Below are 57671 nucleotides of genomic sequence, written 5' to 3'. Positions count from 1 at the left end.
AAACTGCGCTGCGGTCATCGAGCCGCCGACATCGGGGGCACGACATGCAGGCCTGTTTCAAAAACCCGGCAAAATCTTTCGTAATCTGCAGCGCGCTCTGCCTGTTCGCGTCTACCGCACAGGCGGTGGACTACGACTACCTGAGCCTGCATGTCGAAGGCGGCCTGTCGACTCAGGCGACGGGCATCAACGAAGCGGGCGCCATCGTCGGCAGTTACCAGCAGCCGCAGGGCAAGAGCGTGCTGCTCCGCCCCTTCGTCTACAAGGACGGCGTCTACCAGACCTACACGCCGGCCGAGCCGGCCGTGTTCACGTTCGACGACATCAACGATGCAGGGCATGTCGTCACCAACGTTACGCATCGCAATATGACCGAGGTCGCTTCGCTGGTTAAGGGCTCGAAGAAAATCACGCTCGCGGTGCCGGGCGCCGTGACGACCTACGCCTACGCACTCGACGATTCGGATCGCGTAGCGGGCGCCTACAACCACGATCCCAACGAACTCGGCATCCTGACGACCTCGGGCTATCTGTGGGATGCGTCTACCGGTTACACCGGCTTCGATGCGCCCGGCGCGGCGGGGCTGACCGTGGCCTGGGGTCTGAACAGCGCGCAGGATACGGTGGGTGTTTATGCGGATGCGGACTACGTCTACCACGGCTTCGTGCGGCACGGCGACGGCAGCATCGTCACGCTGGATTATCCGGGCTCGCCCTATACGCAGCTGATGGGTATCAACGACGGCGGTGACATCGTCGGCTTCTACCAGGACCCGGTGGACTACAGCATGAAGGGCTTCCTGTACCGCGCGGGCGAGTTTCAACTGATCACGCCACCGGATGCGGTGTACGGCTCCTACCCTTATCGCGTCACCGCTGACGGACGGATCGTCGGCTGGTACATCAACGGCGACGGCCTGGTCCGCAGCTTCCTGGCGACGCCGAAGGCATCGCCGGCAAAGTCAGCCAAGCGCGGTTAAGCCGCTCAGAGTTCGATGCCGGGGGTCAGCGTGTTCGGCAGCTCGGCTTTCGGCGCGGCCATCATCGCTACCGGATACGCGCAATAGTCCGCAGCGTAGTACGCGCTCGGGCGGTGGTTGCCGGATTGGCCGATGCCGCCGAACGGCGCGGCGCTGGAGGCCCCGGTGGTCTGGCGGTTCCAGTTGACGATGCCGGCGCGGATCTGCGTCGAGAATTGCTGCCACTGCGTCTCGCTGTCCGATAGCAGTGCGGCCGACAGGCCGTAGCGCGTGCGGTTGGCGAGTTTGATCGCCTGCTCGAAACTGTCGTAGCGGACCAGCTGCAGCAGCGGGCCGAAGTATTCGTCGTCGGGCAGATGCTCGATCGCGCTCACGTCGAGCAGCGCCGGCGACACGTAGGCGGCGCCCAGAGGCAGGCGCTTCATCGTCACCAGCGGCTTGGCGCCGAGCGCGATGAGCTGGGTCTGCGCGGCGAGCAACTGCTCGGCGGCGCGCACCGAAATCAGCGGGCCCATGAACGGCTGCGGATCGGCGTCGGGCGCCGCGATGCGGATCTTGGCAATCGCCGCCATCAGCGCCGCGATCAGCGCGTCGCCGCGTGGGCCGGCCGGCACATACAGCCGCCGCGCACAGGTGCAGCGCTGGCCGCTCGACAGATACGCGCTCTGGATAATGTCGTACACCGCCGGCTTGAGGTCGGCGATCTCGCCGATCACCAGCGGATTATTGCCGCCCATTTCCAGCGCCAGGATCTTGCCTGGATGCGCGGCGAACTGCTGTTGCAGCAGCAGGCCGGTGCGCGAGCTGCCGGTGAAGAACAGGCCGTCGAGATCCGCATGCTGCGCCAGCGCTTCGCCGGTCGCGCGCTCGCCTTGCAGCAGTTGCAGCACGCCGGCCGGAATGCCGGCTTCTTCCCAGATACGAACGGTTTCTTCGGCGGTGCGCGGTGTCAGTTCACTGGGCTTGAACAGCACGCAGTTGCCGGCCAGCAGTGCCGGCACGATATGCCCGTTCGGCAGATGGCCTGGAAAGTTGTAAGGGCCGAACACCGCGACGACGCCGTGCGGACGATGGCGCAGCATCAGCCTGATGCCGGCGTTGTCGCTGTCGCTCTCGCCGGTGCGCTCGCGATTGGCTTTCACCGAGATGTCGACCTTGTTGATCATCGTCGCCACTTCGATGCGCGTTTCCCACAGCGGCTTGCCGGTCTCCTGGCTGATGGTCACAGCCAGCGCCTCCTTGTTCGCCTCGAGCCTGGCAGCAAAGCGGCGCACCACGGCTTCGCGCTCGACGAAAGGCAGCGAGCCCCAGCTGCCGAACGCGGCGCGGGCGGCCTCCATCGCGCGCTGCACGTCGGCGCCGCTGGCGGCATTGCCTTCCCAGACCGCGTCGGCGCTCGCCGGGTCCAGGCTGACGAACTCGGCGCCGGTGCCCATCTGGCGCGCGCCGTTGATATACAGCCAGCCGCTGCTCATAGCGCCACCACGCGGACCGGGTCGCCGGAAATCAGGTGCAGCGCTTCGGCGATGTCGGCGCTGATCGCGACATGGTCCTCGCCGGGCGTCAGCGCCGACAGCGTGCAGCGGAAGTCCTGCAGCTGCGTGTTCGCCAGCAAGTGCGTGCCGCCACCCGGCGTCTCACCATCGGCGGTGACTCGGCAGGGCAGTACTTGCGATTTTCGATTCGAGCGGATGTCCATCAGCGGTGCCTCGACGGTGGGGCCACCATCGAAGATATCGATGTAGCCCTGATAACGGAACCCTTCCTGCTCGAGCAGGTGCAGCGCCGGCGCGGTATGCGGATGCACCCGGCCCATCACCTCCTGTGCTTCCTTGGGCAACAGTACCGAATAGATCGGATGCGGCGGCATCAGTTCGGCGATCACCGCCTTGTTGCCCATGCCGACGATATGCTCGGCCTCGCCGTAGTCGATGCTGAAGAAGTGCCGGCCCAGGCCCTCCCAGAACGGCGAGCGGCCGGCCTCGTCGGAGACACCGCGCATTTCCGCGATGACTTTCTCCGCGAAGCGGCTCGGGAAATTGCCCATGAACAGAAAGCGGCATTTCGACAGCAGGCGCCCGGCGCCGCCGGAGCGGAATTCCGGCCGCAGGTACAGCGAGCACAGCACCGAAGTCGCGGTGTAGTCGTTGCTCAGGTGCAGCGTCGGGATGCGGTTGTAGACCTTCAGCTCGCGGTTGGCGTGGACGGTGACGCCGACGTGATAGTTGTAGAACGGCTCGTCCAGACCGCAGGCGGCCTCGATCGCGCAGCAGCCGCCGATTTCGCCGCTGCTGCTGTCCTCGAGCACGAACAGGTAGCGCTCGTGGCCGGGCGTCACCACGGTATGCGCGAAGCTATGCAGCGACAGCTCGATCTTCTGTCGCAGAAAATCCGGATACGGCGGCAGCGAGGTGAAGCCGGCGCCGGCGGTCTCGGCCATGTGCACGAGCGCGTCGAGGTCATCGAGGCGAATGGGTCGGATGACTTTCATGAGTCTCTATTGATCGAGCTGCGGATCGACGGTTTCGTAGCTGAGGCTTGAGAAGGCGAGTATCGGTGACGGTTGCGCCGGCAGACTTCCAAGTGCAAGTTGATACCAGCCGACGTCGCGCCAGGCGCCGAGCTTGAAGCCGACATTCCGGTAAACGCCGATCGGCTTGAAACCCAGCGCTTCATGCAGTGCGATGCTCGCCTGATTCGGCAGCGCGATGCCGGCGTAGGCATTGACGAAACCCTGCACGCGCAGGATACCGAACAGCGCCCGATACAGCCGGCGGCCGGTGCCGAGCCGGTGCGCGCCGGCAGCGACGTAGACGCTGACGTCGACGCTCCATTGATAAGCCTCGCGGGCGCGATGGGCACCGGCGTAGGCATAGCCAAGCAGCTGATCCCGGTCATCAATGGCGACGAGCCAGGGATAGTGGGCTAGCGTGGTGGCGATGCGCTTTTGCATTTCCTCAATGCTGGGCGCGCGCGTCTCGAAACTGATGCCGGTGGATGCCACGAGCGGCGCATAGATCGCGTGAATCGCGGCGGCGTCGCCGGGGGAGGCGATGCGGATCATCGGGTAATCCACGGAGAGCTGAGCTTGATGCCGCCACTGTAGGAGCGGTCCTTGACCGCGATTGAGTCTGCATCGGCGCCATCGCGGTCAAGGACCGCTCCTACAGTTGGGGTAGCGGGAGCGCTCGTGAACTTCACGGCCAGCTCAGCTCGCCGCTCGCCAGACGCAGCAGCAGCAGCGCCGACAGCTTGCCGCGCTCGGCCAGGCTGCTTACGCGCATCCACTCGCGCTCGGAATGAATCTCGCTGCCGACCACGCCGAGGTTGTCGACATTGGCCAGGCCGTGCGCGGCGAGGTTGTTGCCGTCGCAGCAGCCGCCGGTGGGCTTGAACTGCAGATCCAGATCCAACGCGCGGCCGCAGTCGCCGATCATCGCGGCGAGGCGCTGGTGCTTCTCGTCGAACAGCTTCGGCGGCCGGGTGAAGCCGCCGCGCAGTTCCACCGCGTAGCCGTCCCGCGCATTGACGCGCGCCAGCAGCAAGTCGAGCTGATCATGCAGCCAGCCTTCGTCTGCAGGCTGCGAGGTGCGCACGTTGAACTTGAACACGCACAGATCCGGCACGATGTTCAGCGCGCCGCCGCCGCGGACGTAGCCGGGATTCAGCGTCAGCCCCTCGCGCCGGCCGTTGAGCGCGTTCAGCGCGCTGATCAGTTCCGAGGCCGCGGCAATCGCATTGCGGCCGTCTTCGGGATTGCGCCCGGCATGCGCGGCGCGGCCCTTGATTACCAGGTCGAAGTTGCCGCTGCCTTTGCGTGCGGACGCCAGGTTGCCGTCGGCGTAGGCGGGCTCGTAGATCAGCCCGAGGTGGTTGCGCCCGGCGGCTTCGGCCAGCAGCTGCGCCGAGCCGCGGCTGCCGATCTCCTCATCGGGATTGAACAGCACTTCCCATCCGATGCGCTCGCGATGCGCAGAGCGCTCCAGCGCCGACAGCGCCAGCCACATCACCAGCAGCCCGCCCTTCAGGTCGGCGACGCCGGGGCCGTTGAGCCGGTCGGCGTCGAGTTCGCGCACTTGCTGGAACGGGCTGTCGATCGCGTAGACGGTGTCCATGTGGCCGCAGAAGAAGATCTGCAGCGGCGCGTCCGGCCGCTGGCGCAGGCGCAGCGCCGAGCCGAGCGAGCGTTCTTTGACCGTGCCGTCGTCGGCCGTCGAGCGGAACGGCTCCAGCGCAATGCGCTCGGAGGCCGCGCCCAGCGGAGCAAACAGCGTGTCGAGTCGTGCGGCGACCGCGTCGACGCCGGCAGCATTGAAGCTGCCGGAATTGATCTGCGCCAGCTGCAGCAGTTCGCCGCGCATCGCCGGCAACTGGCTCTCGATCCACAGCAGCTCGGGACGGTGGTCCGCCATCGGCAGCGTCTTCTTCACAAAGGTGATCAGGGCCCCATCGTAGACCCCGTAGGTTGGGGTGAGCAAAGCGAACCCCAACATCGCGCCAACCAAAGTTGGGGCAGCCCCTCATGCCGATACGGCACGGCCGATGCTAGGCTGTTGAACGGACTAGACGGGGGCTGCATGGGCGTATCGAGCGGATGGTTGCGGAAGCTTGGGCTGGCGGGCGTACTTGCCTTGTGTACGATACCGGCGCAGGCCGCCGACGCCCCCGAAAGCCTGCTCAAGCAGATCCGCGAACGCGGTGAACTGCGCGTCGGCCTCGAGGCCGGCTACATGCCGTTCGAGATGCGCGACAAGCGCGGCGGCATCATCGGCTTCGACGTCGACATGGCCAAGCTGATGGCGCGCAAGCTCGGCGTGAAAGTCACCCTGGTCAACACGCAGTGGGACGGCATCATCCCGGCACTGCTGACCAGCAAATTCGACGTGCTGATGTCGGGCATGACGATCACCGAGGAGCGCGCCCAGCAGGTGGACTTCTCCGAGCCCTACATCGTGATCGGCCAGAGCATCATCATGCAGCCCAAGCTCGCGGCGAGCGTCAAGAGCTATGCGGATCTGAACGATCCGAAGTACATCATCGCGACCAAGCTCGGCACCACCGGCGACATGGCGGCGGCCGAATATCTGCCCAAGGCGCAGCTGATGAAGTTCGAGACCGAGGCCGAAGCGCTGCTGCAGGTGCGCAGCGGGCGGGCGGCCGCGTTCGTCTACGACCTGCCGTACAACGCGGTTTACGCAGCACGCAACCCGGGCCAGCTGGTGCTGCTGCCCAAACCCTTCACGCGCGAAGAACTCGGCTGGGCAATCCGCAAGGGCGATCCGGAGTGGCGCGCCTGGCTCAACGAGTTCCTGGCCGGCGTGCGCCAGGACAAGGCCTACGATGCGCTCTACGGCAAGTGGTTCGAGCGCACCGCCTGGCTGAAGCTGATCAATTGAGGACGATGCGATGAGACAACAGAAATCGCGCGGCTTCTGGTACGGCGTCTATGCGCTGGTGCTGCTGGCTCTGGTCGCCGGCATCTGGGGCATGTCGGCACGCGTGCACTACGACTGGAACTGGAAAGACGTCCCGCGCTATCTGGTCAGCACCAGTGGCCAGGAGCTGCTGGCGCCGTTCGACGCCTACGTGTCGATCACGCCGGACGGCAAGACGCTGTCGCTGAAGGAGTACGGCGGCGAGCGCAGCGCCTCCTACACCGACTTCGCCCAGGCCTATGCGGAAAGCGGCGACCTGGTGTTCCGCGATGATTTGCTCGCCTACCAGGCCGGTTTGAAGCCCGGCATTCTGCTGGTCGGTTTGTGGATGACGCTGAAGCTGTCGGCGGTGTCGCTGGTGTTCGCGCTGCTTCTCGGCCTGGTCGCCGGCCTAGGCCGCGTCGCCGACAATCCGGCCGCCAAGCAGCTGTCGAGCAACTATGTCGAGCTGATCCGCGGCACGCCGCTGCTGGTGCAGATCTTCATCGTCTATTTCTTCATCGGCACGGTGCTGCAGCTGTCGGCCTTCACGGCCGGCGTGGTCGCGCTGGCGGTGTTCACCGGCGCCTATATCGCCGAGATCATCCGCAGCGGTATCGAGTCGGTGCCCAAAGGCCAGATGGAGGCCGCGCGCAGCCTCGGCATGAACTACACGCAGACCATGCGCTACGTGATCCTGCCGCAGGCGCTGAAGAAGACGCTGCCGTCGCTGGCGGGCCAGTTCATCAACCTGATCAAGGACTCGTCATTGGTATCGGTGATGGCGCTGACCGACCTGACCAAGGCCGGCCGCGAAATCATCAGCTCCAATTTCCGGCCGTTTGAAGTCTGGTTCACGATCGCGCTGATGTACCTGTTGCTGACCGGGACGCTGTCGTACCTGGTGCGTCGCCTGGAAAAGAGACTGGCCCATGACTGATGCCCCGCTGATCCACGCCACCGGCGTCGAGAAGTGTTATCCCAACGGCACCCAGGCGCTGAAGGGCGTCGATCTGAAGGTGGCGAGGGGTGAAGTCGTCTGCATCATCGGGCCTAGCGGCTCGGGCAAGTCGACCTTGCTGCGCGCGCTCAACGCGATGGAGACGATTACCGGCGGCGAGGTCGTCGTCGACGGTATTTCGGTGCACGCCCGCGGCACCGATCTGAACAAGCTGCGCACGCACGTCGGCATGGTGTTCCAGCAGTTCAACCTGTTCCCGCACATGACCGCGCTGGAGAACGTAATGCTGGCGCCGACGCGCGTGCTGAAGCGCCCGCCGGAGGAAGCGCGCTCGCGCGCCGAAAAGCTGCTGGCCAAAGTCGGCCTCGCCGACAAGGCCAACGTGCATCCGGGCCAGCTGTCCGGCGGCCAGCAGCAGCGCGTTGCGATCGCCCGCGCTCTGGCGATGCAGCCGAGCATCATGCTGTTCGACGAACCCACCAGCGCGCTCGATCCCGAGATGGTCGGTGAAGTGCTGGAGGTGATGAAGAACCTCGCTCGCGAGGGCATGACCATGTGCGTGGTCACGCACGAAATGGGCTTTGCCCGCGCGGTAGCCAACCGCGTGATCTTCATGGATGCCGGCCTGATCCAGTACCAGAACGCGCCGCAGGCGTTCTTCGACGCGCCGGAAAGCGAGCGCCTGAAGCTGTTCCTGGGCCAGGTGCTGAAGTAGGGCGGCAATCCCTTGCCGCCGTGCGGCCTCCATTGCGCATCGGGCCTTACTACGGCCTCGGTACACAACCTGTAGGAGCGGTCCTTGACCGCGATTGAGGCTGCACCGACTCAATCGCGGTCAAGGACCGCTCCTACAGCGCGGGCGTCAACTGTCCGTCGGCCCTGGAGCCTCGAACGTCGCCGTCAACCGCTTCTTGGTCCGCACCACCACCGTCCCGGCCAGCTTGTCGTGCCAGCCCTGCTTGCGCGGGTCCCAGCCGACCCAGGCGAAACCCAGAAAGCACCCGAGGATCGAAACGTAGTAGCCGAAATAGCGCCCGACCATCTGCCCGGCGCTCGGCTTGCCGCCGGTGCGCGCATCGACGATACGCGCCGAGATCGCCATCTTCCCCGGCGTGGCCTGGCGCGCGATCCAGAACAGCAGCACCGCGCCAATCGGGAACACGTAGGAAATCAGCAGATCCGCCGGCCCTCTGACGAACGCGGTGCCGAACGCGGTGCTCGACCAGTAATCGTCGCCGTAGAACAGGTGGATCAGCGGCAGCGTGACGATGATCATCAGCACCGTGTCGATGATAGACGCGCCGACCCGGGCCCAGAAGCCGACGTATTCCAGTTCGGGTGCGGCTTCAGCTTCGCTCATGGCCAGCGCCTCAGTGCTGCGTCTTGGACAGGAACAGCTCCGGCAGCCAGTCGCGGACCACGTTGGCGGCGCCGGCCTTGTAGGTCATGCGGATATACGCGGCGCTGCGCGCGGCCGCGCCGTCGAGCACGAACTGGATGTTGCTGAACGAGCAGCCGGTGAACTGCGGCAGCTCGCCGCCGGCATAGACCAGAGTGCAGCCCTCGAACACGCAGCCCTCGAACAGCGTGCCATCGAGTTTGACTTTGCTGCCCTTGAAAGTCTGCGAAACGATTTTGCTCATGGGTGTTCTGTGGTGGGTGTCGCCGGCAGCCCCCAGCCTAGCACCCGGATGCCGCCTTGCCCGAATGCGCGACCGGTAGCGGCCCCGCTCGGCGCCGCTCGTCCGCAGTTCGACACATATGCCGCCGGCATCCGCGAGGCTATGACTGGCGCGGTGAGTAAATGAAGGGTGCAGCCTGAGATGGAGTGGTGCCCCTGGCAGGAATCGAACCTGCGACCCTCCGCTTAGGAGGGCATAGACTAAGGGCCGCTGGAGTCCTTGAAAAATAAAGTGTTTTACGAAGTGAACCGGACTCCGATCTGCACTTAATCTGCACGGAGGCGATTATGGCTTCATTTCGTAAGCGGATGGTAAACGGAAAAGCACGCTGGGACGTAACCGTCACGAAGCAAGGTGTCCCCCGGCAGACCAGGACATTTGCGACGCGGGGTATCGCTGACCGGTGGGCTACCGAGCAGGAGCGCTTTATCGATCAGGGCGCGGATGTTGCCGGCATTGAGCGCGCAAAAAATGACCCCCTTGAGACGATCATCGAGCGCTACCTTCGGGAGGAGGTCATCAAGCTCGGTTCGCCACAGCACGCCCGTTCTTGCTCGATGCCGCTAACCCGTGATCTGGGACGGATCGCGATCGGGCGGCTGACGCCGGAACGGGTCGTGCAATATCGAGAGGACCGACTCAAACAGCGAGCTCTGCGCGGCGGCGGGCGTAAAGGGCAGAATTCCATTGTGCTGAATCGTCTTGTCAGCACTTCAACCATCAAAAAAGAGATGGCGTTCCTGGCTCGCATCGTCGATTTCGCCACAAAGAACTGGGGCTACCGGCTGCCGTTCGGGAATCCTGCTCGTGGCGTCGATCGTCCGCCTGAAGGTCCGGGCCGAGATCGGCGGCTGGTTGGGGACGAAGCCAGGCGACTGCTGGGAGCGACCGCCGCAAACCACATCGTCAGCAACGTGATCACTCTGGCTATCGAAACCGCGGCCCGGCGCGGCGAGCTATGCGCGATGGACTGGCGGGATATCGATTACGAGGCGAGGACGGCAACGATCCGTGCTGAAGAACTGGGAGCCATGAAAACGGGCATTGCCCGTGTTGTTCCTCTCAGTCTTTTGGCGGTTGAAACCTTGCAGAAAATGCGCCGGCCGGCGACGGGCGGGCGCATTATTGGTCTCACTCCGGATGCCCTCAGCAGCGCCTTCGAAAGGGCCTGTGCGCGCGCCGGCATTTCCGGGCTGCGATTTCACGACCTACGGCACGAAGGCACGTCCCGGCTTTTCGAGCTGGGCCTGTCGATGATGGAGGTCGCCGCGATCACCGGGCACAAGACACTCGATATGCTCAAACGATACACTCAGCTCCGCGCGGAACAGATCGCCAAGCGCATGGATGTCCTGACTCAGGCCGCAACCCAACAGGGTGATCTCGGCGTCCAGATCACGGCGCTGTTGCAAGAAGTGCAGATGCTCCGGCGTACTGCCTAGTTCGTTTCGCCTCGGTAGCTCAGTGGATAGAGCATCTTCCTCCTAAGAAGAGGGTCGCAGGTTCGATTCCTGCTCGGGGCACCATTTCTTCGCTGTCGCAGTGCCTACGGTTTCCATGACGCCTGTGTTTTCGGGAGTTTGTTGTCTGGATCGTAAACCCGCACGCGACGCTTTTCGCTTCCATCCAACAGCCCTGTGTAGACGACCAGATTAAGGCCGCCAGGATTGCGCGTTGATGGGAACAGCAGGCCCGGACTTCCGGCCTCCAGCACCAAGTCGCCGATATCCCAGCTGGGCGGCGTGATCCCGCTGAGAAACCGCAGTCCGCGCCAGTTGCAGTTCCAATCCTCCCAGATCGGTGCCCATTCATCCGGCGCAAAACCCGCGCTGAAATCGACCACCTGATCCAGAGCGACATGGTAGGCGGCGATGGTGCCCGGCGGCATGATCGCCTCGTCCTGCTGGTATTCCCGAAGCGCCGTCGTCTCATCGGATGACAAGTACAGCGCTTCGATGTTGGCCCGATTGAAGCGTCCGCCCTCAATCGCAGCGCCGGCACCGCTAGTAGGCATCGAGGCCCACTTTGGGGTGTTCACCCGACAGAAAATTCGCTCCGGCAGCAGCTGGACTAACTTCAACCGGTGGCACCCGCTTCCAGGGTGCGCAGATAACGCAGAACCGCGTCTGATTTTCCTTCGGCAACCAGTCGGTCTGCTGTCTTGCGATCAAAGTCCCGGATCGGATGGTTCTTGAACCAAAACAACGCATCGTCGACATCCCCTCGTAAATCGGTCGCAGCTTGCAGAACCCGAACTGCGTCGCGCATGTAGCCCTGCAAGTCGGCCGAGTACGGATTGTTGCGCACCGTGTTCCTGTGAACATGGGCCAATTCGGCGACGATCTGAAGGGGGTAATCCAGAGCCGCCGCAAACTTGGCCGGGGAAATATTCGCTGGCCGGGCATCGTCCTTGAGCTTGCTCAACAAAGCGTCAAAAGACGTGGAATCCACCTGTAGTGTCGCTTCGCTCATGCTCAGCTCTGTTCGCTGTTCGCACATTATAAGCACAAAATGCGCACACAGCGGGCCTTCTCCGCAAATGCTGGTCGGTCCCTCGGTGGGTACGCTGGTCAATCCAACGTAAGCAGCAACGCTCCGACCTACTGATTACGAATTATGAATCGAAATCTCATTAAGTCTTTCTTAAACAACACACTATCCTTGATTCACGCTTCGGCTGAACAGCATTTCGGTACGTTTCGGATCAATAGCTTACAGCGCTATTTCGTCAGGAAAGAGGTCACAAGCTCGTAAGAGATTGGCGGATGTCAGAGGTTTGGGCGAGCCGCGATGAGTCCATTTAAACATCGTCGGCAATGTGATATTACTGGCGATATGAGATTTGTTCTGGACACGGACGTCATAGTCGCCGCGATGCGCAGTCCTCTTGGAGCGTCGGCAGCGTTGCTCGTGGCGGCGCGCGAGGGTCGTGTAACGATGCTGGCCAGTGTCGCCTTGGCACTGGAATACGAAGCAACGTGCAAACGGCTGGAGCATGGCGTTGCCGCCGGCCTCAGCCAAAGCGAGGTCACGACCTTTCTTGATGCTGTAATCGGTATGGCGGAACCGGTGAAAAGCCACTTCCTATGGCGACCGCAGTTGCGGGATCCGGGCGACGAGCTTGTTCTTGAAGCTGCAGCCAACGGGCGGGCCGCGGCGATTGTGACGTTTAACCTACGAGATTACGGCAACATCCCGCAGCGATTTGGGATCGAAGTTTTGAACCCAGGCACGGCCTTAAGGAGGATCAGAGTATGAAAAGCCCGCAGAGTACCTACCCGCTTCGTCTGCCGCGTTCGGTCAAGGCAGAGGTTGAGCGCCGCGCCAAGGAAGACGGCACGAGCGTCAATCAGTTTGTGGCAACGGCGGTTGCTGAAAAGCTTTCCGCGATGAATACCGAGGCGTTTTTCGCGGAGCGTCGCGGGCGGGCGAATTTCGCAGCTTTCGATTTGATGATGCGCCGCCCGGGCGGCGAGTTGCCGCGGCCGGATGACGTTGTCGCGTGAGATGTCGATCTTAGCCTGGCCCAAGAGCCCGCTGTAGTTCAGTTGAGGCACGACGGCCCTACCGTCTGCAGCACGCCAAGCCCCGAGTCGATGACTTCCACCGCTGGCTGGTGGCACCGCGATAAACCGTCCTCGGCGGGAGCGGCCTGGCCAAAGCAGTCGACTACAGCCTCAAGCTCTGGAGCGCGCTGACGCGCTACCTGGATGATGGGCACTATCCGATTGATAACAACCGGTTTGAAAACGCGATCCGGCCGATCGCCGAACCTCTTTCATTGTGCACCTCATTTTCAAGTGGCTGGAAACAAAGCGGTTTGATTTTCGCTCACGACCCGACACGGGCGACCTTTGCGGGAGAGCGCAGCCGTGACTTGCTCACTTTGGAGATCGCTGGCGCGGATTTGGTACGGCGCGTCAAACACGACCTGCTCCGCCGGTAAGACGCCCTCTTTTATGAGGCGGCGGATTTTGTGATTGGTGACGCCAAGCTTTACTGCGGCCTCGGACATGGTGAGCCATTCGCCATCTTTTTCAGCCGAACGATAGGCATGGATTCCGTGCACGGTCCGGAGCGACCCGACACGGGTCGCATTCCAAGTTTTTCCTTGTCCGGTGGGGATGCCCATTCGATTCAACGAGGCCGCGATATCCGTATCGCACCATCGCCCTGCCATGCGACGCATCACTGCGAGCGCCTCATCGGGCGTGCGGCAACCGTGCTCCCCAGTCTTTGGTTTTTTGACTTGGAGCTGGGAGTGCTGGCCTCCACGCCAGTGGATTGTCAGAGTGATGTCGCGATTGGTCTCATCGTAGTCAGCGCCGATGTCGACGATCAGCGCGCGCAGCAATTGCTGGCGTGCTCGCATCGTGACACCCGGCGCGCTCCAAGCAGCCATCAAGTCGTCGGCGATCCCTGTGAAATCGGGAGTATCAATGGTAGGGCTGGGTTTCTTTGCAGTGGTCAGCCTTGCCTCGCAGGCCTGGACGCGCTGCAGTGCTGCTTCCCAGCTTTTTTCAAGCTGTGCGGCGATCAGTCGATTCTCTGGATCGCATGCCGCGTAACGGCGCTCAGCGAGCGAGGATTCGTATCATGCCTGCTGCAAATCCAGCTCCGCGATCCGTCGTTCTTCGCCTTGAATTTCCATGTATCTATGCGCGGCTTGCTGGGCCGCTTCGATTGCCATCGGCTCGACCGCGCGCAGCAACTCGCGGGCGATAGCCGCGTCGAGGCGCACAGCACCGAACGTCATGCACCGCCGGCTGCCAAATGTCAGATTGGGTCGGTCGCAACGATAAACGGGCTGGCCGGGTCCGCGCCCCGAGTAGCTGACCATCAAGCGCCTCCCGCACTGACCACACCGCAAAAGCCGTGGCAACAGCGCGCGTCCGCCGCGCCCCGATTTGAGCCCGCCGGCCTGACCGTAGGCATTGGCCGCGAGCAGTTTTTGATTGCGCTCGAACTCTTCCCACTCGATATATCCGGCGTGGTGATCCTTGATCATAACCTCCCATTGATCGAATGTTTTTCCATGTCCGTAGGTCTTGCGAACACGACCGTCAGTAATGGTCGAACGCTTTTCGCTCTTGCCATAAATGTAAGCCCCCGCATAGAACGGATTTTTCAGTACCGAGATGACGTTGCGGTAGCGGATCGGCGTCCAATCAAAGCTCACCATCTTCTTTCCGTCGGACGGCCGCGGAAAGAAAAACTTTTCGGCAGCCATCGACAGCAACACCTGGCGCGCACTGCCCACTTTGCGAAAGCGGGCAAAAATCAGACGGATCGCCTCCTGAAGGCGCAGATCCGGATCGAACCCAAGCCCAACTTCGCGGTGCCAGAGATATCCGATCGGTACGCTGATGCGCAGCTCGCCGCGACGCGCTTTTGCACGGGCCGCATCGAGCATTCGAGAACTCAGGATGCCCAACTCGAACTCGCTGATACTGCCCTTCATGCCGAGCAGCAATCGATCGTTCGGCCGGCACGGATTATAGATACCGTCCATGTCGATCACGCGAGCCTCGACCAGGCCACACAGCTCGAGCAGATGATGCCAATCGCGGCCATTGCGAGCGAGCCGCGACGCGTCGAAGCAAAGCACGGCTCCGACCTCACCTGCACACAGCCACGCAACCAAACGATCAAATCCTGGCCGGGCCACGGTGCCGCTGGCCGAGCGTCCAAGATCATCGTCAATCACCTCAACTTTAGTGAAGCCGCGGCGGCGCGCTTCTTCGACCAGATCGTATTGCCGCCGCCGGCTTTCCAGATTCATCTGCACCTGCGATTGGGTCGACTGTCGAACATAGACGACGGCTTTCCGGCTAAGAACGGTCGCCGGCAGCGAATCAGCGCTCGTCATCGTGGCGCTCCTGGGTCGCAACGCCGGCGGCCTCTAGCAGTAGAGTGGCGAAATGCGTGAGAGCCTTCTTGCGCTCCGTCGCACTCAGCCCCTGAAGCCACCGCGACTCGAACGCGATGCGGAACTGCTGCATCGATTGAAGTCCCGCCTTCGGCAGGATCCTTTTGGGTTTGATCATCTTGCTCCTCCTGGACGATGTCGATATCGCCCTCGGAGCTTCGTCGAAATCCGCGCTCCGCAAGTAACCTGTGCAAGTCCGTCAACGCATCGATTGAGGCGCGCGGTGCGCCGAGTGTCATGCCGGCGCATATGCTGGCATCGGCCATCCAATCCGGCACTGTCGTTACGACCCCAGGAGCACTTTCGACGTGATACACACCGCCGCCACGACGCTGCTCGCTGTACTGAAGGCGCAATCGATGCCCATAAAGCGGGTGCCAACGGTAGTGAACTTCAATCTCTCGCCCGATATGGGCAGAATGACCATGCGCTTGCGCTCGGACGCCGGAACTGGCTCTTCGTCGGATCAGAATCGGCGGGGCGGCGCGCCGCCGCGATCATGAGTCTGCTCGCGACGGCCAAAGCCAACGGTCATGAGCCACACGCTTGGCTGCTCGATGTGCTCACCCGGCTGCCGACTACGTTCAATCGCGACATCGGGCAACTGCTCCCGCATCGCTGGCTGCCGCCTGCTGATCAACGCAGGACGGTGTCAAGGTGGCGTGGCCGCACGCTTACCCCAGAAGTGGAAAGGCGCACGCTTAACAAAATCGAAGATTAATTTTCTAACAAGGACAGCAACTCATTGCTTCGGAGCAGAGCCAGGAGTGTGATCGTCTCGAAACTTTCCGTCGAAGGATTCAAAAGAAAGCTGCTTTAACTCAGAAATTCGAAGCGAGATAGCCGCCAGTAACTCCACGCAAAGGGGAGGAGTTGCATTACCAATCACCGTTTGATAACGTGCTACCGCAGTCGGCTCCTGTGGGTCTGGATAATTATCGACAAGCGACCGATTGAATATCGAGCCGGGAAAGTCTGGAATGCGCAAGCGCGAATCCAGATTCCTAAATCTGGCCATCAACGTGAGGAGAGCGCGGTGACGCGAAAGCAGCTTGCGGCCTTGTATCTGTTTCTTGTGAGCGGAGCGGCACTTGCGCAAGAGCAAATATCTGTAGCCCAACCCAGTCAACCTGTGCCATCGATTGAACCGGAGCCTGCATCAGGCGCCGACTCTGAAGCGCCACAAGAACTACCTGCCGCCGCCCCGGATGGAGCGACTACGCCCGCTCCAACCTCCGATGTGGCGCCTTCCGCAAGTGGAGATCTGGCGGTCATTCCAGTGGCAGAAGCCCCGACTACTGCTGCCGAGGTACCGTCTCGAGAACGAAACAGTGGTGGTATCGGCATCGAAGAAATCATTGTCACAGCGCAAAAACGAGAAGAGAACGCCAACAGCGTTCCAGTGGCGATAAGTGCTTTTACTGGAGAGCAGTTGCAAGCGCTCGGCGTCACTGACACTCGCAACTTGTCAAGCATTGTCCCCGGCTTTACGGCTGCGGACAATGGATATAACACTCCAGTTTACACGCTGCGGGGTATCGGCTATGCCGACACGACCTATACGGCCACATCGACAGTCGGTGTCTACGTAGATGAAGTGAGCCTTCCCTACGCGATTATGACAAAAGGGGCAAACCTGGACATTAAGCGTGTCGAGGTGTTGAAGGGCCCGCAGGGAACTCTTTACGGTAGAAATACCACCGGCGGCGCAATTAACTACATCGCCAACAAGCCGACTGATGACTTCCAGTATGGTGTCACGGCGGGGTACGGCAGCTACAGCACGGAAGAGGCCGAAGGTTTCGTCAGCGGTCCCATTTCCGACTCACTGAAGGGACGGGTAGCCCTGAAGGGCATTTTGTCCCAGGACGGTTGGCAATATAGCCAGACACGCCCAGACGACACACTGGGTAAGAAAAGGAAAATGTCCGGGCGAGGTCTTCTGGAATGGTCCCCCGACGCGGACCTCGTCTTCCGCCTTTCTGTTGACGGATGGCTGGACAAAAGCGATGCGCAGGCTGCTCAAGCCATCGCTTTCTCGCCTCAGAATCCTTTTATTCCCAACACACCCTTCGGCGCACAGTTTCCGATCCTCGGCCCGATTATCGGTGTAAACCCGATCCTGGCGCCTCAAGTTCGAAACTACCCGTTGATTCCTCAGAATTCCGACAACACTCGTGTTGCCGACTGGCCGGAAGGCGGCCCTTGGCAACTCAATGACAGTTTCTATGGCACGTCGCTGCGCACGAACTGGTCATTGACTGATACCAAACAGTTGACCGGCATCCTGTCATACGGTTACGTCCAGTCCGATGGCTCGGGCATACCCAATACCGGCCTGAACGTTTATAACGTTGAGCAACAAATTTACGCGCACATTGCGACCTACAACGCAGAGCTTCGCTTTAGCGACACGATCGGCGATTCGATTCATTACTTGACAGGCATCAGTGCTGCGCATGACGACGGCGTCGAGAATCACCACGTCCGCACGGATACCAACAGCGCAGTGTTCCCGAATCCCTTAACCGGACAAGCACTGATCGCCAACAAGGCCATCACGTTCGGGGCTACCAAAGCGACCTCGCTCGGAGTCTTTGCGAACGCTGACTGGAGCTTCACCGATACGCTCAAGGCAACCCTCGGCGCCCGCTATGGTGATGACAGGAGAACGTACCACGGATGCACGATTGAGCCCGAGGATTCTCAAGGCATCAGTTTTGGTCCAATTATCGACCTCGTCGCATTGATACAATACGGAGCGATCAACGATGTGCGTCGAGGGGAGTGCTTCATACTCGATGATAATGGAAAAGCGGGCGAATATTCTGGCGAGCTGCACGAGGCCAATATATCTGGCCGGGCGTCACTGGACTGGACACCGATCGAGCGCACACTTCTCTACACCTCCTATTCTCGCGGCTTCAAAGCGGGCGGGTTTCCCGTTGTCAATTCCATATCGCAGAGTCAACTAGCGCCTACGACGCAGGAAAAACTGCAGGCTTGGGAGATCGGAGCGAAATCCTCACTGATTGATCACATTCTGCACGCCAATGCCGCTACGTTCTATTACGACTACACGAACAAGCAGCTATTGACCTTCTTCAAGGACCCTCTCTTCGGCGTATTGCCAATTTTGGACAATGTCCCAAAGTCCAAGGTCTATGGCGCCGAAACTGACATACAGTACACGCCGGTGCAAGGACTCTTCCTGTCAGTGGCGGGTTCATATATCAAAACTCGCATCGATGAGTATACGGGGACGAACTCCAAAGGCGAGCAAGAAGATTTCGCAGGCCGCCCATTCAACTTCACGCCGGTATGGCAGTACACCGTGCTCGGAGACTACACGTTTCCTATTGTCAGTACGCTGAATCTTGGATTTGGTGCCGATTACACGTACACCGGGAAAACCAACGCAACCCTTGAAGGTAACCCCGACTACGATATGCGCTCCTATGGCTTGGTGAATGCCAGGATCCATTTGGCTCCTGAGGATGGCAAATGGAACGCGACCGTATGGGGGCGAAATATCTTCGACGAGTTCTCGACTATCGGCGTCTTCAGGACTGGCGACACCGTGGCAAGAACCACGGGCATGCCTCGGACCTTCGGGCTCACTTTCACCTACAACGGCTTCTAACGAACTTGGTCGAGCGAAGGTGATTGGCGCGGAGTCGGCAATTGACGATGAGATCGAAATCTCTAATCACTCGAATGCCTGGCATCTGAGTGGGCGTTGGAGTTCAACCTGTGAGAAAACCTCAACTCGAACTGTTGAATGGGCCCCTGCAGCGGCGGACGCATTGCCGAATTTGCGAGCCACAGTGCGCTTTGCTGGCAACTGTTGAAGGCGGCGAGATCACCAAGATCGAAGGAAACCGTCAACACGTCTTTTCCGAGGGGCACTTGTGCGTGAAGGCTGCTGCCGCCGCTGACGTGATCAAGGATCCAGACCGGGTTGTTACGCCACTGAAACGGGTTGGCGCTCCCGGACAGTTTGAAGCAGTGAGCTGGGACGAAGCTTTGGATGAGATTGTCGAGCGGCTAGGCCGCGTGCGCCAACAATACGGCAACCACGCCTTCGCGAGTTTCATGGGCAACCCACCTGCATTCGGAATGGGTGTCGCTTTTTTTCTGAGTGGGTTTCAGGATGCGTTCCAGATCAAGTGGCGATACGGCGTCAACGCCGACGACGCGGCGGCGCGGCAGGTGGCCAACTTCTTCCTGTACGGGTCGCCGGCCATTCTTCTAAAGCCGGATTTATGGCGCACGAAATTCGTTCTGATGCTCGGCGCAAATCCATTCGTATCACACGGCTCTACGTTTTCCGAGCCAAAAGTCCGCGAAGCCTTGCACAGCGTCGTAGAGCGAGGCGGTCGTGTCGTAGTCGTCGATCCGAGGCGCTCCGAGACCGCTCGGGCATTCGAGCACTTGCCCGTTCGCGCCGGCAGTGACACCTGGTTTCTGATTGGCTTGATTCGCACGCTTCAGGAAGAAGATCTCGTTGCGCGGGAGTTTGTCCGGAAACACGTTTCAGGGGCCGAACGGATGGAAGCGCTGTTGCAATCCTTCTCCGTCGAAGAATGCGCGATACGCAGCGGTGTCGATGCCGCAGTCTTGCGACAGCTTGCCCGGGACTTTGCGGCTGCCGAATCTGGTGTTGTTTACGGGCGCACCGGAACCTGCACTCAACGTTTCGGTACACTCAATAATTTGTTGCAGGACTTCGTCAACGCACTGACAGGCAACATCGAACGACCCGGCGGCTACGTCTTTGGCTGGGCCGCAGTGGATCTTGAGAAGTTTGCCGAAGCCGGAGGCTTCGCGACCTATTCCAAACAGCGCACACGCGTCTTCGGCCACCCTGACGTATTTGGGATGTTGCCGTCGACATCGCTGGTTCCGGATATCACGACGGAAGGTCCGGGGCAGGTCCGCGCTCTTGTCACTGTTGGAACCAACGCGGTGCATAGCAGCGCCGGTGGCGGTAAGGCGATGGAGGATGCTCTGGAGCAGCTTGATCTTCATTTCTCGCTGGACCTCTATGTCAATGAGACGAACAAGCACGCACATTTCATCCTTCCTGTGACCAGCTTCTACGAACGAGAGGATCTGCCGATAGCGGCGCTCGGCTTGATGCTGCGGCCGGCCCTCTGGTGGAGTCCGGCCGTAGTGCCGCCGCGAGGCGAGGTTCGCGAGGAGTGGAAGATTCTGCAGGAAATTGCCCGACGTTCTGGCCTGGGCGGCGCTTACAGTGTTCGAGCCCTGCGCTGGCTGGCCCGGATCGGCTTGCATGTAACCCCATCAATGATCGCAGACCTGCTGGTCCGAACCGGACCTGCCGGCGACTGGTTCGGATTGAAGCGAGGAGGCTACAGCCTGAAAAAGCTGCGTGAGCATCATCCCGATGGTGTGCTCCTCAAGCATGAGCTGCCGACCCGTCCACTCCGGCAAAGGCTGCATACGCCAGACAAGCGGATCAATGTATGTCCGCCGATCCTTGAAGATGAATTAAACCGGCTCCGCGGGCATCTGGATGACCCGGCGTTCCCGCTGCGCCTGATCGGCATGCGTGAGATTCGCTCACAGAACTCCTGGTTGCACAACATTCCGCGCGTGATGCCTTCAGCGCGACGGCACGTGGCGCATCTCAATCCGATCGACGCGACGGCCCACGGCATTACAGCAGACGATGCCATCACGATCACCTCCAAGAGCGGCAGCATTCGTACCGCAGTGAAGCTAACTGCCGATATTTTTCCTGGCACCGTCGCGCTACCTCATGGATGGGGTCATAGCGGTGGGTGGAAGATTGCCAACCGCTCCGGTGGCGTCAATTCCAACATCCTGGCCAGCGGTGCGCTTGAGGACATCGAGCCGATCGCGGGGATGTCAATACTGACCGGAATTCCGATTCGCATTTCAAGAGCCGCAGAGATGACCGAGTCGGCTTTACTGGGTGCGAACATGCCTCATGAGTCCGCAACTTCTTAGGCTTTGTCAGTCAGGAGATTAAAAATGGATCGAAATGAAGTAGAGGATGTCAAGGATCTGATCCTTCGCTATGCGGACATGATCAATCTATACGATCTCGAGGGCTTTGCCGATACCTTCGCAGAGCACGGAATCTGGGATGTGACTGGATACTTCAAGGCGATCGGCCGTCAAGAGGTCCGAGATGCCTTTTCCCAGCAACGCAACGCCTTCGACTGGGTTCTACAGGTTGTACACGGCACGCGTGTGCTTGCGCTCGACAACTCCGTAGCGAAGGCACGCAGCTATATCGCAGAGCAGGGTAACCGGAATGGCGGCGGCTATTATCTGCTCGGCGTTTACCACGATGAGTGCGTGAAGGACGACAAGGTGTGGCGATTTTCTAGCAGGACGTTTCATCCGCTCTACCTGGGTCCGCCGGATCTTTCAGCACCGCTCAAGCACTATCCGGCGCCCCGCCTTTTCTAGTTATTCATTGCAGATCGGACTCTCCTGAGAGCCGTCCTGTCCCTTGATCGATCAAGCTTGAGTGGCACCGCTCATGGATACTGAATGCGGCGTGGTCGCCGACAAGGAAAGGGGTTGCCGAACTTGTCCAAGAGTACATAACGCCTGTGAGTCCACAGACGCTGTACCGGATCGGCAATCTGGCTCAGGGCCGTTGCCGTTGCCTTAAGCGCAACATGTTCCGACATTGTCTGCAGCGCCCGTTCACCACTCAAGACGGGTTGGCAGACAGCAGTCCTCTAGAGTAACCAAGCGTTGTTTGATAATGTAGCGCCAACGAGACTATTTGCGAACCAGGACCGAAAGCCATGACCATTACTGCTAGCCAGATCATGAAGCCGATTGACGATGTCACCGATCTGGAGGCGGCCGTTCATCCTGTTCTGGAGATCTGTCGAGTCGCCAACGGACGAGCCATGCTCAAAGGCCAGGGAACTCGCTTTGAGGCTTTGGTCCTGCCCAATTTCTTCGGGCATCACGACGACGTGCCATCGTTTGCGGCGCTGTCCTTTGACGCAGCACGGCAGGTGTTGATCGATACCGAGAACTTCTCATCCGACTTGTATCGGGAGACGCTGGAAAGAGCCGTGGGACGCGGCTTGTTCGGCATGGACCCCCCAGAGCATTCGCGCTATCGGGCGCTGCTTCAGATGGGGTTCAATCCTCGCATCGTCGCGGCATGGGATGCCGAGATCATTCGTCCCGTGATTGAGCGCACGATTGTCGCCGTCAAACATCAGGGCCGTGCAGACTTGGCACATGAGGTCACACTTTTGTTTCCTTACGAAATCATCTGCAGAATTCTGGGGTTTCCCACGGAAGATGTGCAGTACGTTAGCGATCGCATCACCAAAATGACGCGTGCGACTTACGACTTCGACGCGGCAATGAAAGCGTCGGCCGAGATGAACGTCTATGTCGATAAGTACATTGCCGAGCGTCGCAAGATTGCACGCGACGACTTTATTTCGGTCCTGATGGTCGCCGAAGTCGATGGGGTACGACTTAGCGATGAGAACCTCAAAGCCTTCATCTTCCATCTGTTCCCGGCCGGAATGGAAACAACGTTTCGCGGGGCGTCTAACCTGACGCATTTGTTACTCAGCCACCCCGAGCAGCTCGAACGTCTCAGGACGAATCCTGCATTGATCGGTCCCAGCATCGAGGAAACGCTTCGGTTCGAAGGCCCAGCGTCAATGTTTCCGCGCCGGGCCAAGCACGACACTAGCGTCGGAGGCATTTCAGTTCCGGCGGGGTCCATGGTCTACGTCATGATGGCTGCGGCCAATCGTGATCCAAGCCGCTGGGACAGGCCGCACGAATTCGATATCTCGCGCGAGTCCAAGGCGCATCTCGGTTTTGGTTACGGCGCTCACGCCTGTATCGGACTTCACTTAGCCCGTAAAGAATTGCAGATCTATATGGAGCAGGTGCTTGAGCATCTGCCCGGTGTTCGATGGGATCCTGCAACAAACGGTACGCCGCCGCCTATTCTGGGCTGGACCCTGCGATCCGCTTTGTCGCTGCCTGTCGTCTGGGATGCCCCCTGAGACCGAACGACTCTGTGGATCGAGAGCGACCAGAATCGACGCAAAAATGAGCCAGTGGAAGCAGCTCGAAGTGCTGCGAGTCAATTAGATCCAATAGTGATTCTGCAAGTAACCCGGTACTCGGGAATATGGAGCGATCATGCAATTTGATACTGATTTCACGATGACGATTGATGGGCGCAAGGTCGAAGTGTCATCTTCTCTGTCGATTTTGAATCCTGCTACGGAGCAGCTTGTGGCGCAGGCTCCCGACGCTTCCGCAGCGCACCTGGATGCAGCGGTAACCTCGGCTCGACGCGCTTTTCCAGCGTGGTCAAGCACTTCGCTAGTTGAGCGCAAGCGTTTGCTGGGCAAGATTGCAGAGTGCCTGCAGGCCAATGCTGAGGGATTCAAAAATCTACTGACTCTGGAGCAGGGCAAGCCGCACGCGGACTCGTTCATGGAGGTCATGTACTCGTCGATGTGGTTTGGCCTGGTCGCACAGCTGGACATCCCTATCGAGGTGCGCGAAGACAGCGCTGACCGCAGGGCCGAGGTTCATCATGTTCCGCTCGGTGTTGTCGGCGCGATTGTCCCCTGGAACTTTCCGATATTGCTGGCCGTAATGAAGATTGCGCCGGCACTATTGGCGGGCAACACGGTAGTGCTCAAGCCAGCACCGACCACCCCGCTGACGGCCCTCAAGCTTGGCGAGCTTCTGCGTGACGTGCTTCCGCCCGGCGTGCTCAATGTGATCTCCGGTGGCGATTCACTGGGCCCGGCGATGACCGCGCATGGCGGCATCGACAAGATATCATTCACGGGCTCGACGCAAACCGGGCGCAAGGTGATGCAGAGTGCCGCTGCGACGCTGAAGCGTGTGACGCTTGAACTGGGCGGCAACGATCCGGCGATTGTCATGCCGGATGTGGACGTAGGAAAGGCGGCACCTGAACTGTTCTGGGCGGCATTCCGCAACAACTCGCAATTTTGCCTGGCGACCAAGCGGATGTTCATTCACGAAGACATCTATGAGCCGATGAAGAGGGCGCTCACGGAGATTGCCCAGTCTGTCAAGATCGGCAACGGCGCAGAGGAAGGCGTCCAGCTTGGTCCCATCCAGAATCGATTGCAGTTCGAACGGGTCAAGAAGCTCATTGAAGAGGCTCGATCGTCCGGGCTCACGCTGATCGCCAGCGATTGCCCGGTGGGCAAGGGCTACTTCGTGCCGGTGACCCTGGTCGATAATCCTCCAGATGATTCGCGCGTGGTTGTCGAGGAAGCCTTCGGCCCGGTGCTACCGCTGCTAAAGTTTAAAACCGTCGACGAGGTCGTCGAACGCGCCAATGCCAGTGAGTACGGCCTCGGAGCGTCGATCTGGTCTGCCAACGTCGAACAGGCGTATGCAATCGGGCAGCGGCTGCACTGCGGCACGGTCTGGATCAACGAAATTCACTACCAGTCTCCGTTCGTCCCATTTGGCGGCCACAAGCAGTCCGGAATCGGTGCCGAAAACGGCGTTGAAGGTCTGCTGGAATATACGAACGCTCAGACGATCTATATTCGCAAGACCTCGTCGATTTTGTGACTGGCGTCGAATTCGTGAGCACTGATGTTTTGCAAGCGAGGGATCGTCATCCGCTGGAGCGCCTGTTTCGACCTGCGTCGATCGTACTGGTGGGGGCCACCGAACGTTCGTTGTGGAGCAATATGGTGTTTGGGAATCTGACGCGCTTTGCGTTTCCAGGCAAGATCCATCTGGTCAATCGCAACGGCGGAACGGTCTACGAGCGAAGCGCGGCGACCAGTTGCGTGGCGATCGGAGAGCCTATCGACCTGGCGCTGGTGATGGTGCCGGGCAGTGCGATAGACGAGGTCTTCTCCGATTTGTCCGAAGCGGGCATTGCAAACGCTGTAGTGCTGACCTCCGGCTTTGCCGAACTGGGTGCCGACGGCGCGCTGGCTCAGGCCGCGCTTGCAAAGCGTGCGCAGCAGCTTGGAATCCGATTGTTGGGGCCCAACTGCCTGGGCTTCATCAATTTCATTGACCATGTGCCGCTATTCACGAGTCAGAGGCGCGCTCAGCGTGAGGTCGGGGCGGTAGCGATCGTCTCTCAAAGTGGAGCCGTCGGCACCATTTTGGCGGATGTGGCGTTTCATCAAAATGTTTCGCTGAGCTACCTGGTTTCCACGGGCAACGAAGTAGACGTCAACGTCGCGGACGTGATCGACTATCTGGCCGACGAGCCTCATACCAAGGTAATAGGGGTCTTTCTGGAGACGGTTCGCGATGGCCAGCGGTTTCAGCAAGCCGCATTGAAGGCACGATCGGCTGGCAAGCCCATCATCGTTCTCAAGGTGGGATCGAGCGAGATTAGTGCAAAGGCCGCTCGGGCTCACACGGGCTCTCTCGTCGGTGACGATCGCGTTTTCGATGCGGCCTGCCGACGTCTGGGCATGGTGCGTGTGGCGTCGCCGGAAGAGCTGATCGCCACAACAGCCGTTCTGGCTCGGCTTGGGCGTATCAATGGCGGCTTCGCCTTGGCTGCCATGTCAGGCGGCATGTGCGAGATCGCTGCTGATCGTGCTGCAAACGTGGCTCTCAGGATGCCAGCGCTATCGGAAGAGACCGTGACGGCTCTGCGGCAGGTGATGCCTGCCTATGGCACGCCCCACAACCCGCTCGACTTCACCGGCGCGGCAATGTTGAAGCCCGAATCGATCGAGGCCATGCTGAAGGTGCTGGCGAGCGACCCAGCAGTTGGGGTCGTTGCTTGTATTTTTGATGCGCCGGAGGTGGAGGATCGCACTGGTTTTGTGGCGAAAGTGTTCCAGTCGATAGACCGTGGATTCTCCGGAACCGGGAAGCCCGTCCTGATACTGAGCAATGTGTCGGCTACCGTGGCTAAGGCCGGGCGCGACATGACGCAGGGGCTTCGCGCTCCCTATTTCGGGGTTGGCGTCGATCGTGGTCTCCTGGCGATCGCAAACGCATGCGATTGGTGGGCTCATCATCCCGGAGTCGGTCGAAGTTCCCCGCCGATTGCAAGGAACGCTGAGTCGACCCCTGCGCAACGGCCGGGAGGCGAGCGTGAGGTGTTGGACTATCTCTCCAGCCACGGTGTGCCCGTGATTCCGGCGATGATCGCGACATCGGCATTGCAGGCAGAGGAGATTGCGCGAAAACTTGGCGGTTCTCTGGCGTTCAAGATCCTGTCGGCGCAAATTGCTCACAAGAGTGACGTAGGCGGCGTTGCTCTTAACGTAACAGCAGAGACCGCAGCAGCGGTATACGACGCGATGCTTGAAAAGGTCGCTTCGGCACGACCCGATGCCATCATTGATGGTGTCATTGTCTCGCCAATGCGGCGAGGCGGGGTGGAGCTGTTCGTCGGCACGATGCGCGATCCCGTATGGGGGGCGGTGGTCGCCGTGGGTCTCGGCGGTGTATGGGTCGAAGCGCTAAAGGACACCAGCTTGCGTCTGCTGCCCGTTGCGGAGGAAGACGTACTGGAGATGCTCGGTGAGTTGCGCGGCACCATGCTGCTGAGCGGCTTCCGTGGCGCACCGGCAGTCGATCGCCGCGCGCTGGCTCAGTCCATCGTCCGAATCGGTGATGCCGCCCTGGCGCTCGGCCCCGACTTAATTTCATTGGAAGTTAATCCGCTGCTGGCAACACATCATGGCGTCGAAGCACTTGACGGTCTTGTTGTCTGGACGTGATCTGATACGTCCCGCAAAACATACTTTCCACAATGGGAAGTATGTGTCGAAGTCGTCCTTGGTGAGCCAATCGCAAGGACCGAACTCGCAGGGCAGGCCTGTAGCGGACAGGATCCCGATCGAACCAGGTGTGACGAATCCGCCGCTGTCCTTGACTGCCAACAGGGTGGAACCTTATTCTCCATAACCAAACATTGTTTGATACAGATATCGACACGCTGAACGGTTGGCATGTAAGACGATCGGATCCACCAGTACTCAAGGAGAGCTGCAATGAAGTTCGGACTATTTTTCGAGATCCAGTGTCCGAAGCCATGGGACGAAGGATCGGAGCATCGCGTGTTCCATGAGGCCCTTGAGCAGGCCGTTCTGGCCGACAAGCTCGGCTTTGATTGCGTTTGGCACGCGGAGCATCACTTTCTCGAGGAATACAGCCACAGCTCGGCGCCCGAGCTTATGCTTGCCGCCATCGCCGCCAGGACGAAGAACATCCGGATCGGACACGGCATTAAGCATGTAACAACCAACCATCCGCTGCGGATTGCCGAGCAGGTCGGCACGCTCGACATCATCTCGAATGGGCGTTTGGAACTGGGGCTGGGAGAAGGCTCCAACACGACGGAGCTGCACCCCTTCGAAGTGAGATTCAGGGAAAAGCGTGAGCATTTTGAAGATGCAGTCAAGTGCTTCATGCCGATGTTGTGGAATGAAAGCTGGTCGTACGAGAGTGAACGTTTCAAGGTGCCGCCTCGGAATGTTTTACCCAAGCCATTGCAAAAGCCCCATCCGCCGTTGTGGGTCGCCTGCTCTCAAACCGAGACCATTCGCCAAGCAGGGGCCTGGGGCATGGGCGCGATGGGTTTTGCATTCGTGGATCCGACAGGAGCCGAAGCCTGGGTGCATGCGTATTACAATGCGTTCCTGAACCACCAGCAGCCCATCACGAACTATCAGCCGCAGGCCAACCTGACTTCGAGTTACTACTTTCTCTGCGCGCCGACTGACGAACTGGCGTTTGAGCGAGCGCAGGGCGCGACATTCTTTGAGTTCTCGCTAGGCTACTATCAGAAGTTCGGTCCGTTCGAGGCGGGCAAGACAGATTTCTGGGCCGAATACCTGAAATGGCGCGAGACGGATAAGGCACGGATCAAAGAGGCATTTCTGCGTGAACACATGATGGTGGGTTCGCCAGCGACGTTGAGGCCGCGCGTGAAAAAACTTCATGATCTCCACGTTGACCAAGTACTACTGATCGCACAAACCGGAAAGACCACACACGAGCAGATCTGCGAAAGTATGGAGATCTTTGCCCGCGAGGTGATGCCCGAATTCCATGATCTCGATGACAAGCATCAGGATTGGAAGCGCAAGGTTCTTTCGCGCGAGATCGTGCTGAGCGATATCGACACGACAGGTCGTGATCTGCGCCAGGCCGAGGACCAGAGTATCGATCAGTCAGTGAAAAAAGACCCAGCAGAAAAAGCATTCGCCCAAAACCTGTAGAACAGGTCCGATACGAGATTTCAGAGGAGAGCCCCATGTCAGAAGAGCTAGTTGACCTCGTTACCGAAAGCAATACGAAGTATCACTCGCACATCCTCCCGTATCAGCTTCGGTTTCCAAAAGGCACGGCCTTCTACGAAGATCTCGCTATCGATGAAAAGTATCGCCGGCTGCCGAAGAAAAACTATATCGCTCCGGAGCGTCTAAAGGACGAACTTCAGCATATTTGGAAGCGCACTTGGCAGTTCGCCGGTACCGAACAAGAACTCGCCAAGCCCGGCGACTTCGTCACGTATGACATCGCCGACCAAGGCTACCTCGTCGTCCGGCAAAACGATGGTGGCCTGAAGGCATACCACAATACGTGTCAGCATCGCGGCAATCGCCTGGCCGAGGGCTGTGGGAGTGCCAAGAGTATTCGGTGTCCCTTCCATGGCTGGACCTGGAAACTCGACGGAGCCCTTCAGGTCATACCGGACCGGCACACCTTTGATTCCCTTGACGGCGACCTGTCGTTGCGTTCAGTGCAATGCGAGACCTGGGCAGGGCTTGTTTTTATCAATCCCAATTCCGCCAATGCGATCAGTCTAAAAGAATTTCTGGGGCCGGTCGTCGATCAACTGGAGCCCTATCGGCTTCAGGACATGAACCTCGTGGTGAACGTCATCCATCCGCTGTCCGCGAACTGGAAGACTACAGTCGAGGCCTTTGTCGAGATCTATCACGTCAACGGCGTCCACCCACAATTTCTGGCGGCCTCGGACGATGTCAATACGGCCATGGAAGTGGTTAGCAAGCGATTCGGACATAGCCGGGCGATCATTCCATTCGGTGTGCCTAGCCCCAGGCTTGCTTCATACACTGAACACGATGTCGTACGCGAGTTTATCCACTCCGGTGGAATCCTGCGCGGGAGTGAAATCGATCTTTCCCGAGTCGCTTTCGACTGGGACACGGCAAAGGGCAACAATCCAACCAAGGGCGAAATCGCAGAGCAGCACAAAAACGGTCGTGAATTTCTGATCTCCAAAATGGAGAAGATCATCCAAGATCGCGAAATCAATGTGAGCGGATTGTCGCGCGCTCAGTACATTGACGACTGGCACTACTACTTATTCCCGGGCTTGGTCTTCAATATTACCGCCGGCGGCTTCTTGCTCCTGTCGATGCGGCCGCATGCGAGTGACCCGGATCGAATGACCATTCAGACAATGATTTTTCAGAAGATGAGTGAGGCACAACGCAAGCTCGTGCCTCCGGCTGCGCGCACTTACGCGGACGAAGGCACGCGCAGCTATGGAATGATCTTGGATCAGGACTACGCGAACGTGGTGCTGACCCAACGCGGGATACACAGCGATGGATTCGAAGCGTCTCGCTTGTCCCGTCAAGAAGTACGCATCGCGACGATGGCAAAAGTGATCGATCGTCTCATTGATGAAGGGAAGCGTACCTCGACTGCTGAGTAACGATTAATCGATTCTGCCGACCGGCCGCGATCTCAAGCGCAATATGTGCCGTAGTTGACCCGTAGATGTTCGAGACGCGCGTTAGTGTCCCGGAGAATACATGACCAAGCTGATATTCTGTCTACATCGGCTGCCGGAGCTGAGCGCACTACAATTTCAGGATTACTGGAAGCACCAGCACGCCCCGCTAGTGCGTGAGCTTGCTCCGATCCTAAAAATTCGCCGTTACATTCAGACTTACCCGTTCTTCGATGAAAAGCTTTACACCGCCTCTAAAGTACGGGGCGGTGCGGCGGGCTACGACGGCGTTGCCGAGTTGTATTGGGAAAGCATTGACGATCTGAGGTCGACGGCGACGGATCTCGACGCCATCAAAGCCGGCCGACGCTTGCTGGAAGACGAGCGCAAATTCATTGATCTGCCGCGCTCGCCGCTCCTTTTTGCCGACGAAGTCGTTGTCGTCGGTTCTGATGCGGCAGAGTCGCTGTAGGAGCCGACGATCTTGCGATTTAAGGATTTTCGGTGGTGTTGATCACTGGCGCTGCCCGCAAGCACGGTATTGGGCGCGCCACGGCGTTGCGACTGGCAGCGGAAGGCGCTGCATCACCACGTAATAAATGCCTGAGACGGAGACAGCCATGCTGATTAATGCCGGACAGCTGCTTATCGAGCGCGCCAAGACGAGCCCCGGGCTGGATGCAGTGGTCGATGCTGAAACAGGGCTACGTCTAACATTCTCTGAACTCAATGGATCGACCAACCAGGTCGCGCATGCACTTGTCTCACTAGGCGTCCAGCCCGGTGAGCGAGTGGGCGTATTGATGTCGAACGGCGTCGCCTACGTGCAGGTTTATTTTGCGCTGTTGAAGATCGGAGCCATTGCTGTCTTGTTGAATTGGCGCCTTACCGTCGAGGAGCTGTCTGCGCAAATTGAGGATTCGCAGACCGGAATGCTTCTCTACAGCATTGATCACCATGCGCTGGCAGAGCCGCTCAAGTGCCGCATTCCGGGGCTGGCAATCATTCCGAGCACCCGCCATGGAGCTGAAGCGTCGGCTGCACTGGATGCCGTCGCCGCATCAATGCCGAACAGCGAACCGCCGATCTCCGGTCAAGGGGACGATGTATCGTTCTTGATCTACACCTCGGGTACGACGGGCAAGCCCAAGGGTGCAATGCATACACACGGATCCACGATCAATTGGAGCCAGTGTGCCCTCGCGACGGTTGAGATGCGCCTGGCTGATCGAGGACTGATTCTCGCGCCGCTATTTCATGTTGGCGGCTTGGCCCTTCTCATCAACTATATCCATCGGGGATGCACCAGCGTCATTGCCAAGGCATTCGATGCCGAACAGATCTGGCAGCTGATCGAGTCTGAGCGGATCAATCACAGCTTCGCCGTTCCCGCGATGATGAGCCTGATGTACCGGCACCCATCCCGAGCGTCATGCAATCATGCCTCGCTTCGCTGGATCATGGTCGGCGCAGCACCGCTGCCGGTGTCGATCATCGAAGAATATGCCGGCATCGGGATCGACCTGCATCAGGTTTATGGATCGACCGAAACTCACGGCGGTATCTGCATCATTGAACCCCAGTACGCGCGCAGCAAGGCGGGCTCAACGGGGAAGGCCTACTTCGGACTGGAGGTCCGTGTCGTCGACTCCGAAGGCCGAGATGTAGAGCCCGGTATTCCCGGTGAAGTCATTACGCGTGGACCGCATTTGATCAGGGGTTACTGGAATCAGAAGGAGGCGACTGAGAAGGCGTTTAAGGATGGCTGGTTCTATCTTGGTGATATCGCCGTCATCGACAAGGACGGATTCATTTACATTAAGGACCGGTCGAAAGATGTCATCATTTCCGGAGGTGAAAACATCTATCCTGCCGAGATTGAGAGCGCCCTCATCCGTCATCCCGCGGTTCTGGATGTCGCCGTGATTGCACAGCGAAGCGAGCGCTGGGGCGAGAGTCCATTGGCAGTCGTGGTTGCCGATCCCGAAGTCCTTGCAGCGGACGTTGAAGTGTTAAAGCAAGAGATACTGGATCTTTGCAGGCTCCATCTGGCTCGTTATAAACATCCACGCGCTATCGAATTCGTCGAAGCACTGCCGCGCAATCCTACGGGAAAAGTTCTCAAGCATCTGCTACGAGAACGCTTTACTCAGTCCCTAAGCTAACGCCGACGGCATTGGTGGCTCCGCAGGAGAGTCACAGTGCAATAGGCAATCGGAGTACGGCCGGCTCGAACATTGGCAGGTAGACATCCTCGATCGCCACAAATCGTACCTGCACCACTAACCCGATATGAACCTTGTCAGCGTCGCACCCGATGATGTTGGTGGTGAGGCGAAGATCGGACTGCTCAGCCAGTGAGACGATCGCAATTACATAGGGATCCTTGAGATCGGGACGCCATGGCTGATGGTTGATCGTAAAACTTTCCACGACACCGCGACCTGAGATCACCTCCCAAGTGAGTTCACGTGAATAGCAATTTATGCAGATCGGGCGCGGCGGGTGCATGAAGCGCTGGCAGGCGGCGCAGCGCTGGAGGCGCAGCTGGCCGTCCGCGCCGCCTTTCCAGAACGGCTCGGTTAAGGGAGTGAGCTGCGGTAGCGCGCGAGTCATGCTGTTCTCAAGGTTAAGCAGTAGTCATCGGGATTGGTGCGGAATTGTATAGATCACCGTTCTGAAGTTATGATATTACCAAACGATGTTTGAAAATATATAGAAGCAGAACTGCAGCGGACATGCTGCTGCCAGCCATGCGCCAGGTGCGTCCGAGTCAATCCATGTCCGTCGCGTGAAGTGTCGTGGCTGATCCTGCAGTCGGATCCAGCCGAATTTCGTAGCTGGCCGCGAAGTGGCACACCGGCTGTCAAATGGAGGAAGAGCATGACGAAACACAATTTTGAATGGGGAATGGACGTCGCCGTGGAGGCTGCCGGGCCTTTTCGATTCAAGATGTACACGCAGCGGCGCCGGCATGTCGCCGAGATCCTCACTGACGCCGCAAAGTGGGGTAGCCGCACCTATCTGGTTCAGGGTGATCGAAGAATCTCCTTTAGCGACCATCAGGTCTATGTAACGCGCCTGGCGGCTCTGCTACATGCCCGAGGTATCGGTCCCGGTGACCGCGTCATGCTGCTGGCCGCTAACAGCGCCGAATGGGTCTGCGCTTTCTGGGCGGTCCTGCAGGTGGGCGGGGTTGTTGTTTCTGCCAATGGCTGGTGGAGTCAGCCGGAAGTCGAGCATGCGATCGCGCTCTCGCAGCCGGCATTGGTGATCGCCGATGCGCGTCAGAAAGAAAAGCTTGCAGTGAGCGTTCCGGTCTTGCTCGTGAACGACATCAAACGGTCTATCGAGTCCGATAGCGACCTGCAGGCCCCCGATAGACCGGCAGCTGACGAGAACGACCCCGCCATCATCCTGTTCACGTCTGGCGCCACGGGTGCACCCAAGGGGGCAGTCCTATCGCATCGCTCACAAGTCGCCAATCTTCAGAACCTGCTGGTGTCGTCGGGGCGCTTGCCCCATACCTTGTCTGACACATCGCCAATAGCTAAAACCCTGCTCGCGTCGCCCCTGTTCCACATTGCCGGCATCCAGGTGGTCATGATGTTCGCCGTGATCGGCGGCTGCATTGTCATGACCGAGGGCCGGTTTGACGCACAGCAGGTGCTGGTATTGTTGGAGCGAGAGAAGATCACTCGATGGGCTGGTACACCGACGATGCTGTTGCGAGTGCTGGATCAGCCTGACTTGAAGCGCTTCGATACGAGCAGCCTGCAGTTTCTCAGCACTGGAGGCACCTTCATTTCAACGGACCTGGTGAACCGTATGCGCGAAGCATTTCCCTCGATCAAGGGAAATGCCGCGGTGGTCTATGGACTCAGTGAGGCGGGCGGGACACTTTGCCAACTGGGTGGGCCGGAATACGCTCAGCGGCCGACAGCGGCCGGCAGACCGTTTCCCACCGTAGAACTGCGCATCGACCACGCTGACGGCGAAGGCTGCGGCGAAATTCTGGCGCGTTCTCCGACCAACATGACGGGCTACCTTGGGCTGCCCGACGACCACACCGTCGACAGTGACGGTTGGCTTCACACCGGCGATCTGGGACGTATCGACGACGAGGGATACCTGCACGTCACCGGGCGCAAGAAGGAAGTGATCATCCGGGGCGGAGAGAATATCTCTGCCGCACACGTTGAGACCTGCCTGCTGGAACTCCGCGAAGTGCATGAAGTGGCCGTCATCGGCCTCGACTCGCCAATTTGGGGCGAGGAGGTTGCGGCCGCCGTGGTATTTAAGCAAGGCGTATCGCTAAGCACAGAGGCGCTCGAAGCGCATTGTCGCCAGCGCCTGGCGCACTTTCAGGTCCCGAGTCAGTGGTGGATCCGCACGGAGCCGCTGCCCTCGACCGAGTCAGGAAAAATTCGAAAGCCCGCTCTGAAGAAAGAGTGGCTCGACCAAAGCGGAGCGGGGTGATGTCGCACCGATTGGCTTGCCGGATCGGCTGCACGTTTCTGGCGCTGTGAAAATGAGCATGCGCACCCCGGTGATGATTGGTAGCGGGCAGCTCGTCTATCGCGGCGAGGCAAGTCAAGCGCATGGACTGTCCCCGGTTACGCTCGCTGCACAAGCCGCGATGAGAGCAATCGTGGATGCCGGTCTTCCGCCGGAAAGCGCCGCCATCATCGATGTGATCGCCGCTGTGCGCCTGTTTTCCGATTCCTATGTGGGCGGCGAACATCCCTTTGGACGGGCGAGCAAATTTCCGCGCGCCGTGGCGGCCCGAATCGGGGCCAAGCCGGTGCGAACGATTTACGGTGAAGTCGGAGGACATACACCGCAACGGCTGGTGAACGAGTTGTGCGATGCCATCGCCGAAGGTACTCACGATATGGCGCTGGTGGTCGGTGCCGAAGCCACGGGGCTTCTCAAGGCGGCCCGACGTAGCGGCCTGGTGCTGGATTGGAGCGACGAGACCGATGGCGAGATGGAGGACCGCGGGCTTGGAAAGCCACTGGTCAATAGGGCCGAAGCTCGGCATCGCCTGTTTGCGCCGGTTAATGTTTACGCCCTGATTGAGCATGCGCAGCGTGTCCGCTACGGCCGAAGTCGCGCCGAGCATCAGCGCGTGATGGCCGCGCTGTTTTCAGGATTCTCGGCTGTGGCTTCGGGAAATCCCTACGCTCAGTTTCCAACAGTGCGCGACCAGACGTTTTTGTCGACCGTGTCAGCGGACAACTACCTGGTCAGCGATCCGTTTACAAAATGGTTGGTTGCTCAGGATGCGGTAAATCAAGGGGCAGCGGTGCTAATCACCAGCCAGGCGATGGCCGACCAGCTTGGCGTCGCGTCTGATCGCCGCGTGTACCTGCATGGCTATGCCGACGCTGACGATGTCTGCGTTTCCGAGCGCCCCTCTATTGGTGAATCACGGGCTCTGAAATGGGCTGCCCGCAAAGCGTTCGAGGCCGCTCAAGCAAGCGCAGCCAAGACTCGACACTTCGACTTTTACAGTTGCTTTCCCTGCGCGGTATCGGCCGCCTGCGAGGCCTTCGAGGTCGAAGCCAGCCCAGGAAGACCACTGACCGTCACGGGTGGTCTGCCGTTCTTTGGCGGTGCTGGCAACTCCTACAGCCTCTTCGCGATAGCCGAGATGGTGACAACCCTGCGACGGGACCGTGGCAGCCAGGGCGTGGTATCCGCCAATGGAGGCTATCTGTCCAAGCAATCAGTCGGCATCTATGGGACGACAGCACCAAGCCGCCTTTGGCAGCGGGTCGAAGGCGAGGACTTGACGCAACAGCTTCGGCGTGACGCCGTCAGCGTCGCAGCAATATCCAGCGGGCACGGCATCATCGAGACCTTCACGGTCGATTTCCAAAACGGCAAGCCAGCGATTGGCTGGGCGCTGGGCCGCCTTCACGACGCTGATCAACGCTTCATAGCGCAGGTTTCCCGCGGCGATAACGACACCTTGGCGGGGCTGTTGACGGGGGAGCCGATCGGCCGCCAAGTCATCGTCGACGCCGGCGAGAAATTCAACAGCTTCCGCTTCACTGATTGACCTCCAATAAACTGCAGCAGCTACGGACAGGATGTCGATGATGGGCTACGAATTCATCCAGGTGGAGCGCGACGGGCCACTGACCCTGGTGACCTTGAACCGGCCCGAGCGCATGAACGCACTGCACGCGCCGGCGCACGAGGAACTGGGCGCCGCATTTGACGAGTTTTCCAAGGACCCGGACCAATGGGTGGCGATCATCACCGGCGCAGGCGACAAGGCCTTTTGCGCAGGGAACGATTTAAAATATCAGGCATCGGGTGGCGGCTTGGGGTGGCCATCCACCGGCTTCGCCGGTCTCACCTCACGTCTGGACCTGAACAAACCGATCATCGCTGCCGTGAATGGGGTTTGCATGGGTGGCGGCTTCGAAATCGCTCTGGCTTGCGACCTTGTCGTCGCGGCCGAACATGCGAGTTTTGCGCTACCCGAGGTCCGAGTGGGCCTGGCTGCGGTCGCGGGTGGCCTGCAACGTTTGCCTCGACAAATTGGCGTTAAGCCGGCCATGGGTATCATCTTGACCGGCCGTACCGTTTCCGCTCAGGAAGGCTGCAGCCTGGGCTTCGTCAACGAGGTCGTGGCGGCGACGGATCTGCTGGCTGCAGCGCGGCGATGGGCGAATCAAATTCTGAGTGCCAGCCCTATGTCGGTGCGCGCCTCTAAGGAGGCTGTCAGCAAGGGCCTCAATGAGCCCAGCCTTGAGGCGGCCCTGCAAAATCAACTGCGCTACCCGGCTCTGCGAGAAATGTTTAAGTCTGAGGACTTTATTGAAGGGCCGCGTGCGTTCGCCCAGAAACGACGCCCGCAATGGAAGGGCCAGTAAACCGTCGAAGTGTCGCTGTGTAGCGCTCTCGATTACGTGATCCTGAGCGGCCAGCCAAAATGACCAGCGTCGTCAGCAGCACTCTGATCAGTAGCGCCGGACCGCTACCCCGGTACCACGAAATGGCTGAGCACTAGAGGGGTGGGCATCAGTGACGAGGAGAGTCAAATGACGACCCAGAAGCCAAATCCTCCTATCGGCACCGATGGCAACCACGCTACATTTTGTCGGCTTTGTGAAGCACATTGCGGAATTGTTGCCTCTGTTCGCGAAGGGCGAGTGGTCAAACTCACTCCTGATAAGCGCAACCCGCATTCGTTGGGCCATGTCTGCCTTAAAGGTACGTCGGCGGCAGAGATCACCTATGACCCCGATCGCGTCCTCCGGCCGCTCAAGCGAGTTGGCGGGCCCGGCGAGTTTGCGCCGGTGAGCTGGGACGAGGCGCTCGATGACATTGGCTCCAGGCTCAAGACAATCCGCAAGCAGCATGGCCCGGACGCCATCGCCTCCTATCTTGGCAATCCGACGGCGTTCGCCAGCGAAAACTTCGTGGTCCAGTTGGAACTGCTGGCGTCGATGGGCAGCACTCGGCAGCACGGCGCGAGTTCCCAAGATACCAATGCCCGCTTGCTCGCTAACTACGTGGCTTACGGCGCACCGTGGACGACCGGAATTCCCGATCTGCCGAGTTGCGATTACCTGATCGTGATGGGCGGGAATCCCATGATCTCCAACGGCTCTCTTATGTGGGCGCCGCGTATACGGCATGATTTCGATGAAATCGCCGAGCGGGGGCGAGTACTGGTCGTGGACCCGCGGCGCTCGGAAACTGCGGCGCGCTATGAGCACCTGCCCATTCTTCCTAACGGAGATGTCTGGATGCTGCTCGGCATGTTCCGAGTCCTGCAGGACGAGAACCTGATCGACCCGGACGTTCTGTCTCGTGACGTCGTCGGTTGGGATTCATTGCGCCTCCAGGTGCTGCGAAACGACGTGGGAGCTTGCGCGCGCGGGTGTGGAGTGGCTGCAGAAACCATTCGCGATGTTGCCCGCGGTTTCGTACGCGCCAAGCGCTCGACCATCTATAGCCGAATCGGCATCTGCCGCGGGCCATACGCGACGCTGACCAATTTCCTCGTCACAGCATTCAACGCGGCCACTGGCACCTATAACCTCGAAGGCGGGACCATGTTCGGCCGCGAGGTGTTTCCGTCTCAAAAATCCACCGTGGGTGGCTATGGCGAATCCAGGAGCCGCCATGGCGATTCGCCCTCCGTTGCCGGCTTTCTTCCGAGTGCCATGATGCCCGACGATATCCTCATCGACGGGCCGGGCAAGGTCCGCGCGCTGCTTGTGAGCTGTGGCAATCCGCTGCTCAGTGCGCCGGGCGGCGCTCGGCTGGAAGAGGCTCTGAAGGCCCTGGACTTCATGGTGTCCTTCGATCTGTATGTCAATGAAACCAACCGGCACGCGCATTACATTTTGCCGGGTACCACTTTTCTAGAGCGACCGGATCTTCCGATCGTCGGACTGGGTTTCATGATCCGTCCATTCATCCAGTTCACCGACGCCGTGATCCATCCCTTGGGCGAAGCGCGTGATGGATTCGACATTTATCTGGCGATCGTGCGCCGGATGGGCCTCGGCGCACCATCCGCTTCAAAGCTCAAGCGCTTCATTGGCAAACTGGGTCTCGCGCTGCGCCCGATGACGATGTTCGATATTGGGCTCCGCCTGGGCCCGGTCGGTGACCGCTTCGGACTGCGCAAAAACGGCTGGTCTGTGAAGAAGCTGCGCCAGTACCCGCATGGTGTGATGGTTGATGTGCCGCACACTTATCTCACCTGGAGAAAACGAATTGCCTATCCGGATCAAAAAATTCACCTTTGGCAACCAGCGGTGGAATCTGAGTTGGCACGTCTATTTGCAGAGCGGAGGCCACAGCCGCGTTTCCGTCTATTGAGCGTACGCAGAATCGGCTCGCTCAATTCCTGGATGCACAACGTCGATCGACTCGTGCGCTCGCAAAAGCCTGCGCTCACGATCCACCCTCACGACGCTGCCGAACTTGACGTAGCCGATGGAGATTTCGTGTACATCCGCACCTCGGCAGATCGCTTGAAGGTCCCTGTTCGGCTCTCCAACGAAGTTGTGCGTGGCGCGGTCGCCTATCCGCATGGTTGGGGTCACAGCGGCGGCAGTTGGCGACGGGCCAACAATACCAACGGGGTGAACATCAATCGTTTGCTGGGTCTCGGACTGCAATCTATTGAATTCGTTTCGGGGACTACTCTGATCGATGGAATTGAGGTTGCGCTTGAAAAGGCCTCGGCTACAGAGATGAACGCGACCGAATCTGCGCCCACCGCTGAATCAGTCGCAGCCTAAGAATATTGCCCTGATTCAGGTGGTCCGGATGACTGCATTCAATGCCAGTACGCATCATAGGTCCGGAATACCTACTGCCGCAGGGGAAGTCCGGATTGCGCGGAGGCTCGTCCGATGAAGCGAGGCAGTTTGTGTTGGTGCTTGCTGAACAGATAGCGGGTAATAGGTGCTAACTCTGCTGGCTGGCCGGAATACGAACGACCAGACCGTCCAGGTCGTCCGTCACAGCAATCTGGCAGGAGAGGCGCGAATTCGGTTGAACGCCACTGGCAAATTCGAGAAGGGAAGCCTCCAGAGGCCCCGGGGCGCCGGTCTTCGACACCCACTGGTGATCAACGTAGACGTGACATGTGGCGCAGGAGCAAGCCCCGCCGCAGTCCGCGTCGACGCCACGGATGACGTTCTGTATCGCCCCCTCCATCACCGACAGGCCCGACGTTACTTCAACCACGTGTTCGGTCCCGCTGAATTCAACATAAGTGATTCGTGCCATTGTAATAATCAGATTTCCTAATAACCAAACCGTGTTTGATTCATGAGAATTTACTCGCTGCGAAAATACCCGTCAAGCCGGATCGCTCCCAGATAATAAGCCTTGAATCCTACGTACGCGGCTAGCACGCCCCGCTCGCTGGCCTCGCATCAATCACGCACGAGCAGGGCGCAGCTTGCAAGCGGGCCGGCGCCGTTTGCGACCGCCGCAACGCGGGCCGGACGCGCGATCTGGCGCGCTCCCGCATCACCCCTCAGTTGAGTGACCGCCTCGTGTAGAAGCCCCAGGCCGTGCAGTCGACCACCGGATAACTGCCCGCCGCTGGTGTTGAGAGGTAGTGCGCCGTCAAGGGCAATTCGTCGCCCGCCCTCGACGAACGTACCCGATTCTCCTCGCCCACAGAAGCCCAGCGCCTCGAGCCAGTTCAGGGTGACGATACTGAAACCATCATAGAGCTGTGCCACATCCACGTTGCCCGGCTTGAGGTCGGTCATATTCCACAAATGCTTTGCAGCGTCAAAAGCCGCGGGGGCCGTCAAGTCGCCTTGGTCCCAGAGGCTGCTTCGCTGCAGGGCGCCACTGATGGCTTCAACCCAAATCGGTGGCCGGGGCCGGTCCCGCGCCGGCGCGGCAGCGCTGACGACAAACGCCACTGCGCCGTTTACTGGAACGTCGCAGTCGTAGAGGCAAAGCGGCGAGGATACGAACCGCGCCGCCAGATAGGCATCCAGCGTTAAGGGGTCTTTGTAAACCGCGATGGGGTTGAGGGCCGCATTGCGACGAGCATTGATTGCGACCCATGCCAGCTGCTCTCGTGTGGTGCCATAGTCGAAGAAGTGGCGCTGTGCGCTGAGGGCCACCCAATTTGCGGTCGACAAAGCATCGAACGGCAAGAGCCATTGCTGCCAGCCATTCACGCGGGGAACGGCCTCATTCCTTACCCCGGCGTGGCGGTTCGAAGATGGGGCTTCGGTTGTGGCACGGAAACAAAGCACGTGGCGCGCATATCCGGCTGCAATAGCCGCGCAGGCATTCAATAGCGACGATAGCTGGGCGGGGCCCTCCGCTCCGCCGCCGTACCAAGTCAAATTCAGCCCCAGCGCATCCTTGATCTCCCACGCCGATACCGGCGAAGCACCGGGCATCTCGACTACTCGTCCGGGCCAGCATGCGAGACCGTCGATTTCGGCTGGGACAAGTCCCGCATCGGCAATAGCCGCAAGCGATGCCTGCAGTGCAAGGTCCACGCCCTCTCGTTCGACGCGGCGCCCGATTTCCGAAAGACCGATTCCGGTAATGGCAGCACTACGAGGACGCAGAACAGGGCTCAAGGAACTCATCTGATCCGGTGCCCGATTCGCTTACTGCGGGAACGTCAGGGTGTCAGCGCCGTCGGCCAGCAGTTCTGCGCCATTGATGCGCTTGGCCTCATCCGATGCCAGGAAAACGATGGCGGCCGCGACGGTCTCCGGCTCGGCGAGCTGGCTGGCAGCGGCTCGGCCTTCCGGCGAATCGGAGTTGATGTCAATGTTTGCCATCTGAAGAAAAGCCTCACGGGCCATTTTCGAGCGGGTTCCGCCCGGTATAACGGTATTGCAGCGAATAGGAATATTGCCGAGCTTGCAGTGAGCCGCGACCGCTCGTGTTAAAGAATTGACCGCACCTTTCGAAGAGCCGTACACCGGCACACCACGCATGCCCACTACCGAAGAATTGGATGACACGTTCACGATAGCGCCACCTTTAGATTGCATTTCAAGGATGGCGTATTTGCAGCCGAGAAAAACCCCGCCTGCGTTGACCCGGAAAACATGGAGCCACTCGCTCATGCTGGTCTGATCGATTGGCTTCAACAGTGAAACCGCCGCATTATTCACGACAATGTCGAGCCGACCGAATTGAGATCTGACCTGCGCCATCAGCTCCACCCAGCTCGCCTCATCGCCGGTGTCCAGGCGCCAGAAGTGCGCGCCTTCGCCGATTTCAGAGGCCGTTTGCGCACCAGATGGACAATCGATATCGGCGACTACCACGGATGCTCCAAGCTTCACCAACTGCTGCGCGGTGGCCCGGCCGATGCCATGCGCCGCGCCGGTAACAATGGCGACTTTACCCTTCATAAGCTTCTCCTGTTGTCCGCCTTTGTAATTTGGATGGCAATGCTTGTCGTCCTCGCCACAAAGCATTGCAATTAACCGACCAGTGTTTGATTATAGATTAAGTCGCCAAGCTGCGCTCGAAAGCAGTCAGCGCGCCGTTTCCGCCAGCAAGCCGACGTATAGGCGCGGGGTCCTATCCCAATTCCATGATGTATTTCGACTACCGCGACAAGCGCGTGCTGGTTGCCGGCGGGGGGAGCGGCATTGGTTACGCGATTGCGACGGCGTTCGCCGATGCTGGCGCAGACGTTCACGTAACTGGTACTCGCGCCGCCAGCCACGATTGCGCCCGCGATCTATCGAGCTTCCGGTTTCATCTCTCGTTAAAACGCTCTCGCGGTACGATCGTAAATGTCACGTCCGTGGCGAGTTTCATCTCGCTGCGGCCGTGCTCTTAGGGCCGTCCGATGGGCCGGGCGTTAGAGGTGACCAGCTTGATCCATCAACGTCAGAGACGTGCAATGGCAGGTAGCTGTGCGCTTCCTATGTTGCGATCGTCTGCCGTACGACAACCGATGTTCTCACTGACGCGATACTGTGTTCTGGAGCGTTCCGCATGGACTTCGATCTGACCACCGAGCAGAACCTTCTGCGCGACAACCTGCGCTCCCTCCTGCTGCGAAACTATCGCTTTGAAGACCGCGCGGCGGCTATACGCTCGGCGAGCGGCTGGAGGCCTGAGATTTGGCGGCAATTCAGTAAACTCGGCCTGCTCGGTGCCGCCCTGCCCGAGCGCATCGGCGGGAGTGGTGGCGGTGCCGTTGAAACCATGATAATCATGGAGGAATTTGGCCGCGCCCTGGTGATCGAGCCCTTTATGGAATCAATGGTCTGCGTTGCGGGCCTGCTGGCGCGAGTTGGCAGTGAGCTGGCAGATCGCCTGGCCGCAGAAATCATCGCTGGTGAATCTCTGGCAGCTTTCGCCTGGAGCGAACCCTCTTCACGTTATGGCTTCTCTAGGGTTGCGACTACAGCAACCCCGGCAAAGGGGGGCTGGTATCTCAACGGTGTCAAGTCAATGGTGGTTGGCGCTCCCTGGGCATCCGTACTGTTGGTGAGCGCGACGATCAAAGGGAGTGGTCCCGCCTTGTTCATCGTCGACAAGCAAGTGGATGGGCTCCGTACTTTTGACTACCCGACCATCGACGGCCGTTACGCCGCTGACTTGCATCTGGACAACGTTTTCCTGGCGGGCAGGGGCCTTATAGCCGATGCGGAGCTTGCCCTGCCTTTGATGGAGAGGCTTGGCGATGATGCGGTCGCAGCTCAATCTTCGGAGGCGGTCGGACTTCTCCGGCGCATGCATCAAGATACGACGGACTACACGCGGCAGCGCAGCCAATTTGGGCAAACTCTATCGAGTTTTCAGGTAATTCAACATCGCCTCGTCGATATGTACCTCCAAATTGAAATAGCGGAATCTGCCAGTCATCTGGCAACGCTCTCACTTGAGGACGCTGATACCGCGCGAGCGATGGCCGTGTCGGCCGCCAAGTTTTCGACCGCTGGAGCCTGTCGCTTCGTCGGTCAGAATGCGGTACAGCTCCACGGCGGCATCGGTATGACCGAGGAGTTGCCGCTGGGCAGTTACTTCAAGCGCGCAACCGTGATCGAGTCCGAATTCGGGAGTATCGACTATCACCTGGCACGTCACGCTCGACTTGAACGGACCCTCGCATAATCAGACGGTGAACGCTTACGGCCTGGCGGGGCCTCAGGCTAATACCAATATCCTCCCAACGAGCAAAGGATCGGACCTCAGACTCCCAATGCTGCCTTGGCGAGAATATTTCTCTGGATCTCATTTGAACCGGCAAAGATAGATCCGGAACGATCGTTCAGATACCGCAACGGAGCCAGCGCCGCGTCCAGCGGGCCGATGGTTGCCGTCGAGGCATGCGGCAGGTGAATATCTCCGCCCGGACGCAGCTCCTGAGGTTGATACGCACGCCCATAGTGTCCTGCCGCCTCCAGAGCCAGCTCGGTGACATGCTGGCTCAGTTCGGTTCCGAGAATTTTTAGGACCGAGGCAGCGAGTCCTGGCGACCCACCCGACGAGAGTGCGGAGAGCGTCCGCAGTTCGTATAGTTCGAGCGCCGAGGCACGGGCGCGCGCGGCAGCGAGCTTTCGGGAAAATGCAGGTTCATCCAGCAGGCTGCTGCAAGTATCACCCGGTATGTTCGCGGCGAATGACCGCAAGTGATTGATGTGCAGATGCAGCTCAGGTGCGGATGCAAGATTACTGCGTTCAAACTCAAGCTGAAATTTCGCCACCGACCAGCCACCACCGATCTCGCCCAGAACATTCTCCTTGGGGACGCGGACGCCGTCAAAGAAGACCTCGTTCTGGATATGTTCACCGGAAGACATCACGATCGGCCGCACACTAATGCCCGGACTACTCATGTCGATCAGCACGAATGTAAGCCCCTGTTGCTTCTTCTGCTCGCGTGAAGAGCGAACCAAAGCGAACATCCAATTTGCTACATGAGCGTGAGACGTCCAGATCTTGGAACCCGTACAGACCAGATCGCTACCATCATCCATCGCGCTGGTCTTCAAGGAGGCGAGATCGGAACCGGACTGCGGCTCCGAATAGCCTTGACACCAGTAAATATCGCCGGAAAGCGTGCCCGGCAGGAAGAGCTTCTTTTGCGATGACGTGCCGAACGCGATGATGGCCGGGCCAACAAGATTAATTCCAAGCGGCGGTGGCGGTGCGCCTGCAGCCAAGCGTTCTTGAGCGAAGATGTAGCGCTGCACGGCATTCCAGTCACATCCGCCGAAGACCCTGTCCCATGACGGCGCGCCCCAGCCTCTCAAGGCAAGCTGCTTTTGAAAAGCGAGGGACGCCCCATGATCGGAGTAGACACTGGTCATGTAGCGCGCGGCATGACGCATGTCGTCGGTCAACGCTCCACTAAAAAATGCGCGAACTTCATTTCGGAAAGCGAGCTCGGCATCGGTCCATTGTAGATTCACATTTTTACCTCGCAATCGTTAGGGAGCGCGGCTGTATATTTGCACGTTGCGGTTAATCAACTTATGTTTGATAATAATATACACGGGCCTGTCCTGCTTCAACCGACATCCCGACAATCACGTGAATCGGCGCGAGTCCGAGGTTGTGAGAGGGGACGAAAGTGTCATACAGAGCGCTCACGTATGAAATATCCGACGGAATCGCCACGCTTACGCTGAGTCGTCCGGATCGACTCAATGCGTTCACGGTGCCGATGATGCTTGAGCTTCTAGACGTATTTGACCGTGTTGATCACGACGATGCCGTTCGGGCGCTCGTCGTGACCGGTGCTGGTCGAGCCTTCTGTGCTGGTGCCGACATATCAACTGGAATCGATGGGTTCCTCGTCGAACCCGGTGGGGGGCAGCTCCATCACGATGAGGGGGGCTTGGCTATTCAAACCCAAAGATTCGTGATGGCGGCGGTCGCGTAACACTACGCATTTTCGAGTGCTTGAAGCCTGTCATCGCAGCCATCAACGGCCCGGCAACCGGCCTCGGCGCAACGATGACCCTGCCAATGGACGTGAGAATCTGCAGCGATCAGGCACGGTTTGGATTCGTGTTCTCTCGTCGCGGGATCGTGCCCGAGGCGGCATCGTCCTTCTTTCTTCCGAAAATTGTTGGGATCTCACAAGCCTTGCAGTGGTGCTACAGCGGCCGCGTGTTCGATGCTCCAGAAGCTTTGAAAGGGGGCTTGGTCCAAGCCATCGTCGAACCGAGTCTGCTGTTGCCAACGGCGTATGAAATAGCGAGGGAACTGGTGGAGCACTCGGCACCGGTATCCATCGCTTTGACGCGCCAGATGATGTGGCGGGGGCTGACCATGGACCATCCCATGCAGGCCCACCGTATCGACAGCCGTGCGGTGCTGTCCCGGAGCCGGAGCCGGGACGCGGCCGAAGGTGTTGACTCGTTCCTTAAGAAGCGGTCTGCCAAGTTTCCTGACCGAGTCTCGCAAGACATGCCGGACTTCTTTCCTTGGTGGAGCGAAGCGATATACCAGTAGCACGAAGTGGTCGCAATAGCCGCCAGGACCTCCATGACGGCTAACCCAGCATTGCTTTATAAAGTTGCCGACGGCTACAAGAAAGATTGCTTTCTGAGCGCCTTTTGAAGGTTCGTGCAGTCGTGATGCTGCCGCAACTTGTACAACGAGACAGGCCAAAAGATGCTTGTCCACCAATTGTTGAGGAGAGTAAATGATTGCCAGGATGCGACAGCACGGGGAAGTCACGCCGGCCCAAAATTACTCATCAAAAATTATAACCCGCGTGGCGATAATATGCGCTATGTTGCTCGATAGTGCCGCGCAAGCTGCCGACGCTGACGACTCTCAGCCATCCGTGCTCCAAACGGTTTTGGTCAGCGTTGCTCAGCCTGCCGCCGAGCCGCAAGCTTCTGGAGTTTTCAATTCAGCAAACGAGCAGATTGGGCGAGCGGCGGATCAAGTAGCAGCGGAAACAGCCCTCCAAATAGACGCCTCGCCAGAGCAGAGTCAAGACCTTCCTGTTATTCCGGTTGGCGGCAACGAGCCAGCAACCAGTGAAGAAGCGGCAAGTAGTCACCGATCGAATAACCGATTCATAGAAGAAATCGTGGTAACGGCTCAAAAACGTGTTGAGAACATCCAAGACGTTCCGCTGTCGGTTACGGCATTCAGCGCCGACAGTCTGGACGCGGCTGGAGTGGGCAATGTGCAGGACTTGCAAAAAGTCGTACCGGGACTCAATTATGGCGGCACTGGCGGATATGCCGTGGTCTTTATCCGTGGACTCGGAACAGATGCCTTCCTGTTCGCAGATCCGAGTGTCGCCCTGTATGTTGATGGCGTCTATTTCCCGTTTTCGCGCGGGACGGCCCAGTCCTTCGGAGCTGTTGAGCGAGTAGAGGTTCTTAAGGGGCCGCAGGGAACCTTGTTCGGACGCAACGCGGTGGGTGGTGCCATCAACGTCATCACCAAGGATCCGGGACCTGTGGCCGAGACGTCGATTCAGACCAGTTACGGAAAGTACGATCAGAGCTATAGCCGCATATACACCAGTATCCCGGTTCTAGATAGCGTGGCGGTGAGTCTCTCGGCCTACTACAACACCGAGGAGAACTATTACAGTGGCTCGATTAATAACGGGCAACCCCTGCCTCGCGAGGAATCGAAAGGTGTCCGTCTAAAACTCAAATGGAGTCCGGCTGACAATGTTGATCTTGTCCTTTCCGGTCAGATTACCGAGGGTAGCGGCACCGGAACCATGCTCGAGGTCAATAACGAGAGCTTCCCGCTGGGAACCGCGTTGGGTATCACGCCGCAGAAGCCATATCATGCCGACCTAGATGGCGGAGTGTTCAGCACGTTATTTGACCGAGCTTATTACGGGCGACTCGAAAGTCGGTTTGAAGAGTTCGATCTCAAACTTCTCGGCAGCTATGAGTATGTGACGACCGGCGGCTTGTTTGACTTTGACGGCTCGCCAAGACCGATTGCCAACTTTTCAAACGACATCAACAATCTCTATACGCGGGCCAGAAGCGGCGAGCTACAGGTAACGTCCAATGCGAATAGCTGGAGTTCGAGTTGGCTAAAGTGGATCGGCGGTCTCTATTACTTTCATAACATCGGGGCTCAGAGTCCTGCTACGTTTGACATAGGCAATCTCAGTGCATTGGTGTCGGATCCAGCTATTCTGCAGCAGCTGAATATTTCGCTACCCTCTACTGCGGCAAATATCGATATTTACGGCGCCCTCAAAACCAACGCCTACGCTGGATTTGTCCAGACGACGGTGAGTTTCACCGATTGGCTCTCGTTGACCTTGGGCGGACGATATTCCGATGAGACTCGTTCGGTCGAATATTCCTACAATCAAGTCACGTTAGCCGGTCTTCCGCCGGACCCGCTATTGACGTTTCCGACCGCGTCTGTGTCGACTCGATCGTTCGCGCCTAAGGTTTCTGTCGAAGTCCGTCCTGCAACAGACATCCTGTTCTATGCGTCTTGGCAAAAGGCGGTCAAGAACGGCACGTTTAATGTGCTGACACTGTACACACCACCTTCGGAGGTCAAGCCGGAGACCGTCAAAGCTTATGAGGTAGGAGCGAAGACGACCTTGCTCAATGGCCTCGTACGCTTCAATGCGGCGAGCTTCTACTATGACGACAGGAACCTGCAAGTACAGTTTGTTTCGCTTCTTAACAAGGGTGCGGTATCGTTCGAAAATGCTGCGGCAGCCAAGATATACGGTATTGACGCAGACGCGGTGGTTCAGTTGTTTCCGGACCTGTTAGATGACGTTGTTATTACCGCAAGCGCTGAGTATCTGCACGCTCGATACACCGACTACACCGGTGCCAGCCAGTTCTCGCCAACGACGGGAATCTATAACAGGAACGGAAACTTCGATGGCAATCAGATTGTCCGTAGCCCTACTTATTCCGGTAATGTCGGCATCAGCAAAACATTCAATCTGGATTCTGGGTCTTTAGAGTTAGCCACCGACGTCTACTTCACATCACGCTATTTCTTTCTTTCACAGAACTCACCAATCTCCCAGCAAGACAGTTATCGATTATTCAATGCTCACGTGAGCTATTTGTATCAGCGGTGGAATACACGTCTTACCTTGTTCGGGCAAAACCTGGCCAATGCCGAATACTCGCTGGGGCCCCTGTTCACCGATTTTGGGCGGCTTGATCATTTGGCGGCTCCTAGGACCTATGGTTTGCGTGTGAACGTCGATTTTTAGGCTCTTCTAAAGTCGTCTGAGGTCGAAATCCCTGTTGAAGTGGGATAGCCACACCCGGCAGGTCCCGGTAAAACAAGGTTTGGTGACCTGCCTTTTCTTGCGCTACACCGCGCCGCTCAACATTCTTGCAGGAAATCTCAGTGGGCAAGTGCTGGTTTTGGGAATATGATTGGACGCTTCCACTCATTTTCATTTGGCAGCGAGGCTGGCGCTAGCCACTTATGCTGCATCCGTTTAGAAAGGATGGTTGCTAATGCTGAAAATTCACCACTTGGCCATGTCCCGCTCCGATCGCATCGTCTGGCTCGCAGAGGAGCTTGGACTCCAATATGAGCTGGTGCGGCATGCTCGCGACCCGAAAACGTTTCTTGCCACTGAAACCCTGAAGGCCGTATCGCCGGTAGGAAAATCTCCTGCGATTGAGGATGGCAATAGGGTCATTCACGAATCAGCAGTGATCGTCGAATATCTTCTGGACGCCTACGGGAAGGGTCGGCTTCGCCCTCAGCCGGGCACCGCAGAGCTTGATCAGTACCGATACTGGCTACATTGTTCCGAGTCAACGCTGATGCTGCCTGTGCTGTTAGATATGATGACAGGAATGGCACAAATCTCTTCGGCGGCGATGGACTTCTTTATGACGCGTGAGTACTCCACTATGTTTGGTTATGTGGAGCAGACGCTTCAACGTCACGACTATATTGCTGGTCCAGAATTTACTGCAGCTGACATCATGGTCGGCTATACATTGCGGTTGGGCGCTGGCACTGCAGTTCCTGGCGGCAAGATGCGTTCCCCGGTTGAGAAAATGCCAGGGATTCAAGCCTACCTAGGAAAATTGCAGCATCGGGCGGCGTTCATACGAACGCAAGAGATTTTGAGCGCTTGATGATGGTGAATCAAATCCCGCCCTCGATCCCGAGATTGCGCCAGTTCGGATGGATGGATTTCATACTCCAGAGAATCGTTGGCAGGCCTTTTCTGAAGCCGTGCCGCGATCTCAGCCCGGAGCTGATCCAACTTCTTGTCCGCCCAGAACGGTGATGCGCCACGGCTTCGGGTTGCCGCCAGATGGCGCCCGAGCCGCCAGTTCGATCAGTTTTCGTAGCAGTGGGGGATCAGCGCGCGTGGCCAGAAAGGAGGACCGGATACTCCGACGCGACTTCACGGCATCGCTCACGGATAGCGCAGCGAGTGCGGCGGTCGCAAGCAACGGATCCGCGAAAAATGTGAAACGGCAATATGGTTTGGCGCGCGATTTACATTCTTCTCCCGCTTGAGACCGCCCGTCTTAACTTATCGCCTCACGTATAACCCAATCGGGCGCCAATGCCCGCGGGGGCGCGGTTAGCTCCGTTTCCGGTCGTCGCATCACTCGAGGATCAGATCAGATCATGGCTCGGAAAGAGCCTGCCCAAAACGGATGCAGAATCGTGCAGCATCGGCACCGTTGATCACGCGATGATCGTAGGAAAGCGACAGCGGCACCGTGTTCTTCCAGACCAGCTGGCCGTCGACGTTGACCGGTTTAAGAAATGCCTTGGTGATCCCCATGATCGCCACTTCCGGTGCGTTGATGATCGGCGTGAAGCTGGTGCCGCCAATGGAGCCCAGCGAGCTGATGCTAAAGCAGCCGCCGGACATCCGATCCATCGGTAAGCCCTTGGTTCGCGCCATCGCGGAGACCTCCGAAATCTCCTGCGCGATTTCCGGCAGGCTCTTGCGATCCGCATCGCGAATTACCGGCACCAGCAAGCCACCGGGCGTGTCGACCGCGATGCCGATATGGAAGTATTTCTTGAAGACGAGATTTTTGCCGCTGCCGTCGATCGAGGCGTTGAACTGCGGATAAGCCTTCAACGCTGCGACCGCCGCCTTCACCATGAACGCCAGTGGCGTGATCTTGATCCCGCTGCCGGCAGTGAGCGCTTTGCGTGCGATCTCCATCGCGCCGATGTCGGCCTCGTCCTGATGCGTGACATGCGGAATCATCACCCAGTTGCGCGACAGGAAACTGCCGACAAGCTTTTGGATGCGCGACAGTGGCCTGACCTGGACTTCGCCAAACGCGGCGAAGTCCACCTGCGGCCATGGCGCAAGCTCCAACCCGGCCGGCGGATTGGGCGCTTCGCTCAAGCGATCTCCCCTATGACGGTACCGACCGGATAACTCTCGCCGGTTCCCTTGAGGATCTTCAGCGTGCCGGAAACAGGGGCTTCGATCTCCTGCACGGACTTCTCGGATTCCAGCGAATAGAGCGGCTGGCCTTTTTCGACGCTCGCGCCGTCGGCCGCCATCCATTCAGCGATAGTGCCTTCGTCCATCGAGAAGCCGATTTTGGGCAGGATAATTTCAGTGCTCATGCTTGCGTCTCTGCAGTCTGGGGAGTGGAATTCAGGCGAGGGTCCTGCGGATTGCGGCTTCGATGTCCGCGTGGCTATAAAGAAAGGCGGCTTCCAGCGGCGGCGCATACGGCACCGGGCTGTCGTTGCTGGCCACGCGCTGCACGGGTGCCTTCAGCTCCTTGAACAAGGCCTCGTGAATGCGCGCGGAAATCTCCGCCCCCACACCAAAGGACTTCACCGCCTCGTGCACCACCACGACGCGACCCGTCTTCTTGACCGAGGTGAGAATGGTCTCCATGTCCAGCGGGGACACCGTGCGCAGATCGATGACTTCGCAGCTGATGCCTTCGGCTTGCAGTTTCGCTGCTACCGGCGGGATATCGAGCATCGAGCGGCTGTATCCAATCACGGTAACGTCGGTACCAGCCTTGTGAATACGTGCTTTGCCTAGCGGGATCTTGGAGCCGCGCTCCGGTGCGATGCCCGGCGCGAAATAGCTTTTCAGATGCTCGACGAACAGAACAGGGTCCGGATCATCGATGGCTGACCGCAGCAGACCATAGCCATCGACCGGGTTGCTGGGCATCACGACCTTGATGCCCGGCGTATGGCAGAACCAGGCTTCGAGGAAGTCCGAGTGCTGGCCACCATTCTGGATGCCCGAGCCGGTCATTGTGCGGATGACCATCGGCACATGCGTTTGGCCACCGGACATGAAGCGCAACTTCGCAGCATGGTTCGTGATCTGGTCCATGCACACCGCGACGAAGTTCATCAGCATGATCTCCACCACCGGCTTCATCCCGACGACCGCGGCGCCGACCGCAGCGCCCATGAAGCCCATCTCTGAAATCGGCGTGGAGCGCACGCGACTGCCGTACTTGGTCGACAGGCCGGAGCTGATCTTCACCACGCCACCGCCTTCTGGATCAGCGACTTCTTCGCCAAAGACGATCACGTTCTCATCGGCCTCCATCGCGTCATGCAGCGCCCAGTTCAGAGCCTGAATCAAGTTGATGTTGGCCGGAGCCTTGGTTTCGGTACTCATGCTCTGGGCCTCCTCAGGCGATTTCGTAGGCGTAAACGTCGCGCTTGACTTCAATCGCGTCCGGCGGCGGGCTGCTCATCGCGAAGGCTTCGGCTTCATCGATTTCGGCCCTGATCGCCAGATCGATCGCATCCAGATCGGCCTCGCTGGCCTGCTTGGTCTCGAGCAACCAACTGCGGTACTTCGGATAGGGGTCGGCAGCGACCGCAGCAGCGTACTCGGCTTTCGGAATGTACTCGCCCATGTCGCCAATCAGATGTCCGTTGAAGCGGAACGTCATCGCCTCTATCAGGGTCGGGCCCTCACCGGAACGAGCCCGTTCAATCGCGGTCTTCGCGGCGCTATACATGGCGATGGGATCGTTTCCATCGACATGCAGACCAGGGATGCAATAACTGACGGCACGGTCGGAGATCTTCGCCACCGACGTGCCCTTCGAATAGGACGTGTGCTCGGCGTACTGATTGTTCTGACAAACGAAGATCACCGGCAGCTTCCACACGGCAGCGAGATTCAACGATTCGTGAAACGCCCCGATATTGCTGGCTCCGTCACCGAAGTTCGCGATGGTCACGCGCTTCTCGCCGCGGAGCTGCGACGCCAGCCCCAGGCCGCAGGCGATGGGCATGCTGGAGCCGACGATGCCGGTGGTCACCATGCAGCCCTTGGAGGGGTAGGTCAGATGCATCGGGCCGCCCTTGCCCTTGCAACTACCGGTGGCCTTACCGGCCAGCTCGGCCCACAAGAGCTTGGCTGGCAAACCCTTGGCGAGCATGTCGTGAACGCCGCGATAAATCGTCACGAGATAGTCCTCATCGGTCAGCAGTACGCTGATCGCCGCCGGTATGCATTCCTGCCCGCGCGCCGAGTAATACGGCATGCGCATGCGTCCCGCCTTCATCGCGCCGATCACTCGATCATCACTTTGTTTGATCAGCGTCATCTTTCTATAAATGTCCACCAGCGTCTCACTGTCAGGTTGATAGGTGTTCATCGCCGCACCTCGATTGATGTCAATAAAAAAATGTAGTCGTTGATCGTCGACCCCACAACAACTACGTCTGAAGTGTGGGCCGCTATATGGGTCTGGCGCCGCTATGCTCAGTGATCGTCAACTCGATAAGCCGAATCTGGTCATGTCTTTCATCGCGACTATTCATGGTCATCGCCTGCGTCACGCCACATCTGGCTGTAGTCACTGGACAGCAGTCGATACAAGAAAAAAAACATCACGCTGACAGGTCGCACTAGTGCTAATGCATGCAGCGGCATGGACACCTGATGCTCGAAATGAAGAACTTGCAGTAGAGCCTGCCCGCATGATTTGACATTGTTACACTATTGCAATCGAGGCCTGTCCAGAGCATCATATCAAACAATGTTTGTTATGTGGCAAGCTTGGAGGCTCTTCCTGTGCTTGTTGGCGACCGATAAGCAGGGCGGCCTCAAATCTGAAGTGCAACACCTTCTAGTTTAAGGTGATTGCATGCAAGAGCGAACGCGGTGCGAACAGCGTCAGCCCGATGAACGGATGATGATGGCGAGTACGGAGTTGCAAGGCTCCAACATGAGGGCGATGGGTCGGTTGCTGGGACGCTCGGCTTCGACGATCAGCCGCGAGTTGGGGCGCAATAACCCAGGGACCATGGATTACACACCTCGCACACGGCGCAGCTGCGCTGCGGTGAGTGTCGTCGGGCCGGGCGCTCGATCGCCAAGCCCGATGCCCGGAGCGTGGGCTGGGGCGCGGTCCTGATGATGCTCGATTGGAAGTGGTCGCCGCGGCAGAGAGAAATAAGAAGCCGTAAATGATGGACGCCATCATCACTTTACCGCTCGACGTGAGATCCGATGGATGCCGCAAGTCTGGTGCTACGAGATTTGCTGAATTGTCTTTTGACGTTCGTTTGTAAAAAGGCGAACGAGCAGTAAATCCATACGCCATCCTGCAAGCTAGCGAAGGCCCACACATGAGCGCTACCGACTCTTTTCCGGCTTATTCCGAACTGTCATCAACGATGGACCCTGATGGCGAAGCGCTTCAGTGCCATCCTGACGATACTGCCGAGCTTGATCGCCTCGACGATACAGTGCGCGAGCTGTCATCATTGCAGCAGATCGGACCCGTCGTCAAAGGAGTAGGGACAGCTTTTGGGCGCTTTGTCCTGCCTAGCATCATGGTGAGCCCAGCGCACGACTCGAAGTCTTCGTTCGCAGCGACGACGTGGGAGGCCGGCCGGGTGGTCTATATGAATCCGGAAGTCTTTTCTTCCAGCGTCTTCGGGGAGACCACCGGACAATTTTGGGGGCCAGGCATCTTTATGATGGATCCGCCTGAGCACACGAAGTTTCGCTCTCATATGCAACTCGGCTTTGTGCCCAAGCTCGTTGCCTCCTGGGATGAAAAGATTATTCGGCCATGCTTGGCTCGACGGTTCGCTAACCTCAAGCAGAAAGGCCGCGCCGATTTGGTCCGGGAACTGACCCCGTATTTTCCATACGACATCGTGGGTGCGGTAGTCGGTTTCGATCCGTCCGACATTGTCTATGTGGCGCAGTGCTTCAAGAAGATTCAGCAATTCAATCTTGATCCAATGGGGGCCTTTGAAGCAGGGCAGGGAATGAAAGCGTATTCCTTGCGCCTGATCGAAGAGCGCCGACGAGCACCCAAAGACGATTTGGTGTCTGCAATGACTCAAGCCGAAGTCAACGGTGAGCCGATTCCGATCGAAAACTTCGTCGCAATGATCACGCACCTCATGCAGGGCGGTATCGATACCGTTTATAAAATGTCGAGCAACATTGTTCAGTTGCTATTGGCGCATCCAGTCGAGTTCGAAAAGCTCAAGGCGGACCGTGGGCTGATCCCGGCCGCGATCGAAGAGGCCCTACGTTACGAGGGCGTCGCTTCGATGATGCCCCGTATCGCTACCCGTGACAGCGAACTTCTGGGGGTGCCAATCCCGAAGGGATCGATCGTCTATGTCCTTCACGCGGTCATCAATCGAGATCCTTCTCGTTGGCTGGATCCTCATGTCTTCAATATTACCCGCCAGAGACCGATGGCCCATATGGCGTTTGGCAATGGAGCACATACCTGTATTGGTATGCACTTGGCTCGCTTGGAGATAGCGCGCTTCTTAGAGCGGATGCTTGACGATCTGCCAAACTTGCGGTGGGATCCATCAGTCCCAACTCCCAAAATCACCGGCTGGACGATACGCGGCGTACTCTCACTGCCGGTGAGATGGGATGTGGCGGCGTAGTCATCTGGTGATGCAATCATCAAAAGCTTAGTACGTATAGCTCAAACCAGATTGCGTGGCGCCGCCGCTTTCTCGTCCGGTTGAGGGCGGCTCGGGCCCGCGCCGGAAGGGGTGCTCCGGGGACGCAACAGCTCAGGTCTTCTTTCGCTTGCTATCAGCCTTCGCCGATCGCCGTGACTGGACTCTGCTCTTCGCGGGATTGGCGATCTCAGTAACGGCCGACTGCCGTCTGGACATCGATTTTGATCGCAGCGCCGTCTGGTCCTGGTCAACCTTAAGGCCCAACATCATCAGGTAGCACATTTCCTTAAAGGCAGAGCGAAGTTGCAGCTTTGGGCCCTGGGAAATCTTGTAAAGAATCGGATATTTATTGGGATCAACCGGCGCAAACTGAGTTTCTGGGCCCATTGTCGCTTCCTCGATGGCGCTGCCGGTGGCTAGCATTTCCAGAGAGATCATGGCCAGTAGTGCGCGCTCAGGAGGGAAGCCAGCGTCACAGAGCTTCGAGAGGAGCTCCTCGTAGTTCTGATGCGCCACGGCAGGTCTGTGTCCTGCCCGACGGCCTACCACCAGCAAGGTGACATTTGGCTGCGCTACGATAAGCGAGCGGTAAGCAGTAGCAAGGTCAATTGCGATATCGTCCCAAGTAGCGATCGTTTTCTTCTTCGGAAGCTTCGCCGAACGCATCACGTGATCGGCGACGGCATCGAGAATTTCGTTCTTGTCCTTGAAATGATGGTACAGGGAAGCGGGGTTGACGCCGAGTTCTTTTCCCAAAGCTCGCATGTTAAGACCGTCGGGGCCATTCTTCTCGACCAGCTTAAGCGCGATCTGAATGACCTTATTAAATTCGATCAGTGGTTTGAGAGGTCGGCCCATGATTTTTGACACGCTAAGGTGGAGGTAGCCGCCACTATAATTGAAAGCGTTGAGCGGGCGTCAGAAAGCGCGACTCCGGATACTCGGGCGCCTCGCTTCCAGTCTGCTCCACAAGGCGCGCGGTGTCGTCGAGGGTGCCGATGGTTTGAACCCGGGGCTCTCTTCCTTGAACCAAACAAAGATTGGATGTTATTGTCAGCAACGCAGTGTTGCGAAGCGGCCCGTGTCCGCGCTTTCATACCGGACCTGATGGGTCGGTTTCTTCTCTCTGCCGGCACGGAATAGACCGGTAGGAATAACAATACCTGGAGCCCTGAGAATGTCGGACCTGCAAGCAATCACGGATGACTTTCGGACGCATCTTGGTGACGAACCCGGGCCGGGGGTGACCATCAAGATCCTTTTCAATGAAGGTGGTGTTCTTTTTATCAATGCCGCCGTCACACCCATCCAGGTCACGAATGAGGACCAGGCAGCCGACTGCACGGTAAATGTAGACATCGCCGACTTTGCAAGCCTGCGTGATGGAAGCTTGAGTCCAATTCGCGCGATGATGACTGGCAAGCTAAAGGTAACCGGCAATATGAGTGCCGCGATGAAATTGCAGTCCCTTTTCTGACGGACTGGATCTGGCGCAGCCATAAAAGGTGCGATGTAACTATTCAGATGTTCTTCAAAGCTATTGTACTACATGAAGTTGCGATGCATAGCTAATGTATGAAGGAGTTTCCGGAGCTGGGTCAGCTGACGCACGAGCAGAAAGACGCTCTGATTGTGGCGCTGTGGCATCACATAGCCGTCTTGCAGCAGCAGGTGCTGACGTTGGGCGCTCGGGTGGCGGAGTTGGAAGCCCGATTGTCCAAGGACAGTCACAACTCCAGCAAGCCGCCGTCGTCGGATGGGCTGGCGAAGAAGCTCCAGAGTTTGCGGCAAGCCAGCGGTCAGCGGCCCGGCGGCCAGCCGGGCCACAAAGGGACAACGCTCAAGCGGGTTGCCGTCCCGGACCGCGTGGTTCGGCATGACCCGCCGGCGTCCTGTGATCGATGCGGCCAGACACTGGCGCTGGCGGACGCGGTGTTGAGCCCGGATCGACGTCAGGTGTTTGATCTGCCGCCGCTGCGTTTGGAGGTCACCGAGCATCAGGTGTCGTCCGTGCGCTGTGCTTGAGGCCGGACGCATCGCGGCACGTTTCCGGAAGGTGTAGACCAGCCGGTGCAATGCGGGCCGACGATCAAGGCGGCGGCGGTGTATCTAACCCAGTATCAGTTGCTGCCGATCGAGCGCAACCGTGCGGTGCTGGGCGATCTGTGCGGATGGGCGATGTCGCCGGGGACGATCCAGGTGTGCATCGCGGCGGCTCAGCGCACGTTCGCCCCCGCGGGGGATCAGATCGCCGCGGCCGTGACGGCCGCGCCGGTGGCGCACTTCGATGAAACCGGACAGCGCGTGGCCGGACGCCTGCACTGGCTGCACGCGCGGCCAGCACCGCCACCCTCTCTTGGTACGGGCGCACACGCCAAGCACGGGCGCCAAGCGATGGACGCCTTCGGCATCTTGCCGGGCTTCTCGGGGATCGCTGTGCACGACGGCTGGGCCTCCTACAAGGACTTCAGGCGCGCGACGATGTAGCTCTCGTACGGCGTCAGCTTGCCGACCGCTTCGGCGGCGCCGATCTGGGTTTTGGCTTCGGCGTAGTTCTTGGCTTGGAGTGCGGTCTGGGCGGCTTGCAG

At 58.9% G+C, this 57671-nt stretch carries 50 protein-coding genes, 1 tRNA gene and 4 pseudogenes; 33 read left to right on the top strand and 22 right to left on the bottom strand.

All coding sequences use genetic code 11. From position 1 onward, the window contains the following. The first annotated feature begins 44 nt into the window (after positions 1 to 44). A complete protein-coding gene (locus JWQ90_RS01770) occupies positions 45 to 980 on the top strand; it encodes a hypothetical protein (RefSeq protein WP_299688440.1) in 936 nt (311 codons plus the stop codon). A gap of 5 nt (positions 981 to 985) precedes the next feature. Here the strand turns inward: JWQ90_RS01770 and astD are convergent, their stop codons facing one another. The 4 genes from astD to JWQ90_RS01750 all read right to left on the bottom strand — a co-directional run bounded on the left by astD (position 986) and on the right by JWQ90_RS01750 (position 5392). After that, entirely contained in the window at positions 986 to 2455 is a 1470-nt protein-coding gene (gene astD / locus JWQ90_RS01765) for a succinylglutamate-semialdehyde dehydrogenase (protein ID WP_299688436.1), read from the bottom strand. Continuing rightward, on the bottom strand, positions 2452 to 3471 hold the full coding sequence (gene astA, locus JWQ90_RS01760; protein WP_299688432.1) for an arginine N-succinyltransferase: 1020 nt from the start codon (positions 3469 to 3471) through the stop codon (positions 2452 to 2454). Before astA ends, astD begins: the two co-directional genes overlap by 4 nt. A gap of 6 nt (positions 3472 to 3477) precedes the next feature. After that, positions 3478 to 4035, bottom strand: coding sequence for an arsinothricin resistance N-acetyltransferase ArsN1 family B (locus JWQ90_RS01755; RefSeq protein ID WP_366919411.1), 558 nt, complete (start codon positions 4033 to 4035; stop codon positions 3478 to 3480). A gap of 142 nt (positions 4036 to 4177) precedes the next feature. Further along, complete coding sequence (locus tag JWQ90_RS01750; RefSeq protein WP_299688426.1) at positions 4178 to 5392, bottom strand: hydrolase; 1215 nt, start codon at positions 5390 to 5392, stop codon at positions 4178 to 4180. Between the two features lie 219 nt (positions 5393 to 5611). Here JWQ90_RS01750 and JWQ90_RS01745 point away from each other — a divergent pair, with 219 nt between their 5' ends. From JWQ90_RS01745 to JWQ90_RS01735, 3 genes are read left to right on the top strand one after another with little or no spacing between them, the layout of a single operon-like run. After that, positions 5612 to 6376, top strand: coding sequence for a transporter substrate-binding domain-containing protein (locus JWQ90_RS01745; protein ID WP_299688423.1), 765 nt, complete (start codon positions 5612 to 5614; stop codon positions 6374 to 6376). Between the two features lie 10 nt (positions 6377 to 6386). Further along, positions 6387 to 7334 (top strand): amino acid ABC transporter permease, encoded by a 948-nt coding sequence (locus tag JWQ90_RS01740; protein ID WP_299688421.1) that lies wholly within the window; start codon positions 6387 to 6389, stop codon positions 7332 to 7334. Beyond that, positions 7327 to 8070, top strand: coding sequence for an amino acid ABC transporter ATP-binding protein (locus tag JWQ90_RS01735; RefSeq protein ID WP_299688418.1), 744 nt, complete (start codon positions 7327 to 7329; stop codon positions 8068 to 8070). The genes JWQ90_RS01740 and JWQ90_RS01735 overlap by 8 nt, the downstream gene beginning before the upstream one ends. Before the next feature lie 147 nt (positions 8071 to 8217). Here the strand turns inward: JWQ90_RS01735 and JWQ90_RS01730 are convergent, their stop codons facing one another. Next, a complete protein-coding gene (locus JWQ90_RS01730; protein ID WP_299688415.1) occupies positions 8218 to 8715 on the bottom strand; it encodes an RDD family protein in 498 nt (165 codons plus the stop codon). A 10-nt stretch (positions 8716 to 8725) separates the two neighbouring features. Further along, positions 8726 to 8998, bottom strand: coding sequence for a hypothetical protein (locus JWQ90_RS01725; RefSeq protein ID WP_299688412.1), 273 nt, complete (start codon positions 8996 to 8998; stop codon positions 8726 to 8728). Between the two features lie 326 nt (positions 8999 to 9324). Between JWQ90_RS01725 and JWQ90_RS01720 the strand changes: the two genes are divergently transcribed. Together JWQ90_RS01720 and JWQ90_RS01715 are read left to right on the top strand one after the other, a co-directional pair. Continuing rightward, the gene (locus tag JWQ90_RS01720) at positions 9325 to 10479 is read left to right on the top strand and encodes a site-specific integrase (protein ID WP_299688411.1); all 1155 of its coding nucleotides are present in this window, start codon (positions 9325 to 9327) and stop codon (positions 10477 to 10479) included. 8 nt (positions 10480 to 10487) lie between these two features. Next, a tRNA-Arg gene (locus tag JWQ90_RS01715) sits at positions 10488 to 10563 on the top strand. Between the two features lie 20 nt (positions 10564 to 10583). Here the strand turns inward: JWQ90_RS01715 and JWQ90_RS01710 are convergent. Next, positions 10584 to 11117, bottom strand: coding sequence for an RES family NAD+ phosphorylase (locus tag JWQ90_RS01710; RefSeq protein ID WP_299688408.1), 534 nt, complete (start codon positions 11115 to 11117; stop codon positions 10584 to 10586). Next, the gene (locus tag JWQ90_RS01705; RefSeq protein WP_299688405.1) at positions 11114 to 11509 is read right to left on the bottom strand and encodes a hypothetical protein; all 396 of its coding nucleotides are present in this window, start codon (positions 11507 to 11509) and stop codon (positions 11114 to 11116) included. Before JWQ90_RS01705 ends, JWQ90_RS01710 begins: the two co-directional genes overlap by 4 nt. Positions 11510 to 11872: 363 nt before the next feature. Between JWQ90_RS01705 and JWQ90_RS01700 the strand changes: the two genes are divergently transcribed. The 3 genes and pseudogenes from JWQ90_RS01700 to JWQ90_RS01690 form a co-directional block, all read left to right on the top strand. Beyond that, on the top strand, positions 11873 to 12295 hold the full coding sequence (locus JWQ90_RS01700; RefSeq protein WP_366919410.1) for a putative toxin-antitoxin system toxin component, PIN family: 423 nt from the start codon (positions 11873 to 11875) through the stop codon (positions 12293 to 12295). After that, positions 12292 to 12543 (top strand): hypothetical protein, encoded by a 252-nt coding sequence (locus JWQ90_RS01695; protein ID WP_299688399.1) that lies wholly within the window; start codon positions 12292 to 12294, stop codon positions 12541 to 12543. The genes JWQ90_RS01700 and JWQ90_RS01695 overlap by 4 nt, the downstream gene beginning before the upstream one ends. A 98-nt stretch (positions 12544 to 12641) precedes the next feature. Then, positions 12642 to 12806 (top strand): annotated as a pseudogene (locus JWQ90_RS01690) (transposase); the annotation flags it as partial. 27 nt (positions 12807 to 12833) lie between these two features. Here the strand turns inward: JWQ90_RS01690 and JWQ90_RS29075 are convergent. After that, positions 12834 to 14906, bottom strand: a pseudogene (locus JWQ90_RS29075) (recombinase family protein). After that, positions 14893 to 15084: a hypothetical protein gene (locus JWQ90_RS01675; RefSeq protein ID WP_299688393.1), complete on the bottom strand. Its 192-nt coding sequence runs from the start codon at positions 15082 to 15084 to the stop codon at positions 14893 to 14895. Before JWQ90_RS01675 ends, JWQ90_RS29075 begins: the two are co-directional and overlap by 14 nt. A gap of 315 nt (positions 15085 to 15399) precedes the next feature. On the opposite strand from JWQ90_RS01675, the pseudogene JWQ90_RS01670 reads away from it, so the two are divergent. Continuing rightward, a pseudogene (locus JWQ90_RS01670) lies at positions 15400 to 15594 on the top strand (transposase domain-containing protein); the annotation flags it as partial. Between the two features lie 114 nt (positions 15595 to 15708). Here the strand turns inward: JWQ90_RS01670 and JWQ90_RS01665 are convergent. Continuing rightward, positions 15709 to 15954 carry a hypothetical protein gene (locus JWQ90_RS01665; RefSeq protein ID WP_299688390.1) on the bottom strand — a complete coding sequence of 82 codons (246 nt, stop codon included), beginning with the start codon at positions 15952 to 15954 and terminating at the stop codon, positions 15709 to 15711. 48 nt (positions 15955 to 16002) lie between these two features. Between JWQ90_RS01665 and JWQ90_RS01660 the strand changes: the two genes are divergently transcribed. The 10 genes from JWQ90_RS01660 to JWQ90_RS01615 all read left to right on the top strand — a co-directional run bounded on the left by JWQ90_RS01660 (position 16003) and on the right by JWQ90_RS01615 (position 31877). Continuing rightward, positions 16003 to 18609 (top strand): TonB-dependent receptor, encoded by a 2607-nt coding sequence (locus JWQ90_RS01660; RefSeq protein ID WP_299688387.1) that lies wholly within the window; start codon positions 16003 to 16005, stop codon positions 18607 to 18609. A gap of 89 nt (positions 18610 to 18698) precedes the next feature. After that, positions 18699 to 20963 (top strand): molybdopterin-dependent oxidoreductase, encoded by a 2265-nt coding sequence (locus tag JWQ90_RS01655; RefSeq protein WP_366919405.1) that lies wholly within the window; start codon positions 18699 to 18701, stop codon positions 20961 to 20963. Positions 20964 to 20987: 24 nt separating this feature from the next. Continuing rightward, on the top strand, positions 20988 to 21431 hold the full coding sequence (locus JWQ90_RS01650) for a nuclear transport factor 2 family protein (RefSeq protein ID WP_299688381.1): 444 nt from the start codon (positions 20988 to 20990) through the stop codon (positions 21429 to 21431). A 347-nt stretch (positions 21432 to 21778) separates the two neighbouring features. Next, on the top strand, positions 21779 to 23020 hold the full coding sequence (locus JWQ90_RS01645; RefSeq protein WP_299688378.1) for a cytochrome P450: 1242 nt from the start codon (positions 21779 to 21781) through the stop codon (positions 23018 to 23020). A 139-nt stretch (positions 23021 to 23159) separates the two neighbouring features. After that, positions 23160 to 24587, top strand: a complete 1428-nt coding sequence (locus JWQ90_RS01640) for an aldehyde dehydrogenase family protein (RefSeq protein ID WP_299688375.1) — start codon at positions 23160 to 23162, stop codon at positions 24585 to 24587. Between the two features lie 14 nt (positions 24588 to 24601). Continuing rightward, on the top strand, positions 24602 to 26722 hold the full coding sequence (locus JWQ90_RS01635) for an acetate--CoA ligase family protein (protein WP_299688372.1): 2121 nt from the start codon (positions 24602 to 24604) through the stop codon (positions 26720 to 26722). Between the two features lie 273 nt (positions 26723 to 26995). Then, a complete protein-coding gene (locus tag JWQ90_RS01630; protein WP_299688369.1) occupies positions 26996 to 28225 on the top strand; it encodes an LLM class flavin-dependent oxidoreductase in 1230 nt (409 codons plus the stop codon). A gap of 35 nt (positions 28226 to 28260) precedes the next feature. Next, positions 28261 to 29694: an aromatic ring-hydroxylating dioxygenase subunit alpha gene (locus JWQ90_RS01625; protein WP_299688366.1), complete on the top strand. Its 1434-nt coding sequence runs from the start codon at positions 28261 to 28263 to the stop codon at positions 29692 to 29694. A 100-nt stretch (positions 29695 to 29794) separates the two neighbouring features. Continuing rightward, entirely contained in the window at positions 29795 to 30184 is a 390-nt protein-coding gene (locus JWQ90_RS01620; protein WP_299688363.1) for an EthD domain-containing protein, read from the top strand. A gap of 148 nt (positions 30185 to 30332) precedes the next feature. After that, positions 30333 to 31877: a long-chain fatty acid--CoA ligase gene (locus tag JWQ90_RS01615; RefSeq protein ID WP_299688359.1), complete on the top strand. Its 1545-nt coding sequence runs from the start codon at positions 30333 to 30335 to the stop codon at positions 31875 to 31877. Between the two features lie 31 nt (positions 31878 to 31908). On the opposite strand, the gene JWQ90_RS01610 is transcribed toward JWQ90_RS01615, so the two are convergent. After that, entirely contained in the window at positions 31909 to 32328 is a 420-nt protein-coding gene (locus tag JWQ90_RS01610; RefSeq protein ID WP_299688356.1) for a Zn-ribbon domain-containing OB-fold protein, read from the bottom strand. 267 nt (positions 32329 to 32595) lie between these two features. Between JWQ90_RS01610 and JWQ90_RS01605 the strand changes: the two genes are divergently transcribed. The 4 genes from JWQ90_RS01605 to JWQ90_RS01590 all read left to right on the top strand — a co-directional run bounded on the left by JWQ90_RS01605 (position 32596) and on the right by JWQ90_RS01590 (position 38990). Then, positions 32596 to 34191, top strand: a complete 1596-nt coding sequence (locus tag JWQ90_RS01605) for a class I adenylate-forming enzyme family protein (RefSeq protein WP_299688353.1) — start codon at positions 32596 to 32598, stop codon at positions 34189 to 34191. A 52-nt stretch (positions 34192 to 34243) separates the two neighbouring features. Further along, positions 34244 to 35779 carry a hypothetical protein gene (locus JWQ90_RS01600; RefSeq protein ID WP_299688350.1) on the top strand — a complete coding sequence of 512 codons (1536 nt, stop codon included), beginning with the start codon at positions 34244 to 34246 and terminating at the stop codon, positions 35777 to 35779. Positions 35780 to 35819: 40 nt separating this feature from the next. Then, on the top strand, positions 35820 to 36602 hold the full coding sequence (locus JWQ90_RS01595) for an enoyl-CoA hydratase-related protein (protein ID WP_366919409.1): 783 nt from the start codon (positions 35820 to 35822) through the stop codon (positions 36600 to 36602). 168 nt (positions 36603 to 36770) lie between these two features. Then, positions 36771 to 38990 carry a molybdopterin-dependent oxidoreductase gene (locus JWQ90_RS01590; protein WP_299688344.1) on the top strand — a complete coding sequence of 740 codons (2220 nt, stop codon included), beginning with the start codon at positions 36771 to 36773 and terminating at the stop codon, positions 38988 to 38990. Between the two features lie 169 nt (positions 38991 to 39159). Here JWQ90_RS01590 and JWQ90_RS01585 read toward each other — a convergent pair whose 3' ends face one another. The 3 genes from JWQ90_RS01585 to JWQ90_RS01575 all read right to left on the bottom strand — a co-directional run bounded on the left by JWQ90_RS01585 (position 39160) and on the right by JWQ90_RS01575 (position 41603). After that, positions 39160 to 39483: a 2Fe-2S iron-sulfur cluster-binding protein gene (locus JWQ90_RS01585; RefSeq protein WP_299688341.1), complete on the bottom strand. Its 324-nt coding sequence runs from the start codon at positions 39481 to 39483 to the stop codon at positions 39160 to 39162. Positions 39484 to 39632: 149 nt separating this feature from the next. Beyond that, a complete protein-coding gene (locus JWQ90_RS01580) occupies positions 39633 to 40730 on the bottom strand; it encodes a thiolase family protein (protein ID WP_299688338.1) in 1098 nt (365 codons plus the stop codon). 114 nt (positions 40731 to 40844) lie between these two features. Further along, positions 40845 to 41603, bottom strand: a complete 759-nt coding sequence (locus JWQ90_RS01575; protein ID WP_299688335.1) for an SDR family oxidoreductase — start codon at positions 41601 to 41603, stop codon at positions 40845 to 40847. Between the two features lie 595 nt (positions 41604 to 42198). Between JWQ90_RS01575 and JWQ90_RS01570 the strand changes: the two genes are divergently transcribed. After that, positions 42199 to 43323, top strand: coding sequence for an acyl-CoA dehydrogenase (locus tag JWQ90_RS01570; protein ID WP_299688332.1), 1125 nt, complete (start codon positions 42199 to 42201; stop codon positions 43321 to 43323). 77 nt (positions 43324 to 43400) lie between these two features. Here JWQ90_RS01570 and JWQ90_RS01565 read toward each other — a convergent pair whose 3' ends face one another. After that, positions 43401 to 44624: an acyl-CoA dehydrogenase family protein gene (locus tag JWQ90_RS01565; protein ID WP_299688329.1), complete on the bottom strand. Its 1224-nt coding sequence runs from the start codon at positions 44622 to 44624 to the stop codon at positions 43401 to 43403. 161 nt (positions 44625 to 44785) lie between these two features. Here JWQ90_RS01565 and JWQ90_RS29070 point away from each other — a divergent pair. The 3 genes and pseudogenes from JWQ90_RS29070 to JWQ90_RS01545 all read left to right on the top strand — a co-directional run bounded on the left by JWQ90_RS29070 (position 44786) and on the right by JWQ90_RS01545 (position 49292). Next, positions 44786 to 45672 (top strand): annotated as a pseudogene (locus JWQ90_RS29070) (crotonase/enoyl-CoA hydratase family protein). A gap of 193 nt (positions 45673 to 45865) precedes the next feature. After that, a complete protein-coding gene (locus JWQ90_RS01550; protein ID WP_299688324.1) occupies positions 45866 to 48403 on the top strand; it encodes a TonB-dependent receptor in 2538 nt (845 codons plus the stop codon). A 253-nt stretch (positions 48404 to 48656) separates the two neighbouring features. Beyond that, complete coding sequence (locus JWQ90_RS01545) at positions 48657 to 49292, top strand: glutathione S-transferase family protein (protein WP_299688321.1); 636 nt, start codon at positions 48657 to 48659, stop codon at positions 49290 to 49292. A gap of 111 nt (positions 49293 to 49403) precedes the next feature. Here JWQ90_RS01545 and JWQ90_RS29065 read toward each other — a convergent pair whose 3' ends face one another. From JWQ90_RS29065 to JWQ90_RS01525, 5 genes are all read right to left on the bottom strand, one after another. Next, on the bottom strand, positions 49404 to 49571 hold the full coding sequence (locus tag JWQ90_RS29065; RefSeq protein WP_366919408.1) for a nitroreductase family protein: 168 nt from the start codon (positions 49569 to 49571) through the stop codon (positions 49404 to 49406). A gap of 224 nt (positions 49572 to 49795) precedes the next feature. Continuing rightward, positions 49796 to 50539 carry a 2-oxo acid dehydrogenase subunit E2 gene (locus JWQ90_RS01540; RefSeq protein WP_299688318.1) on the bottom strand — a complete coding sequence of 248 codons (744 nt, stop codon included), beginning with the start codon at positions 50537 to 50539 and terminating at the stop codon, positions 49796 to 49798. Continuing rightward, the gene (locus JWQ90_RS01535; protein ID WP_299688314.1) at positions 50536 to 50766 is read right to left on the bottom strand and encodes a lipoyl domain-containing protein; all 231 of its coding nucleotides are present in this window, start codon (positions 50764 to 50766) and stop codon (positions 50536 to 50538) included. Before JWQ90_RS01535 ends, JWQ90_RS01540 begins: the two co-directional genes overlap by 4 nt. Before the next feature lie 31 nt (positions 50767 to 50797). Beyond that, positions 50798 to 51796: an alpha-ketoacid dehydrogenase subunit beta gene (locus JWQ90_RS01530; protein ID WP_299688311.1), complete on the bottom strand. Its 999-nt coding sequence runs from the start codon at positions 51794 to 51796 to the stop codon at positions 50798 to 50800. A 13-nt stretch (positions 51797 to 51809) separates the two neighbouring features. Beyond that, positions 51810 to 52790: a thiamine pyrophosphate-dependent dehydrogenase E1 component subunit alpha gene (locus JWQ90_RS01525; protein WP_299688308.1), complete on the bottom strand. Its 981-nt coding sequence runs from the start codon at positions 52788 to 52790 to the stop codon at positions 51810 to 51812. A gap of 492 nt (positions 52791 to 53282) precedes the next feature. Between JWQ90_RS01525 and JWQ90_RS29060 the strand changes: the two genes are divergently transcribed. Both JWQ90_RS29060 and JWQ90_RS01520 read left to right on the top strand, forming a co-directional pair. After that, positions 53283 to 53552 (top strand): helix-turn-helix domain-containing protein, encoded by a 270-nt coding sequence (locus JWQ90_RS29060; protein ID WP_366919404.1) that lies wholly within the window; start codon positions 53283 to 53285, stop codon positions 53550 to 53552. 214 nt (positions 53553 to 53766) lie between these two features. After that, positions 53767 to 55062 (top strand): cytochrome P450, encoded by a 1296-nt coding sequence (locus JWQ90_RS01520; protein WP_299688305.1) that lies wholly within the window; start codon positions 53767 to 53769, stop codon positions 55060 to 55062. Between the two features lie 132 nt (positions 55063 to 55194). On the opposite strand, the gene JWQ90_RS01515 is transcribed toward JWQ90_RS01520, so the two are convergent. After that, complete coding sequence (locus JWQ90_RS01515; protein WP_299688303.1) at positions 55195 to 55953, bottom strand: TetR family transcriptional regulator; 759 nt, start codon at positions 55951 to 55953, stop codon at positions 55195 to 55197. A gap of 307 nt (positions 55954 to 56260) precedes the next feature. On the opposite strand from JWQ90_RS01515, the gene JWQ90_RS01510 reads away from it, so the two are divergent. From JWQ90_RS01510 to JWQ90_RS01500, 3 genes are all read left to right on the top strand, one after another. Beyond that, positions 56261 to 56560: an SCP2 sterol-binding domain-containing protein gene (locus tag JWQ90_RS01510; RefSeq protein ID WP_299688300.1), complete on the top strand. Its 300-nt coding sequence runs from the start codon at positions 56261 to 56263 to the stop codon at positions 56558 to 56560. A gap of 98 nt (positions 56561 to 56658) precedes the next feature. Next, positions 56659 to 57108, top strand: a complete 450-nt coding sequence (locus tag JWQ90_RS01505; RefSeq protein WP_299688296.1) for a DUF6444 domain-containing protein — start codon at positions 56659 to 56661, stop codon at positions 57106 to 57108. Between the two features lie 78 nt (positions 57109 to 57186). Further along, positions 57187 to 57570 carry a transposase gene (locus JWQ90_RS01500; protein WP_299688293.1) on the top strand — a complete coding sequence of 128 codons (384 nt, stop codon included), beginning with the start codon at positions 57187 to 57189 and terminating at the stop codon, positions 57568 to 57570. Positions 57571 to 57671: the final 101 nt, after the last annotated feature.

The sequence above is a fragment of the Hydrocarboniphaga sp. genome, assembly GCF_028291725.1.
Lineage (GTDB): Bacteria > Pseudomonadota > Gammaproteobacteria > Nevskiales > Nevskiaceae > Hydrocarboniphaga.
This window is presented reverse-complemented; position numbering and strand designations above follow the sequence as displayed.

What these genes read in the sequence shown, in the direction of transcription:
- JWQ90_RS01605 (WP_299688353.1), top strand. Translation starts at nt 32,596, where the DNA reads ATGACGAAACACAATTTTGAATGGGGAATGGACGTCGCCGTGGAGGCT.
- JWQ90_RS01600 (WP_299688350.1), top strand. Translation starts at nt 34,244, where the DNA reads ATGAGCATGCGCACCCCGGTGATGATTGGTAGCGGGCAGCTCGTCTAT.
- JWQ90_RS01630 (WP_299688369.1), top strand. Translation starts at nt 26,996, where the DNA reads ATGAAGTTCGGACTATTTTTCGAGATCCAGTGTCCGAAGCCATGGGAC.
- JWQ90_RS01650 (WP_299688381.1), top strand. Translation starts at nt 20,988, where the DNA reads ATGGATCGAAATGAAGTAGAGGATGTCAAGGATCTGATCCTTCGCTAT.
- JWQ90_RS01730 (WP_299688415.1), bottom strand. Translation starts at nt 8,715, where the DNA reads ATGAGCGAAGCTGAAGCCGCACCCGAACTGGAATACGTCGGCTTCTGG.
- JWQ90_RS01520 (WP_299688305.1), top strand. Translation starts at nt 53,767, where the DNA reads ATGAGCGCTACCGACTCTTTTCCGGCTTATTCCGAACTGTCATCAACG.
- astA (WP_299688432.1), bottom strand. Translation starts at nt 3,471, where the DNA reads ATGAAAGTCATCCGACCCATTCGCCTCGATGACCTCGACGCGCTCGTG.
- JWQ90_RS01695 (WP_299688399.1), top strand. Translation starts at nt 12,292, where the DNA reads ATGAAAAGCCCGCAGAGTACCTACCCGCTTCGTCTGCCGCGTTCGGTC.
- JWQ90_RS01575 (WP_299688335.1), bottom strand. Translation starts at nt 41,603, where the DNA reads ATGAAGGGTAAAGTCGCCATTGTTACCGGCGCGGCGCATGGCATCGGC.
- JWQ90_RS01675 (WP_299688393.1), bottom strand. Translation starts at nt 15,084, where the DNA reads ATGATCAAACCCAAAAGGATCCTGCCGAAGGCGGGACTTCAATCGATG.
- JWQ90_RS01525 (WP_299688308.1), bottom strand. Translation starts at nt 52,790, where the DNA reads ATGAACACCTATCAACCTGACAGTGAGACGCTGGTGGACATTTATAGA.
- JWQ90_RS29060 (WP_366919404.1), top strand. Translation starts at nt 53,283, where the DNA reads ATGCAAGAGCGAACGCGGTGCGAACAGCGTCAGCCCGATGAACGGATG.
- JWQ90_RS01770 (WP_299688440.1), top strand. Translation starts at nt 45, where the DNA reads ATGCAGGCCTGTTTCAAAAACCCGGCAAAATCTTTCGTAATCTGCAGC.
- astD (WP_299688436.1), bottom strand. Translation starts at nt 2,455, where the DNA reads ATGAGCAGCGGCTGGCTGTATATCAACGGCGCGCGCCAGATGGGCACC.
- JWQ90_RS01740 (WP_299688421.1), top strand. Translation starts at nt 6,387, where the DNA reads ATGAGACAACAGAAATCGCGCGGCTTCTGGTACGGCGTCTATGCGCTG.
- JWQ90_RS01725 (WP_299688412.1), bottom strand. Translation starts at nt 8,998, where the DNA reads ATGAGCAAAATCGTTTCGCAGACTTTCAAGGGCAGCAAAGTCAAACTC.
- JWQ90_RS01570 (WP_299688332.1), top strand. Translation starts at nt 42,199, where the DNA reads ATGGACTTCGATCTGACCACCGAGCAGAACCTTCTGCGCGACAACCTG.
- JWQ90_RS01700 (WP_366919410.1), top strand. Translation starts at nt 11,873, where the DNA reads ATGAGATTTGTTCTGGACACGGACGTCATAGTCGCCGCGATGCGCAGT.
- JWQ90_RS01545 (WP_299688321.1), top strand. Translation starts at nt 48,657, where the DNA reads ATGCTGAAAATTCACCACTTGGCCATGTCCCGCTCCGATCGCATCGTC.
- JWQ90_RS01620 (WP_299688363.1), top strand. Translation starts at nt 29,795, where the DNA reads ATGACCAAGCTGATATTCTGTCTACATCGGCTGCCGGAGCTGAGCGCA.
- JWQ90_RS01510 (WP_299688300.1), top strand. Translation starts at nt 56,261, where the DNA reads ATGTCGGACCTGCAAGCAATCACGGATGACTTTCGGACGCATCTTGGT.
- JWQ90_RS01550 (WP_299688324.1), top strand. Translation starts at nt 45,866, where the DNA reads ATGATTGCCAGGATGCGACAGCACGGGGAAGTCACGCCGGCCCAAAAT.
- JWQ90_RS01585 (WP_299688341.1), bottom strand. Translation starts at nt 39,483, where the DNA reads ATGGCACGAATCACTTATGTTGAATTCAGCGGGACCGAACACGTGGTT.
- JWQ90_RS01645 (WP_299688378.1), top strand. Translation starts at nt 21,779, where the DNA reads ATGACCATTACTGCTAGCCAGATCATGAAGCCGATTGACGATGTCACC.
- JWQ90_RS01720 (WP_299688411.1), top strand. Translation starts at nt 9,325, where the DNA reads ATGGCTTCATTTCGTAAGCGGATGGTAAACGGAAAAGCACGCTGGGAC.
- JWQ90_RS01705 (WP_299688405.1), bottom strand. Translation starts at nt 11,509, where the DNA reads ATGAGCGAAGCGACACTACAGGTGGATTCCACGTCTTTTGACGCTTTG.
- JWQ90_RS01610 (WP_299688356.1), bottom strand. Translation starts at nt 32,328, where the DNA reads ATGACTCGCGCGCTACCGCAGCTCACTCCCTTAACCGAGCCGTTCTGG.
- JWQ90_RS01535 (WP_299688314.1), bottom strand. Translation starts at nt 50,766, where the DNA reads ATGAGCACTGAAATTATCCTGCCCAAAATCGGCTTCTCGATGGACGAA.
- JWQ90_RS01735 (WP_299688418.1), top strand. Translation starts at nt 7,327, where the DNA reads ATGACTGATGCCCCGCTGATCCACGCCACCGGCGTCGAGAAGTGTTAT.
- JWQ90_RS01625 (WP_299688366.1), top strand. Translation starts at nt 28,261, where the DNA reads ATGTCAGAAGAGCTAGTTGACCTCGTTACCGAAAGCAATACGAAGTAT.
- JWQ90_RS01615 (WP_299688359.1), top strand. Translation starts at nt 30,333, where the DNA reads ATGCTGATTAATGCCGGACAGCTGCTTATCGAGCGCGCCAAGACGAGC.
- JWQ90_RS01590 (WP_299688344.1), top strand. Translation starts at nt 36,771, where the DNA reads ATGACGACCCAGAAGCCAAATCCTCCTATCGGCACCGATGGCAACCAC.
- JWQ90_RS01530 (WP_299688311.1), bottom strand. Translation starts at nt 51,796, where the DNA reads ATGAGTACCGAAACCAAGGCTCCGGCCAACATCAACTTGATTCAGGCT.
- JWQ90_RS01505 (WP_299688296.1), top strand. Translation starts at nt 56,659, where the DNA reads ATGAAGGAGTTTCCGGAGCTGGGTCAGCTGACGCACGAGCAGAAAGAC.
- JWQ90_RS01750 (WP_299688426.1), bottom strand. Translation starts at nt 5,392, where the DNA reads ATGGCGGACCACCGTCCCGAGCTGCTGTGGATCGAGAGCCAGTTGCCG.
- JWQ90_RS01595 (WP_366919409.1), top strand. Translation starts at nt 35,820, where the DNA reads ATGGGCTACGAATTCATCCAGGTGGAGCGCGACGGGCCACTGACCCTG.
- JWQ90_RS01640 (WP_299688375.1), top strand. Translation starts at nt 23,160, where the DNA reads ATGCAATTTGATACTGATTTCACGATGACGATTGATGGGCGCAAGGTC.